Source organism: Rickettsiales endosymbiont of Peranema trichophorum (assembly GCF_004210275.1).
GTDB lineage: Bacteria > Pseudomonadota > Alphaproteobacteria > Rickettsiales > Midichloriaceae > RICK02.
The window spans coordinates 1-57,671 of sequence record NZ_SCFA01000059.1 but is presented as its reverse complement, the minus strand read 5'-3'; the positions used below and the strand labels follow the sequence as shown (position 1 = coordinate 57,671).

55 protein-coding genes, 2 tRNA genes and 1 pseudogene are annotated in these 57,671 nt (G+C 40.6%); 36 read left to right on the top strand and 22 right to left on the bottom strand.

Annotated elements, in window-relative coordinates:
- Positions 1–70: 70 nt before the first annotated feature.
- Complete coding sequence (locus tag EDM53_RS03265) at positions 71–916, bottom strand: hypothetical protein (protein ID WP_130122256.1); 846 nt, start codon at positions 914–916, stop codon at positions 71–73.
- A 225-nt stretch (positions 917–1,141) separates the two neighbouring features.
- On the opposite strand from EDM53_RS03265, the gene EDM53_RS03260 reads away from it, so the two are divergent.
- From EDM53_RS03260 to tmk, 9 genes are all read left to right on the top strand, one after another.
- On the top strand, positions 1,142–1,666 hold the full coding sequence (locus EDM53_RS03260; RefSeq protein ID WP_130122255.1) for an SH3 domain-containing protein: 525 nt from the start codon (positions 1,142–1,144) through the stop codon (positions 1,664–1,666).
- A complete protein-coding gene (gene rpiB / locus EDM53_RS03255; RefSeq protein WP_130122254.1) occupies positions 1,650–2,144 on the top strand; it encodes a ribose 5-phosphate isomerase B in 495 nt (164 codons plus the stop codon). Before EDM53_RS03260 ends, rpiB begins: the two co-directional genes overlap by 17 nt.
- Positions 2,145–2,418: 274 nt before the next feature.
- A complete protein-coding gene (locus EDM53_RS03250) occupies positions 2,419–2,787 on the top strand; it encodes a helix-turn-helix domain-containing protein (RefSeq protein ID WP_130122253.1) in 369 nt (122 codons plus the stop codon).
- 183 nt (positions 2,788–2,970) lie between these two features.
- Positions 2,971–4,206 (top strand): EAL domain-containing protein, encoded by a 1,236-nt coding sequence (locus tag EDM53_RS03245; protein WP_130122252.1) that lies wholly within the window; start codon positions 2,971–2,973, stop codon positions 4,204–4,206.
- The gene (locus EDM53_RS03240; RefSeq protein WP_130122251.1) at positions 4,206–5,789 is read left to right on the top strand and encodes a lysine--tRNA ligase; all 1,584 of its coding nucleotides are present in this window, start codon (positions 4,206–4,208) and stop codon (positions 5,787–5,789) included. The genes EDM53_RS03245 and EDM53_RS03240 overlap by 1 nt, the downstream gene beginning before the upstream one ends.
- Before the next feature lie 68 nt (positions 5,790–5,857).
- Positions 5,858–5,932: transfer RNA gene (locus tag EDM53_RS03235), tRNA-Thr, on the top strand.
- 102 nt (positions 5,933–6,034) lie between these two features.
- Positions 6,035–7,078 (top strand): MraY family glycosyltransferase, encoded by a 1,044-nt coding sequence (locus tag EDM53_RS03230; RefSeq protein WP_130122250.1) that lies wholly within the window; start codon positions 6,035–6,037, stop codon positions 7,076–7,078.
- A gap of 122 nt (positions 7,079–7,200) precedes the next feature.
- A complete protein-coding gene (locus EDM53_RS03225; RefSeq protein WP_130122249.1) occupies positions 7,201–7,410 on the top strand; it encodes a cold-shock protein in 210 nt (69 codons plus the stop codon).
- A 95-nt stretch (positions 7,411–7,505) separates the two neighbouring features.
- Positions 7,506–8,189: a dTMP kinase gene (tmk, locus tag EDM53_RS03220; protein WP_130122248.1), complete on the top strand. Its 684-nt coding sequence runs from the start codon at positions 7,506–7,508 to the stop codon at positions 8,187–8,189.
- 99 nt (positions 8,190–8,288) lie between these two features.
- Here the strand turns inward: tmk and EDM53_RS06170 are convergent, their stop codons facing one another.
- Positions 8,289–8,459, bottom strand: coding sequence for a hypothetical protein (locus EDM53_RS06170; protein ID WP_165379602.1), 171 nt, complete (start codon positions 8,457–8,459; stop codon positions 8,289–8,291).
- Positions 8,460–8,635: 176 nt separating this feature from the next.
- Here EDM53_RS06170 and EDM53_RS03215 point away from each other — a divergent pair, with 176 nt between their 5' ends.
- Positions 8,636–12,094, top strand: coding sequence for an acyl-[ACP]--phospholipid O-acyltransferase (locus tag EDM53_RS03215; protein WP_277986525.1), 3,459 nt, complete (start codon positions 8,636–8,638; stop codon positions 12,092–12,094).
- 156 nt (positions 12,095–12,250) lie between these two features.
- Here EDM53_RS03215 and dapE read toward each other — a convergent pair whose 3' ends face one another.
- Positions 12,251–13,402 (bottom strand): succinyl-diaminopimelate desuccinylase, encoded by a 1,152-nt coding sequence (dapE, locus tag EDM53_RS03210; protein ID WP_130122246.1) that lies wholly within the window; start codon positions 13,400–13,402, stop codon positions 12,251–12,253.
- 13 nt (positions 13,403–13,415) lie between these two features.
- A complete protein-coding gene (gene dapD, locus EDM53_RS03205; protein ID WP_130122245.1) occupies positions 13,416–14,249 on the bottom strand; it encodes a 2,3,4,5-tetrahydropyridine-2,6-dicarboxylate N-succinyltransferase in 834 nt (277 codons plus the stop codon).
- A gap of 115 nt (positions 14,250–14,364) precedes the next feature.
- Here dapD and EDM53_RS03200 point away from each other — a divergent pair, with 115 nt between their 5' ends.
- Positions 14,365–15,084 (top strand): MJ0042-type zinc finger domain-containing protein, encoded by a 720-nt coding sequence (locus tag EDM53_RS03200; RefSeq protein ID WP_130122244.1) that lies wholly within the window; start codon positions 14,365–14,367, stop codon positions 15,082–15,084.
- A gap of 344 nt (positions 15,085–15,428) precedes the next feature.
- On the opposite strand, the gene EDM53_RS03195 is transcribed toward EDM53_RS03200, so the two are convergent.
- The gene (locus EDM53_RS03195; RefSeq protein ID WP_130122243.1) at positions 15,429–16,022 is read right to left on the bottom strand and encodes a hypothetical protein; all 594 of its coding nucleotides are present in this window, start codon (positions 16,020–16,022) and stop codon (positions 15,429–15,431) included.
- Between the two features lie 96 nt (positions 16,023–16,118).
- Positions 16,119–18,239, bottom strand: coding sequence for a ComEC/Rec2 family competence protein (locus EDM53_RS03190; protein WP_277986524.1), 2,121 nt, complete (start codon positions 18,237–18,239; stop codon positions 16,119–16,121).
- Between the two features lie 317 nt (positions 18,240–18,556).
- On the opposite strand from EDM53_RS03190, the gene EDM53_RS03185 reads away from it, so the two are divergent.
- A complete protein-coding gene (locus tag EDM53_RS03185) occupies positions 18,557–19,219 on the top strand; it encodes an MBL fold metallo-hydrolase (RefSeq protein ID WP_207215459.1) in 663 nt (220 codons plus the stop codon).
- A gap of 137 nt (positions 19,220–19,356) precedes the next feature.
- Complete coding sequence (locus EDM53_RS03180) at positions 19,357–19,671, top strand: large ribosomal subunit protein bL28 (RefSeq protein WP_130122240.1); 315 nt, start codon at positions 19,357–19,359, stop codon at positions 19,669–19,671.
- Positions 19,672–19,896: 225 nt separating this feature from the next.
- Here EDM53_RS03180 and tilS read toward each other — a convergent pair whose 3' ends face one another.
- Complete coding sequence (gene tilS, locus EDM53_RS03175) at positions 19,897–21,174, bottom strand: tRNA lysidine(34) synthetase TilS (protein ID WP_130122239.1); 1,278 nt, start codon at positions 21,172–21,174, stop codon at positions 19,897–19,899.
- Between the two features lie 484 nt (positions 21,175–21,658).
- Here tilS and gatB point away from each other — a divergent pair, with 484 nt between their 5' ends.
- The 6 genes from gatB (at position 21,659) to EDM53_RS03145 (ending at position 26,479) form a co-directional block, all read left to right on the top strand.
- Entirely contained in the window at positions 21,659–23,104 is a 1,446-nt protein-coding gene (gene gatB / locus EDM53_RS03170; protein WP_130122238.1) for an Asp-tRNA(Asn)/Glu-tRNA(Gln) amidotransferase subunit GatB, read from the top strand.
- Positions 23,105–23,227: 123 nt separating this feature from the next.
- Positions 23,228–23,605 carry a 30S ribosomal protein S13 gene (gene rpsM, locus EDM53_RS03165; RefSeq protein WP_130122237.1) on the top strand — a complete coding sequence of 126 codons (378 nt, stop codon included), beginning with the start codon at positions 23,228–23,230 and terminating at the stop codon, positions 23,603–23,605.
- A gap of 11 nt (positions 23,606–23,616) precedes the next feature.
- Positions 23,617–23,997: a 30S ribosomal protein S11 gene (gene rpsK / locus EDM53_RS03160; RefSeq protein ID WP_130122236.1), complete on the top strand. Its 381-nt coding sequence runs from the start codon at positions 23,617–23,619 to the stop codon at positions 23,995–23,997.
- 68 nt (positions 23,998–24,065) lie between these two features.
- Positions 24,066–25,091 (top strand): DNA-directed RNA polymerase subunit alpha, encoded by a 1,026-nt coding sequence (locus EDM53_RS03155; RefSeq protein ID WP_242507860.1) that lies wholly within the window; start codon positions 24,066–24,068, stop codon positions 25,089–25,091.
- A gap of 24 nt (positions 25,092–25,115) precedes the next feature.
- Entirely contained in the window at positions 25,116–25,547 is a 432-nt protein-coding gene (gene rplQ / locus EDM53_RS03150) for a 50S ribosomal protein L17 (RefSeq protein ID WP_130122235.1), read from the top strand.
- Positions 25,544–26,479 (top strand): mitochondrial fission ELM1 family protein, encoded by a 936-nt coding sequence (locus EDM53_RS03145; RefSeq protein WP_165379598.1) that lies wholly within the window; start codon positions 25,544–25,546, stop codon positions 26,477–26,479. Before rplQ ends, EDM53_RS03145 begins: the two co-directional genes overlap by 4 nt.
- Positions 26,480–26,575: 96 nt before the next feature.
- On the opposite strand, the gene dapF is transcribed toward EDM53_RS03145, so the two are convergent.
- The gene (gene dapF, locus EDM53_RS03140) at positions 26,576–27,388 is read right to left on the bottom strand and encodes a diaminopimelate epimerase (RefSeq protein WP_130122233.1); all 813 of its coding nucleotides are present in this window, start codon (positions 27,386–27,388) and stop codon (positions 26,576–26,578) included.
- A 219-nt stretch (positions 27,389–27,607) separates the two neighbouring features.
- Here dapF and miaB point away from each other — a divergent pair, with 219 nt between their 5' ends.
- The 5 genes from miaB (at position 27,608) to EDM53_RS03115 (ending at position 30,708) form a co-directional block, all read left to right on the top strand.
- A complete protein-coding gene (miaB, locus tag EDM53_RS03135) occupies positions 27,608–28,951 on the top strand; it encodes a tRNA (N6-isopentenyl adenosine(37)-C2)-methylthiotransferase MiaB (protein WP_130122232.1) in 1,344 nt (447 codons plus the stop codon).
- Between the two features lie 132 nt (positions 28,952–29,083).
- Positions 29,084–29,338, top strand: coding sequence for a hypothetical protein (locus EDM53_RS03130; protein WP_130122231.1), 255 nt, complete (start codon positions 29,084–29,086; stop codon positions 29,336–29,338).
- Between the two features lie 35 nt (positions 29,339–29,373).
- Positions 29,374–29,865: a tRNA (adenosine(37)-N6)-threonylcarbamoyltransferase complex ATPase subunit type 1 TsaE gene (gene tsaE, locus EDM53_RS03125; protein ID WP_130122230.1), complete on the top strand. Its 492-nt coding sequence runs from the start codon at positions 29,374–29,376 to the stop codon at positions 29,863–29,865.
- A 35-nt stretch (positions 29,866–29,900) separates the two neighbouring features.
- Positions 29,901–29,990 (top strand) — tRNA-Ser (locus EDM53_RS03120).
- Positions 29,991–30,171: 181 nt separating this feature from the next.
- Positions 30,172–30,708: a hypothetical protein gene (locus EDM53_RS03115; RefSeq protein ID WP_130122229.1), complete on the top strand. Its 537-nt coding sequence runs from the start codon at positions 30,172–30,174 to the stop codon at positions 30,706–30,708.
- Between the two features lie 14 nt (positions 30,709–30,722).
- Here the strand turns inward: EDM53_RS03115 and EDM53_RS03110 are convergent, their stop codons facing one another.
- Positions 30,723–31,469: an ABC transporter ATP-binding protein gene (locus EDM53_RS03110; protein ID WP_130122228.1), complete on the bottom strand. Its 747-nt coding sequence runs from the start codon at positions 31,467–31,469 to the stop codon at positions 30,723–30,725.
- Positions 31,470–31,508: 39 nt separating this feature from the next.
- Entirely contained in the window at positions 31,509–32,285 is a 777-nt protein-coding gene (locus EDM53_RS03105; RefSeq protein WP_130122227.1) for an MlaE family ABC transporter permease, read from the bottom strand.
- Between the two features lie 92 nt (positions 32,286–32,377).
- On the opposite strand from EDM53_RS03105, the gene plsY reads away from it, so the two are divergent.
- The 3 genes from plsY to EDM53_RS03090 all read left to right on the top strand — a co-directional run bounded on the left by plsY (position 32,378) and on the right by EDM53_RS03090 (position 34,541).
- A complete protein-coding gene (plsY, locus tag EDM53_RS03100; RefSeq protein WP_130122226.1) occupies positions 32,378–32,965 on the top strand; it encodes a glycerol-3-phosphate 1-O-acyltransferase PlsY in 588 nt (195 codons plus the stop codon).
- 395 nt (positions 32,966–33,360) lie between these two features.
- A complete protein-coding gene (phhA, locus tag EDM53_RS03095) occupies positions 33,361–34,167 on the top strand; it encodes a phenylalanine 4-monooxygenase (protein WP_130122225.1) in 807 nt (268 codons plus the stop codon).
- A 14-nt stretch (positions 34,168–34,181) separates the two neighbouring features.
- Positions 34,182–34,541, top strand: a complete 360-nt coding sequence (locus tag EDM53_RS03090; protein ID WP_130122224.1) for a 4a-hydroxytetrahydrobiopterin dehydratase — start codon at positions 34,182–34,184, stop codon at positions 34,539–34,541.
- A gap of 181 nt (positions 34,542–34,722) precedes the next feature.
- Here the strand turns inward: EDM53_RS03090 and EDM53_RS03085 are convergent, their stop codons facing one another.
- Together EDM53_RS03085 and EDM53_RS03080 are read right to left on the bottom strand one after the other, a co-directional pair.
- On the bottom strand, positions 34,723–36,141 hold the full coding sequence (locus tag EDM53_RS03085; RefSeq protein ID WP_130122223.1) for a cryptochrome/photolyase family protein: 1,419 nt from the start codon (positions 36,139–36,141) through the stop codon (positions 34,723–34,725).
- Between the two features lie 148 nt (positions 36,142–36,289).
- Positions 36,290–37,075, bottom strand: coding sequence for an SDR family NAD(P)-dependent oxidoreductase (locus EDM53_RS03080; protein ID WP_130122222.1), 786 nt, complete (start codon positions 37,073–37,075; stop codon positions 36,290–36,292).
- A 108-nt stretch (positions 37,076–37,183) separates the two neighbouring features.
- Here EDM53_RS03080 and EDM53_RS03075 point away from each other — a divergent pair, with 108 nt between their 5' ends.
- The 4 genes from EDM53_RS03075 to tyrS are packed head-to-tail and all read left to right on the top strand — an operon-like array spanning position 37,184 to position 42,697.
- Positions 37,184–38,983, top strand: a complete 1,800-nt coding sequence (locus tag EDM53_RS03075; protein WP_130122221.1) for a monovalent cation:proton antiporter-2 (CPA2) family protein — start codon at positions 37,184–37,186, stop codon at positions 38,981–38,983.
- Positions 38,984–39,007: 24 nt separating this feature from the next.
- Entirely contained in the window at positions 39,008–40,192 is a 1,185-nt protein-coding gene (nhaA, locus tag EDM53_RS03070) for a Na+/H+ antiporter NhaA (protein ID WP_130122220.1), read from the top strand.
- Between the two features lie 2 nt (positions 40,193–40,194).
- Positions 40,195–41,436, top strand: coding sequence for a lipoprotein-releasing ABC transporter permease subunit (locus EDM53_RS03065; RefSeq protein WP_130122219.1), 1,242 nt, complete (start codon positions 40,195–40,197; stop codon positions 41,434–41,436).
- Positions 41,429–42,697 carry a tyrosine--tRNA ligase gene (tyrS, locus tag EDM53_RS03060; protein WP_130122218.1) on the top strand — a complete coding sequence of 423 codons (1,269 nt, stop codon included), beginning with the start codon at positions 41,429–41,431 and terminating at the stop codon, positions 42,695–42,697. Before EDM53_RS03065 ends, tyrS begins: the two co-directional genes overlap by 8 nt.
- Positions 42,698–42,718: 21 nt before the next feature.
- Here the strand turns inward: tyrS and sppA are convergent, their stop codons facing one another.
- The 8 genes from sppA to EDM53_RS03020 all read right to left on the bottom strand — a co-directional run bounded on the left by sppA (position 42,719) and on the right by EDM53_RS03020 (position 51,193).
- Positions 42,719–43,624 carry a signal peptide peptidase SppA gene (sppA, locus tag EDM53_RS03055; protein ID WP_130122217.1) on the bottom strand — a complete coding sequence of 302 codons (906 nt, stop codon included), beginning with the start codon at positions 43,622–43,624 and terminating at the stop codon, positions 42,719–42,721.
- Positions 43,625–43,672: 48 nt separating this feature from the next.
- On the bottom strand, positions 43,673–45,415 hold the full coding sequence (locus EDM53_RS03050) for a 30S ribosomal protein S1 (RefSeq protein ID WP_130122216.1): 1,743 nt from the start codon (positions 45,413–45,415) through the stop codon (positions 43,673–43,675).
- Positions 45,416–45,445: 30 nt separating this feature from the next.
- Entirely contained in the window at positions 45,446–46,120 is a 675-nt protein-coding gene (cmk, locus tag EDM53_RS03045; RefSeq protein ID WP_207215458.1) for a (d)CMP kinase, read from the bottom strand.
- Between the two features lie 77 nt (positions 46,121–46,197).
- Positions 46,198–47,037 (bottom strand): LpxI family protein, encoded by an 840-nt coding sequence (locus EDM53_RS03040; protein ID WP_165379596.1) that lies wholly within the window; start codon positions 47,035–47,037, stop codon positions 46,198–46,200.
- A 13-nt stretch (positions 47,038–47,050) separates the two neighbouring features.
- Positions 47,051–47,857 carry an acyl-ACP--UDP-N-acetylglucosamine O-acyltransferase gene (gene lpxA / locus EDM53_RS03035; RefSeq protein WP_130122257.1) on the bottom strand — a complete coding sequence of 269 codons (807 nt, stop codon included), beginning with the start codon at positions 47,855–47,857 and terminating at the stop codon, positions 47,051–47,053.
- Between the two features lie 65 nt (positions 47,858–47,922).
- A complete protein-coding gene (gene fabZ / locus EDM53_RS03030) occupies positions 47,923–48,369 on the bottom strand; it encodes a 3-hydroxyacyl-ACP dehydratase FabZ (protein ID WP_130122214.1) in 447 nt (148 codons plus the stop codon).
- A gap of 14 nt (positions 48,370–48,383) precedes the next feature.
- A complete protein-coding gene (gene lpxD / locus EDM53_RS03025) occupies positions 48,384–49,418 on the bottom strand; it encodes a UDP-3-O-(3-hydroxymyristoyl)glucosamine N-acyltransferase (protein WP_165379595.1) in 1,035 nt (344 codons plus the stop codon).
- Between the two features lie 374 nt (positions 49,419–49,792).
- Positions 49,793–51,193, bottom strand: coding sequence for a PleD family two-component system response regulator (locus EDM53_RS03020; RefSeq protein ID WP_130122212.1), 1,401 nt, complete (start codon positions 51,191–51,193; stop codon positions 49,793–49,795).
- A gap of 264 nt (positions 51,194–51,457) precedes the next feature.
- Here EDM53_RS03020 and mnmE point away from each other — a divergent pair, with 264 nt between their 5' ends.
- Genes mnmE through EDM53_RS02995 form a run of 5 tightly spaced genes read left to right on the top strand, consistent with a single transcriptional unit; the run spans position 51,458 to position 56,955 of the window.
- Entirely contained in the window at positions 51,458–52,828 is a 1,371-nt protein-coding gene (gene mnmE / locus EDM53_RS03015) for a tRNA uridine-5-carboxymethylaminomethyl(34) synthesis GTPase MnmE (RefSeq protein ID WP_130122211.1), read from the top strand.
- Complete coding sequence (mnmG, locus tag EDM53_RS03010; protein WP_130122210.1) at positions 52,828–54,699, top strand: tRNA uridine-5-carboxymethylaminomethyl(34) synthesis enzyme MnmG; 1,872 nt, start codon at positions 52,828–52,830, stop codon at positions 54,697–54,699. Before mnmE ends, mnmG begins: the two co-directional genes overlap by 1 nt.
- The gene (gene rsmG, locus EDM53_RS03005) at positions 54,692–55,300 is read left to right on the top strand and encodes a 16S rRNA (guanine(527)-N(7))-methyltransferase RsmG (protein WP_130122209.1); all 609 of its coding nucleotides are present in this window, start codon (positions 54,692–54,694) and stop codon (positions 55,298–55,300) included. The genes mnmG and rsmG overlap by 8 nt, the downstream gene beginning before the upstream one ends.
- Positions 55,287–56,078 (top strand): ParA family protein, encoded by a 792-nt coding sequence (locus EDM53_RS03000; protein ID WP_130122208.1) that lies wholly within the window; start codon positions 55,287–55,289, stop codon positions 56,076–56,078. The genes rsmG and EDM53_RS03000 overlap by 14 nt, the downstream gene beginning before the upstream one ends.
- Positions 56,071–56,955 carry a ParB/RepB/Spo0J family partition protein gene (locus EDM53_RS02995; protein WP_130122207.1) on the top strand — a complete coding sequence of 295 codons (885 nt, stop codon included), beginning with the start codon at positions 56,071–56,073 and terminating at the stop codon, positions 56,953–56,955. The genes EDM53_RS03000 and EDM53_RS02995 overlap by 8 nt, the downstream gene beginning before the upstream one ends.
- A 232-nt stretch (positions 56,956–57,187) precedes the next feature.
- Here EDM53_RS02995 and EDM53_RS06165 read toward each other — a convergent pair whose 3' ends face one another.
- Both EDM53_RS06165 and EDM53_RS06160 read right to left on the bottom strand, forming a co-directional pair.
- Positions 57,188–57,352 (bottom strand): hypothetical protein, encoded by a 165-nt coding sequence (locus EDM53_RS06165; protein ID WP_207215456.1) that lies wholly within the window; start codon positions 57,350–57,352, stop codon positions 57,188–57,190.
- Between the two features lie 94 nt (positions 57,353–57,446).
- Positions 57,447–57,671: pseudogene (locus tag EDM53_RS06160) on the bottom strand (hypothetical protein); the annotation flags it as partial.

Below are 57,671 nucleotides of genomic sequence, written 5' to 3'. Positions count from 1 at the left end.
TTTGCCCGAATTCTTTTCATTCCAATTAATTTGCGGGCATACTCTAAGTTCCTATGTTGAGCATGTACTACTATGAGGTGTGTATGTTAGCCTCCAGTGTATTCAAATATTTTTTTACACTCTGTTGAATCTTGCTATTAGCGACTACACTAATAATCCCCGCATATCTGTTCACAATATAGAATGGCTTGCTTTCCTCCTCTCGAGATTTTGAATCAGTATGTACCTCAATCAGCTTACTTAAATTGTCGTCAATCGACCTCCATAACCCGTCTATGTCTTCAGTGGTATGACCATTCTTTGCCCCATGCATTATACCTTCAGGATAGTTAAGCTTATAATTCACAGTATAGGGCGTATCTCTTTCTACAGTCAGCAGACCGTTGTTGACTGTGTATCTCAGAGATGCCTGCTTCGCTATCATTCCTATTACTTCGTTTATGCTTCTATCCTTCACTTTCAGTATGATACCACCTTCAATCTTTGGATCGATTGCGATCTCAAGTTCAGCAAGCCTTGCAAGCTCTATAAGGACGTCCTTAATCTCTATATCTTCGGTGATAGAAAGGCTTATTGTCTTCGTGTTCGCCAAAACTGGTACTTCTGGCGTTAACAACACACCTTCATATGGAACAGCAGGAGCCTCTGCTTCCAGTCCACCCACATTTTGGGGTTGGCCACCAAGCTTTTGATGATCTTCCATTGCCTCGTCGGCTAGCTTTTTAGCTACCTCCTTCTCCTTACTGTTCTCATGGTACATTTTGACACCGCTCCCTTGAGGTACAAACCCTGAACCGTTGATGTGTTGATTACATGACGCAAGCACACCACAAAGTATTACAAGTGTAACACGTAAAGCGGAAAAGATACGTAAGCGCTCTACATATCTCCAAAATAATACCCAGTATACTCTCAAACCGTCCTCTCCCTTTAAGATTAAGCTTATTTTCCATGCTATTTTCTTTGGGAGTATTATTCAAGTAGATAGTGCGATACATCTATTTCTACAGCTTTGTATAGCGTTACAAACAATCTCTGAATGTCCACTATTCATGGTTTTTACAACTAAATACTGACATTATGGCTAAATTGTGATATGACCAATTGCAACTTCCTCACATGCTTTTAAAAATATACCAAAATGTCTTTGAAACCCCTTCAAAAATTAACATTGGTACATATAGCGATCGTGGGAATCTTAGCTTGCACAATAGCCCAAAGTAAAAGTAGATTGCCTATTCCAAGGTTCGTTAGCCTGAAGCCAGATGAGGTGAACCTTAGAAGTGGTCCAGGCTTTCAATATCCAATAAAATGGTCCTATAAAAGAAAAGGCTATCCAATGGAGGTAAGCGCAGAGTTTGAAAACTGGCGACAACTTCGTGATATAGACGGTACGGAAGGATGGGTCAATGGCAACCTAATAACCCCAAAACGTCGAATAGTTGCTATACCAAAAGGTAAGATCAATACCGGTGATCACCAGGAAATCATGCTCCTAAAATACCCAAACGAAACCGCACGTCCAGTAGTCCGAATCGAATATGGTGTCATTGGGGACGTCAAGAAATGTAATCAACACTGGTGCAAAGTAGTGATCAGATCCTATTCTGGTTGGATAAAAAAAGAAAATATATGGGGCGTCTATAAAGATGAAATTATACGATAACAAGATTTTCGTAGGTTCTGATCACGCTGGCTTCAAGCTTAAAGCCCATATCATATCCCATCTGAAGCATTTAAAGTGCACCGTCCAAGACGTTGGTACATCTAGTGAAGAAAGCGTAGACTATACAGACTATGTAACACTCCTAGTAAAAGCAATGCTAGCAGAAGATGAGAAACCACTTGGAATTTTAATTTGCGGTAGCGGTATAGGCATGAGTATAGCCGCAAACAGATATCCTCAAATTAGAGCAGCTCTATGCCATAGCGAAGATTATGCAAAAATCGCTAGGATGCATAATGATGCCAATGTTCTAGCACTAGGAGCACGTTATATAAGCCCTTCTACCGCTTTGGACATCATAACAACCTTCTTTACTTCTTCATTTGAGGGTGGTAGGCACACCGGACGTCTTGAAAAATTAGCAATGCTACCGAACTGTCAAAATAGCCTTAACTCCCATCACTCAAATAACTCATAATAAATTCGAGTTTTGGAGACAACTACGTTAAAAAGCCCAAGTATTAATATAGACCACCGCTTTCCTTATAATTACGAAGCAAATGTGGAGGAGAGACAAAATTCATATAAATATTTCTTGTCCATCACTCTCCAGTACTGTACATAATAATACTTGACAGCGTTGTTAAATTACCTTTTCTTTTAATACAGTGTGCCAACTTTCAAAAAAAAACGCCATATACCAATCCAAAAAGATATTTAACAGCTGAGCCACTTTTCAACTGATTAACAGTATGACACAAGAAGGAGTCTATAGAGGCCTCGGGCAAACATTGGAAAGCAAAAGGAAAGACTTTAATATCTCGCTTTCAGAAATGTCTAAAATGCTAAATATCAAAGAGGCATACCTCTCCGCCATCGAGGCTGGGAAAATGGAGCTGGTACCTTCCAAAACTTACTTTGTAGGTTTCGTCAAAAGTTATGCCAATACCCTAGGAGTAGACATCGCGATACCTAAAGATGATGAATATACCACAGATGATCCAACTTTCAAAAAACAGACGCTGCTTTATACAGAAGCAATGCTACCATCTTGGCCAATATTTTACATCTCTGCATTCACAACCTTTGCAGTCTACTTCACATTGTACATGACTATTTGACATCTTATGCAAACCTTAAAAACATTCACTTGCTCTTGTCTAAGAACTACAATACATTTCGCCCTGCTCCTTAATAAAGCTATACCCAAGTACAATCCAGAATGGTAAGTAATCCTAACAACATTACCATAAACCAAAAAGGAGCAGCTTATTGGTGGGGGAGCCTTTAATATAGTACATGAAATGCAAAACACCTTTTTCAGTTTCATCATCACAAAAATACAAGAGTACCTTCTACAACAGGACGATAAGACAACTTGTTATGCATTGTGCATACTCAAAATCCCCGATCTCGCAGTTGTGTTAAACACAGATGGAGTCTCAGGAGCTAGCAGTATTATAGAGTCTACTTCAAATATCATCATGCAGCATACGAGTAACCAAAGCCTCATACTACCCATAGGATTTGATACAATACTACTCTGCATACCTTCAAATCAAAAGGCCTATCATAAAGATGCACTGGGAGCTATACTGTCTGCAATTCGCTCGTGTAGCCACGGTATCTTACAGCAAGATACCTTTTTAAGACCTAGGTGTGGCCTCACCCTAATACAACCTTCCCAAAATCAAGAAATGCTCAAGGAATCCATCGCAAACTGCTATGTAGCACTGTACGAGTGCGAGGCCTCCGAAGAGACATCATACATGTGGAGCCAACAAAAAAATGGATACGTCGCCCAAAAAGCCAGCCAGTTACACCTCGCTAACTACATACACAAAGCAATCAGACAAAAGCGCTTACAGCTCGCTTTTCAACCCATCATAGATTCTAAAACCAAAACACACGGGTTTTATGAAGGACTCCTAAGGATACGTACAGAAGAAGGTAGAACCGTTTCCGTCGGACCATTCATTCCAATCGCAGAATCTATGGGATTAATATCCGAAATCGACCTGCTGGTATTGGAGTTAGCAGCCAATGAACTTAAAATGACACCAACACTCAAGCTCAGTATCAATATCTCCAACATGTCGACAGACGACGCCACATGGCTCACAAAAGCAAAGACCTTGCTTCCTAGTCAAGATATTGCAAGCAGATTAATTGTCGAAATCACAGAAACAGGTAGCAAACACGAGGTTAAAAGGCTAGCAAAATTCACAGATACTATGCATCAAATAGGCTGCTCCGTAGCAATAGATGATTTTGGAGCTGGATATACCTCGTTTACAGAACTCAAGTCCATCAACGCAGATCTAATCAAAGTGGACGGAAGTTTCATCAGAGACCTCATAGAAAATAGTCACAATAGAATCTTCGTGGAAACCCTCATACGCCTCGCACACGATATAGGAATGAAGGCGGTCGTGGAGTTCGTCGAAACAGAAGCTATAGCAAACATATTACTTGCAATGGGCACGGACTATATGCAAGGCAACCACTTCAGCCCAGCCGTTAACTACAAATTTTGGTGATGATACAAATGTTGGATGACAAAATACGTAAAAATATCGAAAAATTCTCCTGGCCCTTCAAAGAAGCAGAAGCAATTTTAAAAAAAATTAACTACCAACTCCCACAAAAAGGCTACGTGCTCTTTGAAACAGGTTATGGACCTTCAGGCCTCCCTCACATAGGGACCTTCGGCGAAGTCGTCCGAACAAAAATGGTACAACATGCTTTTGAAAAAATATCAAACATGCCAACACGCCTCTTTTGTATTTCCGACGACATGGATGGCATGCGCAAAATTCCAGATACCATTCCCAATAAGGAATCATACCACCAATACTTGGATCTACCTCTCACATCAGTGCCAGACCCTTTCGGTACACACCAAAGTTTTGGTCATAATATGAACGCCAGATTTCAAAATTTTTTAAATCATTTTGATTTTGAGTGCCAATTACTTAGCGCTACAGAATGCTATAAACAAGGCGTATACAATGATTCCCTCATGAAGGTCCTAAAAGCATATGATGCCATCATGAATATTATGCTTCCAACTCTGGGAGAAGAAAGACAAAAAACTTATAGCCCATTCCTTCCAATATGCCCTACTACAGGCAAGGTCCTAAATGTACCGATCGTAGCAACAGATACGCTCAACGGTACGGTCAGCTACAATGATGCGCTAGGGAATATGATCACAGTCCCAGTCACAAACGGCCATTGCAAGCTTCAGTGGAAGCCGGACTTTGGAATGCGATGGGCAACATTTGAAGTAGATTTCGAAATGTATGGTAAAGATCACCTGGTCAACGGTCGTATTTATAGCGAAATCTGTCAGACTATAGGCACCCCACCACCACACCAGATGTTTTATGAGCTCTTTCTGGATCAAAATGGCCAAAAAATATCCAAATCTAAAGGAAACGGCTTAAGTCTAGAACAGTGGTTACAGTACGCACCACGAGAAAGCCTCTCTTTCTTCATGTACCAATCTCCTCAAAAGGCAAAAAAGCTGTTCATCGACATCATACCCAAAAATGTTGACGAATATCTTACCTGGCTCGATAAGTACTCACAGGAATTGGACGAAGAAAAAAAATTAACCAATCCAGCGTATCACGTGCATATGGGGACACCCCCACTACCATCTTGTACATTGTCATACAGTCTGCTGCTCAACCTCGTTGCAGCCTGCGGCACATCAAGCGAAGATACAATATGGGGGTACATCAAGATGTGTAACTTTAATGTTGTCAAAGATACAAATTCACAGTTAGGCATGTTGATCAAATACGCGATACAGTATTATCACGACTTCGTTAAACCACATCAAATATTTAAAAAGCCTAACCACCAAGAGCTAGAAGCACTTAAGTATCTCAGAGATGCCCTCAAAACCACAACCACCAACAATCCACAAGAGCTTCAAAACCTCTTGTACGATGTTGCCGTAAAATTTCAATTTGAAATCAAAGATTGGTTCAAGGGATTGTATGAAATCCTCCTTGGGTCCTCAAGTGGGCCACGCTTCGGCTCCTTCATCAGCTTATACGGCGTTCAACAAACGATCGAACTGATCGACAGTAAAATCGATATTAAGCTATGAAATAATCTCTTGAAGCTTTCAACAACTCGGATATACTATCTCCGATACGTCAATTACTTCGTTTTTCAGCCGCCGTGGCACAGTGGTAGCGCACTTCATTGGTAATGAAGAGGTCGCAGGTTCGATTCCTGCCGGCGGCACCACATCATAATGGTAAGAAAACCTTTGCCCACCACTCTTTCCACACCAATGCTAATTATGATATGTAAAGTCACAGAATTTAGGTCAATTGTGTAAGGAAAATTATGGGTGTCGTCGAAGGAATAACATTGTTGGTGACCGCACTTCTCTCTTTCGTGCTTGTAAAGAGTTTCATTCACTTTTGTATACGCCACAATCTCCTAGCGTTTCCAAACTCTAGAAGCAACCACAAAGATCCTACACCTGTTGGTGGGGGAGTAGTAATATTAACGATTTTCTTCATGGGCAGCATACCAGTGATTTTAAGATTCACCGGTGATATGAAGGCCCCTCTCATATTATTCATGGCACTCGCATTGTTATGCATCATCTCATTTAAAAATGATATTTCTCCAATGTCCATATCATCCAGATTGTTAACACACGTTATAGCAGCCAGTTTGGGTGCATGTGTCGTAACAAGTCACGGCTCCATATTTGCTTACACCGTTCATCCGGACATTGAGTTCGGCGCCATAGTCTTCATAATCGTCGGCTTCATGAACATCTACAACTTTATGGATGGTATTGATGGTATGACTGGCATGGAGACTATCTTCTTGTGTACTTCATTGGGCATCTTGTTCTCCCTACTTCAAATTCAAACCAACTATACATACATATCTCTTTTGTTAGCATCTTCAACGATCGGGTTCCTGTGGTATAACTGGCACTCTGCCGCTATATTCATGGGCGATGCCGGAAGTATAACAATAGGATACATACTATCCCTGTTGCTACTTGTCCTTGCTGCAAAAGGCTATTGGTTGCAAGCCTTCATGTTACCCATGTACTACTTTATGGATGCAGGTCTAGTACTGTTAATACGAATAGTAAAACTCCAAAGGTTTTGGGAAGCACACTCAGAACATTTCTTTCAAAAAGCCGTACGCACCGGTATAAGCCATGCAGAAGTCGTTTTAAAAGTCGCAATTTTTAATATCGCCCTGTTTGGTATAGTGTTGTCAACGATAACACAGACACCACAAAAAAACCTCATAGCTCTACTAATAGCAATAGGCCTAGGTATGTTAACAGTATGCTCATTAAAAATTCCAATGACCTTTTTAAATCTAACCGTGAAAAGAAGTGTGCGGTATAAGCAATAAAAGTTGCTAGACATCTCAGATTAAGCTTGCATTTGCATAAATTAAATGTAAGTTAAGCGTAATGCCGGAAGTTCTGGAAGACAGCATCTGTCGGTTTACAAAATTTAATTACATGAAAAAAAATGAAACATAAAGGTACTATAAAGTGGTTTAATGCTACTAAAGGATATGGCTTTATTAAGCCCGACGACTCTGGAAGCGATGTGTTCGTACACATTAGCAGTTTGAAGTCTATCAATGTCGCTTCTATGGTTGAAGGGCAGAAAGTTGGTTATGAGTTAGTGCAGTCGCCTAACAAGAAAGTTTCCGCTGAAAACGTCGTATTGATATAACCAATACAGTCGTTGCTAGCAGTTTGGTTATCGGGCTTTTCTAGTCCCTTCCCGGTTTTTGGTTCAATATAACTTTCCTTTGTATAAGTTGATCGATGTTAAGTCGTGGGTTGTTTGTTACGTTCGAGGGCGGTGAAGCTTCCGGCAAATCCACCCAAGTTAGAATCCTAGAGGATATACTCACTAACCTTGGCTTCGATGTTGTCGTAACAAGGGAACCAGGCGGTACTGTCTTCGCAGAGAAGCTACGCTCGATATTGTTAGATGGAAATGGCGTAACAGATCCTCTGACAGAATTTCTACTTTTCAATGCTGCAAGGAGAGATCACGTTGTAAACGTGATTGAGAAAGCTGTAGCACAGCAAAAAGTAGTAATATCAGATCGGTTCCTCGACTCCTCTCTTGTTTATCAAGGGTATCTTAAAGGCATTTCAGTGGATTTGATACACGAAATTAGCCGCCTAAGTATTGGAGAATGTACCCCAGACCTTACCATACTCCTGGATGTTGATCCAGAACTTGCCCGTTCCAGACTCAAGCAGTCGTTCTCACACCATACCCACTATGACAAGGCAGATATTCAATCCTTCACTCTCATAAGAGAAGGTTTTTTGAAATTGGCGGCCTTGTTTCCCGACAGAATAGTTACAATCCCTGGAAATACAGACTCCTGTACACTGTCTGCGCAAATAGCCAATTTGGTGTTAGAACGAATCAAAGCAAGAGACGCACAGTCTCTGTCCACCGACACCCTTGCAAACAACAAAGATGCAGTATAGGAACTGAATCAGACTTTCCAACGCCACTCTCTCTTCTTTGCCACTTCTGTCCTCCTCCTTTGCCATTCCGGCATCCCCCTGTGTCCCTCCCTTCCTGCGTCATCCCCGCAACTCTTCCTTTGCCGCTCCGGCATCTTCCTTTGCCATTTTAGTCCTCCTCCCTCGCCACTTCCATCCTCCTCCTTTGCCATTCCGGCATCCCCCTGTGTCGCTCCCTTCCTGCGTCATCCCCGCTCCTCCTGCGTCATGCCCGTGAAAACGGGCATCCATTTGACCTTTCCAACAACTTCACAGGCAACCTTTGCATAAATTCTTTTCATTGCAGTTAATTTCCATATAAGCTCTATATATTCACATACGATAAATTTGGACTTTTCGTTGCCTCCAAATGGTGAATCTGATACAATCCACGGCAATCTTAATTTCCATCTATCCCGGGTGAGCAATTGAAACTTAGTCAGTTACTAACAACAAGAAGGTTCTTGCCTTTATTTGTATGCCAATTTGTTGCCACTTTTGGCGATAATTTTATACGTACCGCTTTTATTACACTCATAGGGTTCTACTCACCAGAGTTAAGTAGCCTAAAAAGATCAATATTGATACACTTAACAATGGCACTGTTTATAGTGCCGTTTTGTTTATTTTCCGCTACTGGCGGTAAACTTGCAGATAAATTTTGCAAGGGCATATTTGTTCAGTGGTTGAAAGTTAGCAATATAGTAGTTTGCGGAATCGTCGTAGTCGGGTTCATGACAAACAACCACATTCTGTTACTGCTCTCCATCTTTCTAATAGGCATCGAGGCCGCTTTGTTTGGGGCCGCTAAATACAGTATCCTCCCTGAAAGTCTGACCAAAGATGAACTCATCTTTGGTAATGGCCTCATAGAAGCAGGAACATTTATAGCAATACCTCTTGGTATCATCTTTGGCGGAGTTTTGGTTTCTGATACCTCAGTAACTCTTGTATCAGTACTGACGATCGCAATGGGCCTAATAGGATATATATCATCATTGTTTATCGTCGATAGCAAGATTTGTGCTCCAAAAACCGAAATTCGCTGGAACATCGTCAAAGAAACCTTAGACTGCGTCGAAACCTTGCGAACCAATCACAGAGCCTTTCTTTCAGTCTTGGGGATCTCATGGTTCTGGCTGATCGGAGGCCTGTTCATTTCACAGGTCCAAGGTCTCACCAAAGAGGTGTTCAGTGGCGACCAATCCGTATTCATTCTGCTTTTAAGTCTATTTTCCATAGGAATGGGGGTTGGTTCCGTGCTATGCGACAGATTGCTACATAGCCAAGTGTCGGAAAAATATGTACCTGCCTCCATGATGATCCTAAGCTGCTTCTTTTTAGATCTCTGGTGGGTTAGCACCTTGACTCTCAAAAGAGAGTACCTTGGGGGTATTCACTACTTCCTTTCAACGTCCGAAGGTGTAAGAGCTTGTATCGACATATTCTTTATCAGTGTGTGTAGCGGTATATACGTTGTACCACTCTACGCAATTTTACAAACATCGATGGACATAGCACGACGATCACAAGCGATAGCAGCAAACAATATCGTTAGCTCCGGTTTCATGGTTGTGGCAAGCTTGATCAGTATGTGCCTTGTGACAATAGGTCTATCGGCCTCACAGCTGTTGTTTGTACTTGCGGTCGCAAACTTCTTTACCGCAACATACATCTGCAGAATTCTACCAGATAAAATGGTCAAAAGCTTGTTGGAAATCGTGCTGAAGTTGATATATAGGGTCGAAGTCATAGGACTTGAAAATTACCACAAAGCCGGCAAAAGAATATTGGTAATAGCAAACCACGCATCGTTTTTAGATCCACTCCTGATAGGTATTCTATTGCCAGGAAGATTTACCTTCGCAATTGACACTTACATAGCAAGAAAGTGGTGGTTGCGACCATTCCTGACATTCCTAAGAGCTTATCCAGTAGACCCTACCAATCCTATGGCTGCAAAAACATTGATAGACCAGTTAAAAGCTGAAAGACCTGTCGTGATATTCCCAGAAGGTAGAATTACAGTCACTGGCTCTTTAATGAAGGTATACGAGGGTCCTGGACTCATAGCCGATAAGGCCAATGCCACACTCTTACCAATTCGAATCGATGGTACCCAGTACAGCCTATTCTCCAAAATGCACGGTAAACTAAAGCTTAAGCTGTTTCCTAAAATTGTGATTCACATTCAGGAGCCACAAAAACTGAGAGTACCGGCACATCTCACAAACAGGGAAAGACGTCATGCAGTCGGCAACATGTTGTATGACATTATGTCAGAGATGATGTTTGCTGGTAGTAAAAATACCGTCACCCTCTTTGAGTCACTCACCGAAGCATATAAGCAGTTTGGTAGAAGGACCGTTATCATACATGACGCAAATAAAAATTCCATGAGTTACTATAAACTCATGGTTGGGGCATTCCTCTTGGGAGATAGGATTGCAAAATCCACAGAACATCGAGAACGCATTGGTATCATGTTACCAAATGTTGTTGCAACAGTGAGCCTCTTCTTTGGTGTACTGGTGCGCGATAGAATACCTGCAATGCTCAACTTCTCGACCGGTACGTCTAATATATTGGCATCCTGTACTGTCGGAAAGATAACCAAAATATATACCTCCAGGGTCTTCGTTGAAAAGGGAGGGCTTGAAAACGTTGTCAACAGCATAGAAAAAAGTGGCATAGAACTAATTTACCTAGAAGATATCCGTAGTTCTATATCATTGATTGAGAAGTGCAGTGCAATGTGGAAAGCGATTTTCCCTACACGCTACTACCATAAGTACTACGACGACAAAAAAATGGAAAGACCGTCCCCAGATGAACAGGCCTTACTAGCATTCACATCAGGTTCCGAGGGAAGACCAAAGGGCGTGGTATTAAGCCATTCCAATATTCTCTCCAACCTCAAGCAGCTTGCATCCAGAATAGACTTCACATCATCTGATAAGCTGTTCAACGCATTACCCATCTTTCATGCATTTGGACTGACAGGCGGTATGATATTGCCTATTTTCTCAGGAGTGAAAACATACCTCTATCACTCCCCACTCCACTACAGAATCATACCAGAACTGATCTATGGAATTAATGCAACTTGCTTCTTTGCAACTGATACATTTCTTGCAAATTACGCAAAGTATGCACTTCCATACGATTTCTTTAGTATACGATACGTGTTCGCTGGAGCAGAGAAATTAAAACCAGAAACCACAAAAATGTGGATGGAAAAATTTGGTATCAGGATACTAGAAGGGTACGGTACAACCGAAACCTCTCCAGCGATCGCCCTGAACACAGGTATGCATTCTAAAATAGGTACTGTTGGCAGAATATTGCCTGGTATGAAATACATCGTTGAACCTATAGAAGGAATCAAAGAAGGCGGCAAGTTAATAGTGTCGGGACCAAATGTAATGCTTGGATACATTAGATATGACAACCCTAACGTCATAGAAAAGCCAAAGTATAAAATCGGAAGCAAAATGGTCAGCGGTTGGTACGATACTGGAGATATCGTCGATGTTGATGCTGAGGGTTATATCACCATAGTCGGTCGAATCAAACGCTTTGCAAAGGTCGGCGGTGAGATGATTCCTTTAAGCGTCATTGAAGAGATGGTATCAAAGTTGTGGCCTGAATCCAGAAACGCAGCAGTTGTTGTAAATGATCCAAAAAAGGGAGAAAGCATTATATTATTTACTACACATACTGCGGCTACAAAGGAGGATATCACACAGTATCTGATACAATCTGGGTATTCCGAACTGTTTGTGCCCAAATCTCTCCATCACATACAGGAGCTGCCTATGCTTAGCACTGGTAAAACCGATTACCCTGCACTTCTGGAAATCCTCTCTCCTCTCGAAAACTCTTAAATAGACCTCTTGCATAACTCATAAATGAGTGAGGAATTTTTAGGAAAAACGCAGGTGAGCACCGCAGCATATCCTATATATGTGAGGAGCGCAGACAAATTTTGACGACAAAGACGACGAAATAACCACTCAGAATGAGTTAGGCAAGAGGTCTAATCAAAGATTGCCAACCTCGAAGTAGGTTTGAAGCATTGCGTAATACACATTCATGAGGTTCACAAGCTCCTGAATCGTAGTGTGTTCATCAACCTGATGCGCTGTCACATTGCTTAGCCCATACTCAACAACAGGACAGTAGTTTTTAATAAACCTAGCATCCGACGTACCTCCCCTGGTATTAAAGGTGCAATCGCTCTTCAGTGCGTTTTTAATAGCAATCGCACAAATATCAAGTATTCCTTTGTCTTTGACCACAAAAGCTTCACCGGATACTCTTGATGCGATATGATATTGATCACAAGCGTGCTTCTCGCATACACTTTTGATCACTTCAAAGAGCTTGGGACCATCATAGCACGTATTGAACCTGACGTTGATGTGAGCAGAAGCTAACCCTGGAATAACATTAGGAGCCTTATTGTTCACATCGATACTTGTGAGCTCTAAATTGGAAGGCTCAAAGTCCTCATTGCCCCGATCCAATGTGATTTCATTCAAATCGTGTAGCACATTTGTCAATCTAGTCAATGCGTTATCAGCATACTTATTATATGCAACATGTCCTTGCTTTCCACGTACCGTAATATCCACGTTAAAGCTACCCCTGCTGCCTATTTTCACTGTCCTTCCTAAAGTATCTGGGTTTGTTGGTTCTCCTATGATACAAATGTCTAATTTCTCGCCTTTATGTTCTAAATACTTCAACACCTTTGGAGTTCCATTAGTAGCATCCGCTTCTTCGTCACCTGTTATTAGAAAGCTAATGCTACCATTGAACTTTTGCGATCTTATGAAATTAGCGACAGCAAAAATCATTGCCGCTATAGCGCCTTTCATGTCAACTGTGCCCCTCCCATAGACTAGTCCATCTTTGATACTTCCATCAAATGGTGGAAATTGCCACTTATCAACTGGACCAGTTGGCACCACATCTGTATGTCCCGCAAAACAGAAATTAGGACCCACAGTACCATAGCGCGCATACAGATTCCTCACCGGATACGAGCCATCACCCTCAAAAGTCAGAATTTTACAATCAAATCCTAATTCGCTTAACTTCGAGGCAACAATGTCTATAGCTCCATCATCATTAGGAGCAACACTTTGGCACCTCAGTAGCCTTTGTAACAGCTCTAGTATATCATTCATCTCTCCATCCACCTCAGTGCCTTAATATTTCGTTAATTGATGTACTAGCTCTCGTTTTATTGTCTACTTTTTTTACAATAATTGCGGCAGATGTGTGGGTTTTACCATCAGAACTAGGTAGAGAGCCCGGTACCACCACCGAACATGACGGTATTTTACCATATATTATTTGATCGCTCTCACGATCATAAATACGCGTTGAACTGGTTATAAATACACCTGCAGATATTACGGCGCCCTCCTCTACTATAACACCTTCCGTTACAGCACTTTTCATACCTATAAAGACGTTATCTTCTATAATAACTGGATTCCCCTGTAATGGTTCAAGTACCCCACCTATGCCTGCACCTTCTGAAATATGGCAGTTCTTGCCGATTTGCGCACAACTTCCAACCGTCACCCATGTATCTATCATAGTTCCTTCGTCGATATAAGCACCTACATTGATAAAAGAAGGGGTGAGGACTACGTTTTTGGCAATGTATGCTGAATATCTCACAACTGTTCCTGGCACCATTCTAAAACCCCCAGATTCAAAAGCTTCCCGATTATAACACATAGTCTTCAGAGGTATCTTGTCGTAAAATCTAAGGTCGCTTGTGGGATTAATAACCTTGTTGTCACTGTACCTAAATGACAACAAAATCGCTTTTTTGATCCACTGATGTACATGCCACTTGCCATCTTTCTTCTCCGCTACCCTTATCTCACCACCATCGAGCGCATCAAGCACTTTTTGAATAAGGGCCATTCTCTCCTCTAGCACAGACGGCTTCAAGTTAGTTCTGTCACCTACGTCTGAATTATTCCATAACGCGTCAATTTCTCTGGCTAAATTGTTCATTTTCACCTATATAGATAACGTATGTTATTTAGGTTAGCATTTGCTTTTTGCTGTGCAGTAACCAAGTTCGGCAATACACTAGCCCAATAGCTAAACTAAAGCAAGCGGTGATAATATGATCATAACATGTACAAACTGTAATACCGATTTTAAGATCACGATGGACGACATCGGCCAATATGGAAGATTTGTACGTTGCTCGCAGTGTGGTTACGAGTGGGTAGCAACAGTTGAGGAAGCGTTCACATTGTCCGATCTTGTTAGCAGAAAAAGTCATCAGGAGGATCAAGGAGACACTAAATCCATTGTCTATACAAACAAGGAATGTAGTAACAATACTCGTCACTTTATAAGAGCAATACTACTTGCCTCCACTATATTCTTCGTCGGTACCGTCCTTTTCTTTTATAGGTACGAAACAGCAGTACTGTTCCCATCTATCAATAAGCTAGGAGATGCAATGGGTCATCAAATTAACCATACCTTGTTGTTGGAAAAACAAAACAGTCAAGTTACCATCAAGAATCTTGGCAATAACATTGAGTTTCATACAACAATAACCATACTCAAGAAGGATAGGTTACAAACTATGCTCAGTGGGTTTGATGTAGTTGCATTTGACAATAATGGTGACGTTTTGGCAGACATGTTCGTTAATCAACAAACGGTTTTGACAGGTCATAATATAGTCAAATTGAAGGTGCCTGACATTCCATCAAACACTTCATCACTATCCATTACGGCTGTCATGAACACTGCCACAGGAATCAATTTTATTGATAGAAGACCGATAACAATCTCAAAACTTATCAAGTTATACCAAATTTCAGATTAAATCAGGCAAATGGATTTGAAGATGGGGCTGCGTAAGCGTATTGCTGCAATACGTGCGCAAAGCCGAGTTTCACAAAATCCGTTTTGAATCATTTAAAAATGAGATTTGGTATTAGAGACAACCATCCCAGGCTCCCCTTCTTTGCATTCCTGCATCTTCCTTTTTGTCACTACCTCTCCTCCCTTTTGCCATTCCCGCAACAGCGAGAATATTTATGAGTTATGCAAGAGGTCTATTCCAATTAATTTGCGGACATGCTCTAATGCTAAATTTCGGAAATAATCACGCAAAAAAGCTGACATAATAATGGAATCACAGGATTTCAGGAGCTAAGCAACACCTCTTCATTTATCTGCCCCTTTTGCTCTTGCTTTTTTGGATGATTTGGAACGTGACTTGGTGTTTTGTGTCCCAACTGTGCTAGAAGTCGGCACTCTAATGGTCTGCGCTGCACATACATCAAAATACTCTAATACCAACCTTCTTGTAGCTTCAATGTCGAGATGATGGTGTACTATTTTTCGTTTTATCTCATCCATGTATCGCAGTACTTGATCCACCAGATAACAAGCAAGTAATGGTATCAAGTTAATTTGCTCCTTTTGAATTATAGGCAAACCTCTTAATTGAAAGAGAGCATCCTCGTCTACACAAATACGTCTCATAGAGGTAAGTGCCTCGTAAAACTCCGCGTTCTGAAAGTCCTGCTCCACCTCCTCTAGTATATTCAGAATAGTGTGAAACTCAGATGTGGAGATCTTTGGTGTTGTACTAAGTACAAACAATATAGACTTCTCAAGAAACTCATGCGAAAAAAATCCAGCACGTTGGACCTCTCGAAGTATCACCTCCAGAAAACGACGAAGAGACAAAATAAGCTCCCCTACGTTCTGCTCCGAAGAAGCATTAGACAATTTATGTGTACAGTTCCCTTGCATTTTTAACCCCTATTACTTTAACTATTATTACACCGCACCGTTTTATAGTATTGATTTGAAAACGGATGCGCCAACGTCTCCACCACAAACTTACCCTCAGTAACCCATATCTCCATCTTTTCGACTGTATAATCTATTCCAAATTCTTTTACCCCCTATATTCATTGAATTGGTAACATTAATTTTACCACCGTTAATTTTTATAAAATGTGCTCCTCCAGATTTCAAGATAGTATTATTAATTTTTTTTACATTGTTGCAATAAACACTACTCGATGTCAGGTTGATCAACAACCCTATATTATGACAATTCACCAGTTTCACATTTTTATTTCCTATAATTAAAACATTTTGTCCATCTCTACCGTACATACATGCGTCTGCATTACATCCAGAGATGTTCATATCGTTTAGCAGCCTTACATTGTTACCATAGGCTTCACTCCAAACATCCAGCACGTACTTGCTCTTTTTGTTTGATGAGATAATTAGTCCATCATTATCTCTAATTGCAAATAATTTACTAGACGGCTCAATCAAAATATCTGGTCGATCATACGGAGATTTCAAAAATGGTCCACACAGCATTAGCATCAGGAATAAGTAGCGAATATTGCTAGCAGCTATAAAATATCCAAACATCCCGTATGCTGTTAGCACTAAACCCAGTCCTGAAGGAGGAGCTATAGCCAACGACGCATAAGGAATGTTTGACACATATTTCGCTACCATATAAATCAAATCCACACCAGTTCCCATAGCAACTACTGGAAACTTCTCATAACCAAACGGCATCAGCAATAGTGACACAATACCCCATGGCATTATCCAAAAGTCATTTATTGGAATAGCAACAAGATTTGTCAACGCACCATACACTGATACATTATGAAAGTGGTATATGACAAATGGGGCTGTAGCTAGACTTGCAATAATGGATGCCAGACATATTGTCCCAAAATAAGCCAGTAGCTTTGACATTCTTGAGGCTTTAACAATTTGTATAGATGTCAAAAATAACGTACTCAGTTTACTTAATGACACTATCAATGCAAAGGAAGCCGCAAATGACATTTGTAAACTTGGATTTAACAGCTCTTGTGGGGCCATTAATAAAATCAAAATAGCAGATATAGACATTGCACGAACCGCCGAAGATTCACGCCCCAAAATGATTGCTATTAGTGCAATACTTGACATAATGAATGCCCGTTGTGCTGATATAGGACTCAAACTTAACTTCAAATAAAAAGCACTACCAAGAAGCGCAACAATTGCTGCAATTTTTTTTGAATCTATTCTAAGAGCAATATATTCGATTTTTAAAACACAATACCGTGCAGTAAAAAATAATATTCCTACCAGCACGATCATGTGCATACCGGATATTGCTAATAGATGTGCTATACCCGCGTCCCTTACCACTTCGATCGTATCTTTTGGAACTAAACCCACATCCCCTACCAAAATACCAGTAGCTATTCCAGTCGCCGGCTGTTTTAAGTGCAATTTCATTTTTTCTATGATCGTGTTCCTCATGTTTGGAAAGTCAAAAACACGATCTATGAATTGCTTCTCATACCTTGCTAGAATTGTTGGCGCTCCAGTTGCATAACCTACCGCCCCAATTCCTTTAAAATAGGCGTATCTCCTGAAATCGAACCCATTTGGTACTAATATGTGTGGTAACGGAAATAGACGAGATGGTATGGACACGGTATCACCTATACTAAGCCTTTCATGATCGATATGCTGATCATGAAACAACTCTTCTTTAACGTTTATTCTGATACCTTTAAGCCGCCTGACATCCTCTACCGACTCTTCCCTTGAATGATCTAAAGCACTGGACCAATTCGATGTTTTTCCTCTTCCATCATTTATGGGTAATACTTCTTGAATGTTTCTAATGACCAACCGCCTTTTTCCCTCCATATGTTGAATGTCAAACACATCGCCAGTTATCAGCATTTCCGGTATTTCTTTTTCCAAAGCTTGATGGTTGATAGCATATGTGTGAAGCTGCGTTACACAGAAACCAAGAAAATAGAAACATACGCACATCCATAACTTCAAGAATCTACCCCGCTTCCTAAGAAATATAAGAGCTCCACAAATCACAAGTGAGGCCAGTCCAGTTACATAGACATCAGGCTCTCTTGAAAAAGAGAAGTACGTGAGAATTCCAAGGCTGAAAAAATACGGGAGCCATGACAACAGGTTTGCTTCCTCTTTTAGAAGACAAGAATGGAACTTGCAGTAAATATGATTGTAAAGTATCAAATTACCTCTTTTGAAAATTTGTATATACCGCTATACCATCTATGACACATATATGAGATCTTTAAACTTCACACAATATTCAATTACATGATTCAAAAAAGTTTGGCCTAGAAGAGATCAGATACATGAATGAGATTAGATATACAATATTGGGATGTGGTAATTCAACAGGTGTGCCCCAAATAGCCTGCGAATGCATGGTTTGTAAATCACCCAACCCTAAAAACCACAGAACTAGAGCGTCTTTGCTTGTGGAATCAAAAAATACAAAGATTTTGGTGGACACAACACCAGACCTCAGATTCCAAGCTCTTAAACACAATATAAAATATGTCGACGCAATTTTATATACTCATCCACATGCTGATCACATCATGGGAATAGATGATGTTAAACTTCTAAGCAAAAACGATCGACCAATTCCATGCTATGGAGAACCAACTTGTTTAGCCACATTGGAGCAACAGTTTCCATACAATATCAAACAGTTAAATCCACTATATCCCCCTAAGATCAAGCCCGTTCCCATATCGCCGTACCAATTCTTCACAATACAAGACGTCGATGTATACCCGTTTTTACAGGAACACGGAGGAATAAATTCTTTAGGGTTCAGAGTTGGTTCTGTTGCATATTCAACCGATTTGGTAAAGTTACCACAAAGATCGGTAGAATCTTTGAAAAATCTCGATATTTGGATTCTTGATTGCCTTAGATACTCTGTATCTCCTTCCCACATTCCACTAGAGTTGGTACTACACTGGACTCAAGTTTTGTCACCAAAATTAACTGTACTAACTCATATGTCACACTCTATTGAGTATGAAGAGATAAAAAAGATGCTACCCTCAAACATCGTTCCAGCATACGATGGTATGATTCTAAGCAATCTCACTGTTACAGAGTCTAGCTAAAGGCAATGGAGCTCATAATATCAGTATTTAAAAAGTAAGGTGCGTAGATTGTGTCGGCTGACAGGTATTTTTGCTTGAACTTTAGTTAAGTTGCTGATAGAAGTAGGTGAAATCAATAACTAGTTTCTAAGCGGTTTATGTCTAGAAGATGTAGCTTAAATTTAACAAAGGGTGTGATGTCTGGTCATACTGTTTCCCACTCCAATATAAAGACGAAACGTAAGTTTCTTCCAAACGTACAAGTATTTTCCTTGCATAGCGATGCACTTAACGTTGAGGTGCGATTTAATGCTACTCCTAGCACCATTAGATCGATAGAGCATAATAACGGTATAGACCAGTATCTTCTTAAGACACCTGCAAATAAGCTTTGCTCTGCAGCAAAAAATCTAAAGAAAAAACTCGTTCGTGTCCTCAAAAATCAAAGCGGTAGCCGCTCCGCCCTGTCTTGAATCTGCATATAGCGTTCCACATCCATTTGGTTGAAGCGATATTTGTGGTGCTGTAACGTCTGACCAAGTTTCTTTTTGTATCGGTTTCTCTTTGAATTATACCGATTCTTATTTTTAAATGATTCAAAACGGGTTTTGTGAAACTCGGCTCTGCGCAGGTATTTCAATACGCTTACGCAGCCTCATCCTCAAATCCATTTGCCTGATTTAATCTGAAACTTGGTACTACTCGTTGGTCCACAAACACCTGAACGATTTGATTTTCACATCGGCTTTTGTGATCCCAAGGTGCGGATAGCAGACTAGATTTCCGTTCGTGTCAAATATTCCAGGGGTAGTCGACAGAACTAAGCTATTTGGAGGTTCAACACCTTGGTGATCAAAATCAGTCCTCAGAAGATTCTGCCCATTTTTACCTAGAGCTGTTACTTTCAATGTAAGAGGGGTCTCTAGTTCAATAACAAACCTGTTATCCCAGGTGATCTCTGCGTTTGGTAAAATGTGTTTTGAACTTTCCACACTTCTTAATTCTCGATAAAACAGTATTTTGTCTTTTTTCTTTACTATTTCAACCCCTCCAAGTGTTTTATGAAGTATTTGTTGAGCTTTAATGTTTTTATATAGGTGCAATAAACTAGCAAGCCTACAAACTTCCTTTCCTCCGTTAAATTTGTTGATAATTTTGGAGAGAAGTTTAAGAGCTATTTCTTCATGCAAGGCACAAAAATCTAAATGCTCACAAAAGATAAAACCATAGATATTTATGTTACACATTCTATAGAAACAGGAGTCTACCTCTTGATCGATAAATGTTCTGACCCGATTCATATTGTCGGCAAACAGTGCGAGCCTGTTGATCCAAAGCTCTTTATTTGAAAGTTGACTAAATAAAGTTCGTATTTTTACTCTTTCAAATAGTTGATTTTGGTTTGACTTGTCTTCAACCCAGCTCCATCCAGCTTTGGATATTGTGTAACATATCTGATGTCTATGAAACGGTAATAGAGGCCTTATAATCTTAATACCGTTTAGTATAGTTTGTGTTGGAATACCTATTGCTCCGTTCACACCACTTCCTCGAGATATTCTCATGAGAACTGTTTCTGCCTGATCGTCCTTATTATGACCTGTAAACAGATATTCCAATCCATTCTCTTGACAGTATTTTGTTAGTAGGTCATATCTAGCTTCCCTGGCAGCCTTCTGTATATTGCTTAAAGGCTTATTCCAGAAGATCGGAAGTATTTTCGCCCTTAGCCCATACGATTCCAAGATCGATACTACATATTCTGCCTCCACTGAGGATTCCTGCCGTAGTTTGTGATCTACAACTAAGCACGTTAGATCTATTCCTTTTCTTGCAGACCAAAATTGCGACAAATGACACAAGCACATGCTGTCTATTCCCCCAGAAACTGAAAGACCAACACGTTTTACATTCTGAGAGTCGAGAAGCAAGTCAAGGTTCAGACAAAACTGCTCTATGTCTACACCGCTTACCATATGTTCCTAACTTGTACTAACAGAAGAGACGGTATAGATACAGTCAAGGTATTTGAGTGGTTGAAAAATAGAAACATAAATTGTTGATATATCCATAATACGTTGTTGATATGATGGCAGATATGTTGTCATTAACAAATTGTCTAAGCAGTTTGACAAAGATATCAACAATTGTCGACATGTCGAACTTAAACTGTTTCAAAAATATTTCAACACAATCACTTAATACTCTGTGAGAAACAAAACCTAACCATTTGGGGTTACTCATGTGTGTGTTTACAACATGTTAGTAAAGTTTTAAGTAAACATAGAACAAGATCTGTTATAAACATATGAACAGTCCAATATTATATATTAGTATAATATATATATAAATCTATATAACAATATGAGGGCGTGTTGATAAAAGATGCTTTTGATCTTGATGAAATTTTTGTAAAGTGTTAGAACTTTTGAACGAAATAAAACTTATATAGTAGATAGAATGGCGATAAACGACTGGGAATTGGTCATAGGTCTGGAGATACATGCCCAAATCGCTTCTGAATCTAAATTATTTTCAAGCAGCTCCGCAAGGTTTAGTCACGAAGCCAATGTGAATGTGTCCTTTATAGATGTAGCAATGCCAGGTATGCTACCTGTTCTAAATAGAGACTGTGTAAAGCATGCGGTTAGAACAGGAATAGCACTAAATGCAGAGATTAATAGGTATTCAGTGTTTGCTAGAAAAAATTATTTTTATCCTGACCTACCACAGGGATACCAAATATCTCAATATGAATATCCTATAATTGGAAAAGGGAAGTTGGAGATCGAGATTGCCGATGGTATAAAAAAGGAGGTCGGCGTTACAAGGATTCATATGGAACAAGATGCCGGCAAAAGTTTTCATGATCAAAGTCCTACAGAGACTTACGTAGATTTAAACAGAGCAGGGGTTGGATTGATGGAGATAGTGACTGACCCCGATATGAGAAGCAGTAAAGAAGCCGGGGAGTTTATGAAAAAGTTAAGGTCGATTCTCAGGTACGTAGGCGCTTGTGACGGAGATATGGAAAATGGTTCCCTTAGATGTGATGCTAATGTCTCTGTAAGGAAAAAAGGAAGCGAGGCTTTTGGCAATAGAGTGGAAGTGAAGAATTTAAACTCGATAAAAAATGTGATGCGCGCCATAGAGTTTGAAAAACAAAGACAGGTTGAGTTGTTAGAATCCGGAGAAATTGTAAAGCAAGAGACTAGGCTTTTTGACGCTGATACTGGCGCTACAAGGGCTATGCGTGACAAAGAAAATGTTCAAGATTACAGGTATTTTTCTGATCCAGATCTGTTGCCACTCATTCTGGATGAGAACTATGTTGAACATATAAGAGCATCATTACCAGAATTGCCAGATCAAAAAAGAAAAAGGTATGTGGAGGATATAGGGCTTTCAACATATGATGCCGACGTCCTGTCTATTGATAAAGAGGTCGCACAGTATTTTGAAGATACGATATCCTTTGGTGCTGATCCAAAAGCTGCTGCAAACTGGATTACTGGTGAATTGTTTGGCAGGCTAAATAAGCACGATCTTAATATTCTCCAGTGCTCCATAAAACCAGAGGAAATAGCCGAATTGCTTTCACTCATAAAGTCCGAAGTCATTTCCGGTAAAATTGCAAAGCATGTTTTTGATGTTATGTTTGCCACCGGAAAAAAGCCTGGCGCTATAGTTGAAGATGAAGGATTGACACAAGTCACAGACTCAAGTGATATAGAAGCGTTTATCGACCAGGTGCTAAAAGAGAACAAAGACAAAGTTGCAGAATACAAAGCAGGAAAAGAAAAGTTGCTGGCGTTTTTTATTGGTCAAGTCATGAAGGTTTCAAAGGGTAGACTTAATCCCAACTCTTTACAAACTTTATTGATCGAGAAATTAAAGAAGTTTTGATGTTATTTAAAGAGTGATTGACTTTATGAGGAAGTTGGTTATATTCTCGTGTAATATTCACCTATGTGTATTTAGGTGTCTCTGGTTTTTTACATATTATTAAAGTTGTAGCAAAGGTGTAATGTGGCACGTATCGCTGGAATAAATATACCGTTAAACAAACAGGTCTGGATTGGCCTGACCTATATTCATGGAGTTGGCCAAAAAAGAGCAGTAGAGATCTGCAAAGAGGCTGGAGTTTTGGCTTCAAAAGATGTAAGAGAGCTGCGCGAAGACGAGATCAGCAAGTTAAGAGAGGTAATAGACTCAAAGTATATTGTTGAGGGTGAGCTCAGACGCGAGGTCTCTTTAAATATTAAGAACCTGATGGATATAAAATGTTATAAGGGTATTAGACACATGAGGAGGCTCCCAGTGCATGGGCAGCGTACGCACAGTAACGCACGTACCAGAAAAGGTAAGGCGGTTGCGATTGCAAATAAGAAGAAAGCAACGAAATAATTGGTAACAAGATGGTACAGGCCAAGAAATCTGCAAAAAAAAGAAACGTGGTAGTAGGTGTAGCTCATGTCCTGGCTACATTTAATAACACTATCGTTACTATTACTGATATCCAAGGCGATGTAGTGGTGTGGTCATCTGCTGGTACTAATGGGTTCAAAGGGTCAAGGAAATCTACTCCCTATGCTGCTCAAGTAACAGCTGGTAAAGCTGCCTCTAGGGCTATGGAGTACGGTTTGAAAACCGTGTCGGTTAGGGTTAAAGGTCCAGGCACCGGTAGAGAATCCGCAATCAGGGCTTTGGTTAGCTCTGGTCTGACAGTTACTACGATCAAGGATGTGACTCCGGTTCCTCATAATGGGTGTCAGCCACCTAAGAGAAGGAGAATCTGATTTTATGTTTTGTTGTGCTGTCCTCTGTGTCGTAAGTAGTTTGTATTAATTTTTTGGTAAGGGAGTAAATGGCAGAAGCTGTGAGAAATATCGTTTCTAGTAACTGGACATCTTTGGTCAAGCCTTCGCAATATTTTCTTGAAAATAATGAAGGCAATGTTTGTACCTTCAGAGTGGAACCTCTTGAGAGAGGCTTTGGTATCACTCTCGGTAATGCTTTGAGACGTATTTTGTTATCGTCGCTTCAGGGTGCTGCTGTAGTCGCCGTAAAAATTGACGGTGTGGAGCACGAGTTTTCGACTATCCCAGGCGTAAGGGAAGATGTTACCGACGTCATTTTGAACATCAAATCTATTGTTATAAAGTACGCTGGACACGAGAGAAAAAAGATTAGATTGTCTGTGACTGGTGAAGGGCCTGTCCTCGCAGGACAGATTCAGACCGCAGATGATATCGAGATTGTTAACAAAGATCTAGTCATCTGTCACTTGGCCAAAGATGCAAAAATAGATATAGAGTTTTTTGTAAGTAGTGGTAAAGGCTATATAGCCTCTTCAGAACATCAACTGGCCGACTCCCACATCGGCCTTATTACCGTTGACTCCCTTTTCTCTCCTGTTAAGAGAGTAACATTCAAAGTGGAGCACAGCAGAATTGGCTCAGAAACAGAGTACGATAAGTTGTACCTAACTGTTGAGACTAACGGCGTGTTGACCCCAGAAATAGCCTTGTCTCTTGCCGCAAAGATACTCCAGGATCAGCTCCAGATGTTCATAAACTTTGAAGATACAGAGGAGTGTATAGAGGATGAAAAGGACGAGTTGCCGTTTGATCCTGTATTGTTAAGAAAAGTAGAGGATTTGGAATTGTCTGTGCGTTCTCACAATTGTCTCAGAAACGATAATATTAGGTATATAGGTGACTTAGTCATTAAAACTGAGTCTGAAATGTTGAGAACACCTAACTTTGGCCGTAAGTCTTTAAATGAAATTAAAGAAGTACTCCTTAGTATGGGCCTGAGGTTCGGTATGGTGGTATCAGGATGGCCTCCTGAGAACATTGAAGATCTTATCAAACAGTACGAAGAGAAGTAGAAATAACAATAAGGTATAGCAGCTATGCATCACAAGATTAAAGGTAGGAAGTTTGGTAGGCACACAGGACATAGACGTGCGCTTTTTAAGAATCTAAGTAAGTCCTTGATACTGCACGAGCAGATCACAACTACTTTACCCAAAGCTAAAGACTTGAGGAGTGTTGTGGAGAAGTTGATCACACTCGGTAAGAGAGGAGATTTACATGCTAGGAGACAAGCTATGCAATACCTCGGCGATTCACCAGAGGTAAAGAAGCTGTTTGACGTCGTAGGTCCGAGGTACGTAAATAGAAACGGCGGGTATACCAGAGTTCTAAAGGCGGGCTTTAGGTTCGGTGATTGCGCTCCTATGGCTGTTATTGAGCTTGTAGACCGTGACCTTTTGGCTAAGGGTGCAATAGTTGGTGCTAAAAGTGGTGCGAGTGAAGTCAAGCAAGGAGCCTTATCCGCTTGAGTGTATGGGTTCTGACAGATGACAGAGTTGGAAGCTCTAATCAAGCTAAAGCTCTTGCCTCTCTCCTCGGCTTAACATTTGAAGAAAAGTTCCTAAAATACAGAAAACTCATATCATTTGTTTATCTTCACAGAAACAAGCTTAGCGTTTTGGAAGCTGAAAGCCTTGATGCTGTTCGTGATCACTGTGATGTTGAGCTAGTAATTAGCAGTGGACGAAGGGCTTCTGTGGTTGCTTTGGGTCTAAAGGAACTAAACAAAGATCTGAAGGTTATACAGATTTTAAAGCCTGCATTTTACTACAGTAACTTTGATATAGTTTTGTTACCTAGCCATGACAAGAGGTGGTGGAGGAGATATCCTAATAATGTTGTATTTTACGATGGTGCTATCTCATACCTTTCTCCTGATAAGCTAAACAGTGAGTGGAACAGATGGTTTCATTCTCACAGTCATGAGGCTGAAATAAGTGCGGCTAATCCTACCAAATTCATTGCAGTCCTAATTGGTGGCAATAGCAAAGGCTGTAGGTTTAGCGATCGCAATATTGATGAGATTCTTAGCTGTCTGTTAGAAATACAAAATAACCTTGATGCTTATTTTTTGATTACGTGTAGCAGGAGAACTACTAACAACCACGTTACCAGGCTGATGGATGGTTTATCGTGCAACGGTCTCAAGCATCACCTCTACGTACCAGATGATTCTAATGCATCAGATAACCCATATATGGCCTTTTTAGGTGGAGCAAGTGCAGTGATCGTTACTGGTGATTCAATATCGATGTGTAGCGAAGCCTGTGCAACCGGAAAGCCAGTATACGTATATGCTAGAGATGGTATGGTAAGTAGTAAGCATTGGAGATACATCAAAGAATTAGTGAAATCAGGACAAGCTACTCTTTTAAATGATGGAACTGCGGTTCACGTATGATACAAGATTTATGAAAGCAATGGCGATCATAGAAATGCAGTCAATGTAATGCAGTGAATGAGGGGAAGATGGGCGAATGGCAAGGGGTAAAATTTACTAAAGGTTAAAGTAACCAGTAAAAACCTCCGTTGCAGGGCCTGTCATATGTATATCACCATTATCCTCTATTCTTATGCACAACTCCCCCCCCGGTAGCCTAACAGTACAGCTATTACTAAGTAACCCCTTACGATGTCCTACGGCTACCGTTGCGCACGCCCCTGACCCGCATGCCAATGTCATGCCCGCACCTCTCTCCCATACCTTAAGGTTGATAAGCTGTGGATGAACTATTTGCGCAAAATTAACGTTTGCCATTTCCGGGAACATATGGTGGTGCTCAAAGTAATGGCCGACCTGTGAAATACTAAGTGCAGTAAAGTCATGTAAGAAAAAAACAAGATGAGGGTTCCCTATTTGAACAGCATGTCCTATTTTCAAGTCATCATTCTCAAAGCACTCATGATCTTGAAATGATATGCTCATAGGATCGATGTCATTTAATAGAGGAATTGTCTTCCAGTCAAAATTTGCTCTGCCCATGTTAATTTCATAGTTATTGCCATTAACATAAAAGCTTAAAATTCTGTCTCCTACCTCTATAGTCCCATGTTCTAGTTTAAGAAGTTTGGTAACACAACGAGTCGCATTGCCACAAGCCCCTGAACTAGAACCATCTTGATTAAATATCGTCATCTTGCAGTCTGCAATTTTGGAGTTCTCTATGATGATCAACTGATCGCAACCAACACCATATCTTCTATCAGCAATCTTCCAAATATTTGATGCATCGTAATGCAAGTCAATGTTACGTCCGTCTATAATAACAAAGTCATTCCCAAGACCATGCATTTTGACAAATTTTACCATCAATAATCACCGCTGATACTGTTAAATAACCACACTACTGCAATTGTCTTTATCTATGTGGCATTAGTTTTGTACATCTTGTGTCTGGAAAATGTCAACTTTTACTTATTTATACAAGTTTTATATGTTTTACAAAAATTGTCGACAAATCAATGAAGTATTATTATACCTATTGTGTGCATTGTTTGTTTAGCATAAAAAACCTTATCGACCTTTAACATGAAGAAGCTTTACATAAAAACTTACGGATGTCAGATGAACGTCTATGATTCTGCCAAGATGGAGGCCTTGTTAAAACCACATGGCTTTGTAGCATCAAAAACATTAGTGGATGCAGACCTGGTCTTGCTAAACACATGCCATATCAGAGAAAAAGCAGCAGAAAAGGTATATTCGCAGCTTGGTAAGTTAAAAAAGATAAAAGAAGCAAAAGCAGCCAAGGGTCAAGATATGATGATTGTAGTCGCAGGCTGCGTAGCCCAGGCTGAAGGTGAAGAAATAGCGAGAAGAGCTGGTTATGTAGATATCGTAGTAGGACCACAGTCCTACCATAACCTACCTGAACTCATTGAAACTGCTAAGAGAGAAAAAAGATGGGTTGTAAATCTAGATTTCCCCGTAGAGTCAAAATTTGACTTTCTACCAGAGGAAACGCAACAGGCTGGTCCATCTGTTTTTCTTACCGTGCAGGAGGGGTGTAATAAATTTTGTCATTTTTGTTGCGTGCCATTTACCAGAGGTGCCGAATATTCCAGAACAGTAGGTGAAATATATAGAGAAGCAGTAAAGGCCGTCGCGCATGGAGCAAAAGAGATTACACTGCTAGGACAAAATGTCAGCGCATATCGTGGAGAAGGGAGTGATGGTCAACTCTGGAGTTTGGGTAAGTTGATTCATCATATAGCCAGAATCAAGGGGCTGAATCAAATAAGGTATACGACGTCACATCCCGTTGATATGCTAGATGATGAGCTTTTGAGAGCACACAGTGAAGAAGAAAAACTAATGCCATTCCTGCATTTGCCAGTCCAGTCTGGTTCTGACAGAATATTGAAGCTAATGAACAGGAAACACACCAAAGAGTACTATATAGAAGTGATAGAGCGCTACAGAAGTATTTGTCCTGATATTGCCTTTTCATCCGATTTTATCGTCGGATATCCTGGTGAGTCAGACAAGGATTTTGAAGAAACCCTTGATCTAGTTAAAAAAGTGAAGTTTGCACAATCGTACTCATTTAAATACAGCCCAAGACTGGGAACTCCTGCCGCAGTGTTGCAAAATCAGGTGCCAGAAGAGATCAAAGAAGAAAGGTTAGCGGCCCTACAGGCACTTTTAAAGGGTCAACAGGTGGAATTCAATGAGAAAGCAATCGGTACAAAGCAGACGGTACTGGTGTACGAAACGGGTAAGCACCCCAATCAGTACAGAGCAAAATCAAGACATATGCAAAATGTGGTGGTAGAAGGGTATGATGGGTCTGCCCAAGACGTGTTAAACACTTTCTTGGAAGTTGAGATACTGAAGTCTAATTCCCATACTTTATTTGCAAAACCTCTCTAATTTGAAGTGGAATATAGTTCTAACAAAAAATTAAACCTAGTGTTTGCAAATATTAGCAAAATTTCATTGCTGTCGGTTTTGATGGCGACTATGATCAAAATATAATAATAGCAAGTATAGATTCGTATTTATATGTCAAATTCTGTAGAAAACGGTGGTAGAACAGCTCCAAGTCTTGATCATGGCTTTCTTCACGGGGATGGTGTACATGACTGTGTCAAGGAAATTATGCCACTGCATCGATGCGCTTTTCCAAGTATTGGAATGGCAGGTACAATCGCGGCATTGGAAATACCAGGCGTGTTGGTTGGACAGCTTGCTCCACCACCTACTCCTCTTGGCATCGTACCAACCATCCCAATTGGTATTACACATGGAGGTCACTAAGTCCTTGTCCATTGTGAGCATACGAGATGATATAGATGCCTGAAATTAAGGAATTAGGCGGTCACACCGTCGATCTCAGTATCGCAAATATCAAGGAACTAACGAACTTTGCGCAACTTCTCGCAAAGCAACTAGAACCTCCATTTATAGTTTGCCTAAGAGGAGATCTTGGTGTTGGAAAGACAACCATCGCAAAGCATATTATCAATCATTTGTCATATCCTCTTGTTCAAGAGGTTACTAGCCCTACTTTTAATATTGTTCACATTTATGACACCAATAAAGGACCAGTATGGCATCTTGACCTGTACCGTATTCAATCAGTGGTAGAACTGAAAGAAATTGGTATAGAAGATGCCATGAGCAATATCATGATCGTAGAATGGCCAGAGATCATTGTAGATTTATTGGGGGGTAAAGATGTACTGGATATTAAAATGGCTTTTGGAGATGTCGAAGGCTCAAGAAATGTAAATGGTACATTCTATGGAGCTAATGGTAAATGTAAACTCGACAAATTTAAATAGTCCTGTTAAATTAACCACTGTGGCATCTAAAATATGGAAGGGTGGCCGAGCGGTCTAAGGCGTGCGCCTGGAAAGTGCATATACTTGCGAGAGTATCAAGGGTTCGAATCCCTTTCCTTCCTCCACGATCCCATAATTCCTTTCTTTCCTTCATCATCCTCAAATCCATTTGCATTTGACAACAACTTAACAGATAACTTTTGCATAGATTCTTTTCATTCCAACTAATTTGCGGACAGGCTCTTAATTTACTGTTAACCTTTTTGATTTATGATAAATCAAATCGAGTGATTAATGTGTCTTTTAATGCCTTTGTTGATCTTGTTGATGTGTGTACTGTTTATACCAGTCGTCTATGCTGACGAGATTCCATACAAGCAGTACAAATACGTCCCGACCTACCAGGAGCTCCAGTATATAGAAACGTTTCAAGATTGGCAGGTATATAGAGATTTGAAGGATCCATATAGCTGCTACGCCATATCCGTGCCTTATAGAACAAAAGGAGTATTCAGACAACGCAATACACCATTCTTTGGTGTCGTATATCGTGGAACTGACCAATACTCATTATTTGTATACCAAGGTTTTGAAGTCGACAGCCATAAAAATTCAATGATACAAATAAGCGACAGAAATCATATGCTCACAACACAAGCGAAAGGGTTTGCATCCACCTCCTCTTCCGTACAAGATGTGGAGCTTATCAACGATATAATTGAAAATCAGGATTATTTGAATATTAGAAGCGTTGACACTTCAAGTAACGTATCCGTAGATTTTTACTCTTTAAAGGGTTTTACAAGCGCAGTCAACTTTTTAAACACTAGCTGCTTTCAGTAATTCTAAGCCGTATTTCAAGTGCCATGGCTGTTTCCAATAAATCTCGACACTATAGGATCTTGTGAGTTTTCAAGTTCTGTGATATTGCCAGACCATATAATCCCTCCATCGTGTATCATCGCTATCGTGTCGGCTATTCCTTTCACGCATTTCAGATCGTGTGTAATAGTCACAGTCGCTGCTCCCAATTCTCTGGATAGCTTCCCAATTAGTGCAGTGATAGTCTGACTCATGATCGGATCAAGACCAGTAGTCGGTTCATCAAAAAATATCAAGCTAGGGTTCAGTGCTATTGCCCTTGCAAGGGCGACACGTTTTTGCATTCCTCCAGAAAGTTCGGCAGGATATAAGTGCATCTTGCTTGCATCCAATTCCACCAAGGATAGCTTATGCATCGCCATTTCTTTCGCTTCACTAGGCTTCATACCTGCCTGTAATGACATAAATGCAACGTTCTCCCAGACCTGTAGGCTGTCAAAAAGTGCACCTCCCTGAAATAGTACCGCAAATGTCCCTAGCATGTTCGTTCTTTTTATGATTGGTGTGAACGTAACATCCTCGCCACCTATCATTACCACACTACCGGGGTCAGGTAGCAGTATTCCGATTATTGACTTAATCAAAACAGACTTTCCACAACCGCTTGGTCCGATAATTACAAAGGATTCGCCTTCTTTCACTTCGAGATTAATGTTTGACAGTACTTGAATCCCGTTAAACGACTTTGAGAGATTTTGTACTGCAACTTTGACTTTTACCATTTATCGCCTACTTCATAATTTGACTGTATTTCAAGATTCTTACCTTTGTACAAATAAGATGCCCGTGATGATGTAGTTACTTAATAGTATTAAAATCGATGCGGTAACAACTGCTTGTGTTGTAGCTGTACCCACACCCTTAGCTCCTTTTTGAGAGTAGTAACCACAGTAACAACCTATTATAGTAACTATGAAACCAAACGCTCCAGCTTTGATTAGTCCAGACAGCACATCGTCCATTTCAAGAAACTGTAGTGTATTGCGTAAGTATACCTCAGAGGAGAACCCAAGTTTGTATACCCCTACCAGATACCCACCAAGAACTCCTATGATATCCGCAACCAACACTAGGCATGGCAACGCTATAGTCCCCGCCAACACTCTCGGCACTACGAGATACTTAAAAGGATTTGTATTGAGTGTGTAAAGTGCGTCTATTTGCTCAGTTACTCGCATTGTAGCTATTTCTGCTGCGATCGCAGCACCAACACGGCCGGCTAACATTAAGCCACCCAAAACCGGTCCAAGTTCACGCGTGATAGAAAGAACAACAACAGAGGCAATGGCACTTTCAGCATTGAATCTAGAAAACCCAGTGTAGCTTTGCAACGCGAGTACAGCACCAGTAAAGGCAGCGGTCAGACCTATCACTGGCAATGAGTAGTAACCAATGCTGACCATCTGTTGCATGAAGTGTCGTAGCTGTAACTTACCAGAGCACATAGCTAAAAGCGTGTTAAGAATGAAGATGATGCATCTCCCTAAAGTACTAGTGAAGTCCAAAGAAAGCCTGCCTGTAGATCTGATAAAGTTCATAGCTGTATTTAATTTGTACACTTTCAATACTATGGTATAGTAATGGAAAGGGCAATCTATATCAACAGTTACTATACTGCTACTTGTTTAAAATGATCTACACATATTTGATAGCTATACTAATAAGTTATATCTGTGGCAGTGTTCCATTTGGTCTGCTTTTGTCGAGAATACAAGGCTTAGAAGACATTAGAAGCGTTGGATCCCGCAATATTGGAGCGACTAATGCTTGGCGAGTAGGTGGTAAAAGACTGGGTATATTGACATTTGCTTTGGACGTTTTAAAGGGAGTGGTAGCCATTGTGCTCGTGCGGGTACTACATGGACATCCTATGGTACTTGCAGTTGCTGGAGTGGCAGCTGTGTACGGCCACGTGTTTCCGATATGGTTAGATTGGAAAGGTGGAAAGGGTGTGGCAACTTCTTTTGGAGTGTTGATATCGGTAGTGCCATATCTTGGTTTCCTTTTTAGCATTGTGTGGCTGCTTACATTTTTGGTGACTAGAATCGCATCTATTGCTTCGCTTTTGGCGATAACTGTGATCGTAATAGCCTCGTTATTTTTACTGAGCACACCTTATGTGCTTATGGTGTTTGCTCTGTTCGTCGTTATTACTCTAAAACATACAGAAAATATCAGGCGTATTCTATCAGGTGAGGAGAAAACCTTTATATTCTGATCCTTAGGTGTTTAGGATTATTTTGTATAGTTGCTTGACTCGTAGCAAGAAAAACACTATGATACAATGACATGTACAACTGGTTTTATGAACAATTAAAGTGATAAGCTATTACTCTCTATAAAAATCTGCAAAATTCACGAATACGTAGTATAAGTTTAATACGCTCGAGCAATGTTTACATCAAGCCAGAAGATCGTCAGTATCACAAAAGTTTTGAGCTTTCCTTCCTCTGCTTTCACTAAGGTTCTCTATTACACTCTTTCTCCTTTAGCTTCTCTCCACGAAGCCTTGTCCTCTTATTGCTGTTCTCCAATTTCTTATTGGCGATATTGAGACTACGTCTTAATATTTGTCCCTTAAACTATCTAGAAAATACATATTGGAGAAAAATCATGGCATCGACTACATTTATTAATCACCACATGGTGACCCATGAACGGTGGGAAAATTTTACACAGACCGATCACAATACGTGGAAAATATTATTTGAAAGGCAATCCTCATTATTGCAACAAAGAGCAGCTAAAGAAGTGATCCAAGGCTTAGAGAAATTGGAGATTTGCAATGATCAGATTCCTAAATTCCGTGACATCAATCGCATGTTAAAGCAAGAAACTGGTTTTGTTGTCGTACCGGTTAAGGGATTGATTCCTGAAGATTTATTTTTTCAATTCTTATCAGAACGGAAATTTCCATCTACTTGCTTTATTCGCAATAGCAATCAACTTGATTACTTGGAAGAGCCAGATATATTCCATGACGTTTTTGGCCATATACCATTACTAGTTCATCCTGTATTTGCAGACTTTATGCAACTTTTTGGGCGTAAGGGGTTAGAAGCGATTGAGTTGGGGATGCTGAAGTTTGCTGCTACTCTATATTGGTTCACTGTTGAGTTTGGCCTCATACAATCTACAGATGGCTTAAGAATATACGGAGGTGGGATTGGTTCCTCCAAAGGGGAATCAATTTACTGCCTGGATTCTGAACTGCCGACTCGTGTTAAGTTTAATACATTGAGGGTTATGAAGACACAATATCATATTGATTCTTTCCAAAGAACATACTTTGTGATAGAAAGTTTCCAACAGCTCTTTGACGCATTACACAATCTTAATTGGCAAGAGGTTGGTAGGACTTGTATGTCATTTCCAGAAATTGCACAAGGTATTGCACTCAATGATCAAGAAAAGATATAATAGGAGGATCAATTATGACTAGAATATGCGAATTAAGTGAAAAGAAGTGTATACCATGTCATGGAGGCATCTCTCCATTTGGAGAAAATGAAATTGCTAGACTTTTAAAGGAATTACAAAGTCAATGGTTAGTAAATGAATTAGGACATCTTTATAAAATTTATCAATTCTCTAATTTTGTCGATTCAATGGACTTTGCTAATAAAATTGCGGAAGTTGCAGAGCAGGAACAGCACCATCCTGATTTAACCATATCTTACGGGCAATGTGTCGTGGAAATATGGACGCATAAGATTAATGGCTTGAGTGAAAGTGATTTTATACTAGCAGCAAAAATAGATGGAATAATAGGCGCTAACCCTTTAAGCGCATGAATAAATGGGCGGTATGGGGGAGGAGGGGCCGTTGTAGGTAGGGGTCGGTATGCTGTTCATTAGGGCTGATGAACGTCTGGGACACCCTAGCAATGTGTTTGTAAAATTAGTATCATTGGATCGATTGTGAAGGTCTGTCTCCATCATCGTAGTTCCATCACACTATTAGATCTCCCATTCATTACCTAACATGTGATAGGAGTTGATAACGCTCAAGGGCTTTTTTCCTAGAGGTTGCGCAGTCTACTATGGGTCTTGGATACGTGACGTCTAAAACAACTCCTGCTGACTTCAAGACATTTTCAGGAGCAGTCCATGGCTTAAATAGATATTTGTCTGGAATATTTTTTAACTCAGGTACAAATTTCCTAGTATAATTGCCGTTACTGTCAAATTTCTCACCTTGCGTTATTGGGTTGAAGATTCTAAAGTACGGTGCTGCGTCAACCCCTGAACCCGCAACCCATTGCCAACTTGCACTGTTATTTGCTAGATCAGCATCTATAAGACAATTCCAAAACCACCTCATTCCATGTTGCCAATGAATGTTCATGTTCTTTACAAGAAACGATGCAGCAATCATTCTAACTCTATTGTGTATATAGCCTGTTTGCCACAACTCCCTCATGCCAGCGTCAATGATGGGATATCCAGTGTTCCCTCTCTTCCAACACTCTAAGAGGTCATGATTATTCTCCCATGAAAATGTGTCAAACTTCTTGTTAAAGTTTGTCTTATGAAGTTCTCTAAAATGATATAACAAGTAGCATGAAAATTCCCGCCAAGTGATTTCACTAACAAAATGCTCAACATCATCACTGTTAGTGTCCGTTTTTGAAATATTTTCAATGGCTTTCAAGATTTGTGCCGGAGATATCTCACCAAAGTGCAGATGTGGTGAAAGTCTCGACACGTAATCGTTTCCAGGGTAATTACGCCCTTCTTTATATCCATGTAGCTTGTTGCTCATAAAAGACTTCAGCTTACTTTGTGCTGACACTTCCCCAATATCCCAGATCTTTTGTATGTTTTTATACCAAGGGTGTTGCGGAAGTAATTGAAGATCAGCTAATGTTGTAGCATTGTCAGTATCTTTAACGCATTTGAAACCTTGTGGTGTCTCCACCGGAGTACGATGCCCTATAGATCGGGATTTATTTTTGTACGCAGTAAATATCTTATAATAATCTCCATCTTCTTTGAGAATCTGTGTCGGTAGCCACAAGTAATTGCTGTTAAACACCTCAAAGGTAGCATTGTGTTCTAAACAGACTCTTCTCACGGATTTCTCTTGATCAAGATGCCATGGTTCATAGCAGGCATTGCAGAATACATGTCGTACCTTGTACCGATCGATGAGTGATGCAATGATCTTTGCAGACTCACCAATGTAAAGATTTAAACTGTTCTCCAAAGACTTGTTTAATTTGCTGAGGGAGTCCTGCAGCCACACCTTAGTTGCATCACCCATTCTAAGATCGTCGGTGGCACAATCATCAAAGATGTATATAGGAATGATATCCCCGATCATTACACCTCCTAGAATGGCAGGGTTGTCCGATACTCTTAAGTCTTGTCTGAACCAAACTACTGAAGCCATTTTGTTTACATATGTTCTTTAAATCGTCATTTTATATAAACAAAATGATGTCCTGACAAATGATAAAATTAGACCGTTCTGTAAGTGCTCTAATTCTTATATCATATTCCAATTCAAGTATTCAGTGTAGTAGATGGCGTTGTCTGAACTACAATGGTTCTGGAGTGTTCAGATGGCGTCCCTGATCAAGCAATAAAAGCTGGCCAGTCATAGACTTCATCCTTAATGTAAAGTCTATAGCATCACATACACCATCGACACTTGGACCATGAGAGATCAAACACTTCGCATTCTGCTTCTCAAAATTGGCGTGAGATTGATTCGTATTTCTCAGGACATTGCTCAAGCCAATTGCGTTCACTCTTACCGTAGGAGCCATTTGGTAGGCCGCAAGCTTCGTAAATTCCCATAACGCATTTTTGGATAATCCGTAAGACATGAAGTTGCTTGGCATTCTTAAAACACAGTAATCCAGTATGTTGATAATGTTATATTCACGAGGTAAAACACCATCAACACTCCCTAAAAGATTACTGTCCTCCATTTTAAGATACTCGTAGTATTTTGAGCTTAAAAATAATGGAGCGGCAAGATTCACGCTCATATGCTCCATGAGATTGCTATACTCAAAATCCTCTATCTTGTCATTTCTGAAATACGCAGCATTGTTGACAAGCAGTGCACAGTGATGGCGTACTTGAAACAATTCTTGAGCAAGTCTCTCTACGTCTCCAATCTTGCAAAAGTCTGCCTGTAGTAAAGTACATGAACCCCCTTCTGCTTCTATATTATATGCTAATTTTAATGCTTCTTTCCTCGATTTGTTATAGTGGGCAATGATATTCCAACCATTACGCGCTAAAAATAAAGCTATGGCACCCCCTAAACGCTTGGAAGCACCGGTAATAAATGCTGTTCCTTTACTTTGACTCACAAATTCTCTAGACTTATAGTTTAAAACCTGGTACTCCTGTTTACCATATCAGTAGAACTAGCTTTTGCATACAAAACGTAAGTACAAACAAGGAGATATAAAAAGCATATGGAACATTCAGGGTATTTGGCTGATGTGCTAATATTGCTTAGCGCCTCCGTGTTTATCGTAGTAGTATCAAAAAAGCTAAGGTTAAGTCCGGTATTGGGATACCTGATAGTAGGGACCGCAATTGGAGAACATGGCTTAAACTTAATCGAAGCGTCGGAATCGTCACACTACCTGGCTGAATTCGGTGTCGTCTTTCTTCTGTTCGTTATAGGCTTAGAACTAAGTTTTGAACGTCTGATACAAATGCGTGCACACGTTTTTGGGTTCGGAGGCTTACAGCTACTCCTGACCACCTGCGCTATTGCAATGCTCATGAATCGCTTTTACAAGATGGATATCAGCGTCATGATACTTGTGTCCGCTGCATTTGCACTTTCTTCTACAGCAATAGTGTTGCAAGTGCTAGCAGAAAACAAACGTCAGTCAAGCCAGGTTGGAAGACTCTCCCTAGCCGTGTTGGTGATGCAGGACTTCGCCGTAGTCCCACTCCTAGCTATACTGCCTATTATCACACAGCCTAAAGACGACATCATAAACGCAATTCTAGCCGCAGGTATTAAAGCAGTCATCGCTATAATAATCATTACGCTTGCGGGTAGGCTGCTGCTTCGCCCCTTCTTCACCGTTATTGGTTCAGTCAAAAGTGAAGAAGTATTTGTATCGACCACTTTACTGCTCGTATTGGCAGCGGCTTCTCTAACGAACGAATTAGGTCTATCAACCGCTACAGGTGCATTCATTGCCGGTATACTGATAGCTGAGACAGAATATAGAAACAAGGTTGAGAACAACATACTGCCCTTCAAAAGCTTGCTCCTTGGTCTCTTCTTCATGACAGTTGGTATGACAATTAACGTTGATTTTATACTACAAAATCTCAGCAAGGTTTTTGTGCTATCGTCGATTTTGTTGTTGATCAAGGGGTTCATCATCTTCATACTATCCAAGATATTTAGATTCAGAACAGGAGCTGCAATTCATTCAGGCCTCTTGTTGTCCCAAGGAGGCGAATTTGCATTCGTACTGTTTGGTTTAGCGGCCCAACAAAGTATCATAGGCAAGGATTTAGCTCAGCTCTTATACATGGTGGTCGCCGTGACAATGGCAGTAACACCACTTCTTTCGATCGTAGGCGCCTATATAGAAGATAGGCTAGATCTCGAAGAAGAGTTGGAAGCTAATCAGGCCTTTAAAGGGGTGAGCGATCTAAGTGGGCACGTCATAGTAGCGGGCTTTGGAAGAGTAGGGCGCGTTGTTGCTTATATGTTGTCTCAAGAGCACGTCAACTATATAGCAGTTGACAGCAATTACGCACTTGTCAAAAAAACAAGAGATCAAGGCTTTCCAATTTACCACGGCGATCTCGCAATGATCGATATCTTACAAGCTGTGGGTACAAATAGGGCAGCAGCTATTATTTTGACAATGGGAGACAAGTTATCTATTAGAAAGGCGATCAAAACGATAAGAGCTAACTTTAAAAACTTAGATGTCATCGTAAGAGTCGAAGATTATAAGCACGGCAAACAGCTTCAAAAGCTCGGGGCTACTGCAGTCGTACCATCAACGATCGAGACAGGTCTCCAGTTAGGTGGCGCATTGTTAAAGTTGTTGAAAATCCCTGAGCACGAAACATTAGCCATGAAAGAAATGATCAGGCAAAACGATTATTTGGTTACCGAAGAGATGGAGCTCTTTAGAGGTATGACAAGCCGCAACAAGTCTGCAGAATCCTCTAAAGATGATACGGCTCATACTTCTAACACCGCAACAGAACGAGGTAGCATCATAACATAATCCGTTTACGAGTCTACGAGCGATATGATTGCAAGATTTACAAACTTCAGGCTATTGTTAAGCGATGCAGCAGACAGGGGGATTCTCTTGCTCTTTGCAACCTTTCTTGCTTTGTTGATGACAAACTCAGACCTCCACTCCAATTATCATCACATACTACATACAGAACTGGGTATAGTAGTAAATAAGTATATTATGACGATGTCATTTCATAGTTTTGTGAACGATGCACTGATGGTGTTGTTCTTCTTCACTATTGGTATGGAAATAAAACGAGAAATGGTTGAAGGTCATCTCTCATCGTATCAACAAAGAATACTCCCAGTAGTAGCAGCGTGCTTCGGTGTAATAGTGCCAAGTTTGATATACACCTATTGCAACTATCATAGCGATACCAACCTAAAAGGCTGGGCAATACCATCTGCAACCGATATTGCATTTGCCATTGGTATGCTTAGTCTTTTTGGTAAAAACATTCCTACCTCATTGAAGGTATTTCTGACAGCTCTCGCCATTATAGACGACTTAATAGCTGTTATAATTATCGCATTTTTTTACACCACTACCATCAACATAGAGTTTCTCTTTCATGCAACCATCATCATAGCGCTCCTTTTTACCTTAAATAGACTTAAAATAGTATACAAGACTATATACACAGTATTTGGACTGCTATTATGGTATTGTTTCTTGAAGTCTGGTGTACATGCCACAATTAGCGGTGTAATCTTGGGCTTCCTTGTACCATTGTACTATCCAGATGATGAATCCGCATCCCCACTGAAAGAGCTGGTAGCATCTATACAGCCGTTTGTGGTATACTTCATATTACCATTGTTTGCTTTCACAAATAGTGGATTGGTACTGAAAGGCTTAGGCATAAACGAGCTTGCTAACTCTATTACCGTGGGTATCATCTTGGGTCTGTTTATTGGAAAACAATCAGGAGTCATGTTAGCCGTGTATCTTCTTATTAAGTTGAAAATATCAAATATGCCAAGTGGTGCTACTTTCGGAACCTTCTACGTTGTTTCAATCTTTTGTGGTATAGGGTTCACAATGAGTCTCTTTGTGGGTACACTTGGGTTTAACCTAGAACCTCAAAATATTGCACAAGTACAGTTGGGGGTACTTCTAGGATCTCTCGCAGCTTCCATATACGGAGCGATAATTGGAAAAGTAGTAGCAACACTAACATCAACAAAATAAGTATGTTCAGAAAATATGAAATCATGATAGCGTTACGTTACCTGAAAAGTAAACGTCAGGAAGGTTTCATATCCGTTGTAAGTGCCTTTAGCTTTGTTGGTATAGCTCTGGGTGTTGCAACTCTCATAATAGTGATGTCTGTTATGAACGGTTATGAGGTTGAGTTGATACAAAGAATACTGGGAATTAATGGCCACATTACCGTCGTATCTTCAAGTGACAAGATCAGAGACTATCCAGATACCATAACAGCGATCAAAGGCATCAAGGGAGTGGCATTTGTTGCGCCAATGATATCCGAACAAGGTATGATGACGACCAACTACGGTTCATCCGGTATAGCTGTTAGAGCCATGGCCGCAGCTGATATACTGGATAAACCACTTCTTCAATCATCAATTAAAATTGGTAGCCTTGATGATTATGGAGATAATGGAGTCTTGGTGGGAATAACACTTGCTCACAAACTGAGGTTAAAGGTTGGAGATAGTGTTAAAATCATTGTACCACGGTTCGACTCAACTATGATTGGCTCTATCCCAAGAATAAAAACATTTAAAGTAGTTGGTATATTTGACGTAGGAATGTACGAGTACAATGCTACAACTGTTTTTATTCCGATACAACCAGCTCAACTACTCTTCAACTATGGTGAAGCAGTCAGCGACATAGAGGTGGTGCTTAAAAAAGATGTGGATATCTATCAAATTAAAACACAACTTGTACATCAGCTGCCTACCGACCTCCAGGTCATCGATTGGACTTTAAGTAATCAAAGTATCATTTCTGTCCTGAAAGTGGAGCGTAGTGTGATGTTTTTAATACTCACGTTAATTATTCTAGTAGCCGCGTTCAATATAATTTCAAGTTTGATCATGTTAGTCAAAGAAAAAGCCAAAAACATTGCGATTTTAAGAACAATAGGTCTAGAAAGACGATCAGTTATTAAAATATTCATACTATCCGGCTCTATCGTTGGCATTATTGGTACGACGTTTGGAGCTGCTTTAGGTATTGTGTTTAGTTTGTACATTGAAAAGGTTAGAGCGTTTCTGGAGTCCTTATTGGGTGTCACGCTCTTTGACCCATTGATATACTTTTTAACACAGTTACCATCAGTAATGGACGTTACCTCCATCATACAGGTTGTAGGTATGTCCATCACACTTTCCATATTGGCTACAATATACCCAGCGTGGAAGGCATCAAAATTGACCCCTGCAGAGGTATTGAGATATGAGTAACGTTACAGAGTCAGACTTTCTTCACCACATTCAAACTCGGGGTTATCTGTACCAATGTACTGATATTGAAAACCTTACGAAGCTAATGCAACAAGAGCCCATTTCCGGCTATATAGGATTTGATTGTACTGCTCCATCGCTTCACGTAGGTAGTCTAATTCAAATCATGTTGCTTAGAACACTACAACAATACGGCTATAAGCCTATTGTGCTCCTTGGTAGCGCCACGACAAGAATAGGCGACCCATCTGGAAAGGATGAGGCAAGAGCTATACTTTCTGAACAAGAAATAGCAAAAAATAAAGCATCAATTCTGGAAGTATTTAAAGCCTTTATCCAATTTGATTGTGGCGACACTGCAAAGGCAGTCATGGTAGATAACAGCGATTGGTTGGAAGAGCTACGGTACATAGACTACCTGAAGGAGTATGGCAAATTCTTCTCCATAAATAAGATGCTAAGCATGGATAGTGTGAAGTTAAGGCTTGAGCGTCAACAGCAGTTAAGCTTTCTGGAATTTAACTACATGGTGTTGCAAGCATATGACTTTGTGGAGCTGTATAGAAGATACGGTTGCAGATTACAGCTGGGGGGGTCTGATCAGTGGGGCAATATTGTGACGGGTGTTGACCTAGGGAGAAGAGTTGGAACACCACAATTGTACGGGATTACATCCCATCTGATTACGACCTCAAGTGGTGCAAAGATGGGGAAAACTGCAAATGGTGCGGTGTGGTTGAACCAAAACGCATTGTCAGTTTATGATTATTGGCAGTTTTGGCGAAACACAGATGATGCTGATGTAGTACGGTTCTTAAAAATGTTTACAGAATTGCCAATATCTGAAATAGATAAGCTTGCCCAATTAAAAGACAAGGAAATTAACGAAGCCAAGATCATCCTGGCAAATGAGGCAACAAGGCTGTGCCATGGACAAGAAGCAATGGAAGCTGCATTGAAAGCCGCACAAGGAGTATTTGTAGATCGTTTAGCAGTAGATGGAATTCCAACATACTTTATAACCCAAGAAGAAATAGGGGAAGGTATGCCGATATTTAAATTGCTACATAAAATAGGACTGACAGAGTCTGGAAGTATGAGCAAGAAATTGATCCAAGGTAAAGGTGTTAGAGTCAATGATCAGCTCATCACAGACGAGTGCTTATTGATATGTAACAATGATTTTAATGTAAGTGGTCTGAAAATTTCCGTTGGTAAAAAGAAGCACTGTTTGGTTCGCCATTCAGCTCGCAATTCATAAAAGTCCCATCAGCCAACTCCCCTAGAACTTGGATAAAACTCCAGTTCCGTTTGATACAACCAACAGTAGATCGCTAATGGAATCTAGGTATTTTTGTAACAAATCTCCCAGCGGTTTCGGTGCAACAACATCATGGATTTTCAAATCCTTACCAATCTGCTTCTCATCGATCAACCATTGTTTTGCTGTCTCTTCGTCACCTATTGCATCTATTAGTCCCAACTTAAGAGCTTGACTTCCAGTGTATACCTTGCCTTCGCCAATTTCGCTCAACTCCGCATCAGATAGCTTTCTCCTTTCTTGAACCATACCAAGAAACATACGCTGCAATTCTTTCAACAATGCGTCAAGATAGGCATGCACTTGGGGAGTCATCTGTTCAAATTCATTGGGCGATGCTTTGTAAGGTGCAGTCTTGAGGGTGTTCAATGTGATGCCAATATTTTTGGCTAACTCCGTTATCTCAAAAGTCTGTGCAATCACACCTATAGACCCAGTCAACGTTCCCTCATACGCAACTATGTAATCCCCACCAAGAGCCACCATATATGCAGCTGAAGTAGCCATGGTGTGCATCATAATTGCTACAGGCTTACGTTCTGCGACCTTTCTTAATGCTCGATAAAGAGATTCTCCACCTACTACACTACCGCCACCACTGTCTACGTGTACAATGACGGCTTTAATGTTGTCGTTAGTTTCTATGTCGCTTAGTAATTGCCGATTCTGAGGGTTGTCAAAAATAAAACCCTCTATGTTAATTCTAGCTATATAGTCCCGATTGTATACGCCAGAGTTTGCAGGCTTGTAGTCCCTAAACATCAAGGCCAAGGCAATACCAAGAAATACAAGAGACAGGAACCTCCACCTAGACAACTGCGACTTCAGTTTATATCTGTCCAAAATTTGATCAGGTGTTATAGACATATAACACCCACTTTTGATTTTAATTTCATAAAAACCCCCTTTTTTTTACTACTCTTTTGACTGATTAGAATTATTCGCCTGATTAAATGCAGCTCCGAGTATTTCCCCTAAGCTTGCACCGCTGTCAGTAGAGCCATATTCGGCAATCGCTCTCTTTTCCTGGTCAACCTCCAATGCCTTGATGGATAAGGTGCACTTGTGAGTTTTTTTGTCCGAGCTGGTGACCATTACGTCTACTCTGTCTCCAACCGCAAATCTTTCAGGCTTTTGCTCAGCCCTGTGCTTTGAAAGTTCAGACTTTTTGATAAAAGATTTGGCACCACCAGATAACTCAACGTCAATACCGTCCGTCTTAATAGCAGATACAGTGCATGTCAGTATGCTTCCCATCTCCAACTTGCTCATCGCACCTTCGGCATGATTATCAGTGAGCTGTTTAAGACCTATGGTTACCCTCTCTCTATCTATGTCTGTGGTCAAAACTACACCAGTTACGACATCACCCTTTTTATATCCACCAAATTTCTCCCCTGCGTTCTCGTCCCAGCTAATTTCAACAGCAGGAATCAGTGCATCTATTGAACGCTCTGGATCATTCTCGTTCAATACGACAAAGACTCCAAAGTCTGCTATGTTCTTTACAACACCAGTCACAACGGAACCAATAGGGTGCTCCTCCGAAAACTTCTGCCACGGATTATCCTTGCAACGCTTCATACTAAGGCCTATTCTGTGTTTCTCAATGTCTATTTCGAGAACCATTACCTCAACCTCATCCCCTGGTTTCAAAAGCTTCTTAGGATGAACGTTTTTAGCATTCCAGCTAATCTCGGTATGATACACAAGCCCTTCTATATTAGGCGCAACCTCAACAAAAGCACCGTAATCGGCTATGCTTGATATCGTACCCTTAAACCTCGTACCAACCTTGTAAACATCGCTCAAGCTTTCCCATGGGTTTTTCTCCAACTGCTTCAATCCCAACGATATCCGCTTGGTTTCCACGTTGTACTTGATGACCATCACCTTGAGACGCTGTCCAAGGTGGAGTATTTCAGAAGGATGAGCAATCTTATTCCAAGAGATATCAGTGATATGCAACAAGCCATCATGAGCTCCAAGGTCAAGAAACGCACCATAATCCGTGATGTTCTTTACTGTACCTTCCAGTATTGCTCCTTCCACAATACCAGAAAGCAACTCGTCTCTGGCCTCCATACGGGACTCCTCTAGGATTACTCTTCTAGAGACTACGACGTTGCCTTGTTCCCTGTCCATTTTCAGTATCTTAAATGGCTGATAGATATTCATAATCACAGCAATGTCCTTAACAGGTCTGATATCCACCTGGCTGCCCGGTAAGAATGCGATCAAACCACCTATGTCTACAGCAAAACCGCCCTTCACTCTGCCAATGACCCTACCCTCAACGCTAATGTTTTGCTTATGTAAATCCTCAAATCTCGACCACGCTTCTTCGCGCAGTGCTTTCTCCCTACTGAGAATGGTTCTACCGCTTTTGCCTTCAAACCTTTCTATGTATATATCTACGTACTCCCCAACTTCAAGCTTTGGTAGCTCGTTGTTGATCATAAACTCCTTTAGTGGAATTCTACCTTCACTCTTTAGTCCTACGTCTACTAAAACAGCATCCCTATCAATGCTTATGATTTGACCACTAACAACAGTACCCTCCTTGCTGACGTTTTGGATAGACTGGCTAAATAACTCAGCGAAACTTTCTGTGTTGTCGGAGTTCTGTTGTGTGTTGTTTGTGTTAATATTGTCCATATTGTTCATAAAACAGCGGTGAGTATCTTGTTATGTTAAGTTTTTATTGGTTAAAATCTTGTAGACAGACTTAAGAGCATAATCCAAAACCTGTTCCGCAGTCATCGACGAAGTGTCTACAACAATCGCGTCGTCGGCAGGCAACGCAGGTGCAACACTTCGGTTTTTGTCGCGATTATCACGCTCTATCAAATTCTCTAAGACTTCACTGAATATAATATCCTTTCCCATTCTTTGCAACTGTTTAAATCTTCTCTCCGCTCGAACTTCTATATTTGCCGTGATGAAGAATTTGACATCTGCATTTGGAATAACAACTGTACCTATATCCCTACCATCAAGAACCGCACCTTTCTTGTTTAATGGGAACTCTATTTGTATACGATTTAAAAAATCCCTAACAAGAGGATATGTCGCCACCAAAGATGCTACAGATGCAACACTAGCGCTTTGTAGCTCCTCCTCTTGGAGGTGACAACTAAAGTTCACTAATGGTAGAACACTGACAACCATGTCGGTATCGTTGTGATTCAAACCATGTTGCAATAAATAGTGAGCGAGACGTCTGTAAAGCTTTCCAGTGTCTAAGTAGTCAAAACCTAGGCGGTTCGCTAGGGCCTGAGATAATAGACCCTTACCGGAAGCTGCATCCCCATCAATTGCTATCACTATACCCATATCGACACACTTAATATCAGTATTCATGTATTTTGTAATAAACGGCAAACGTTTGTGTTATCAAGCAGTTAGTTATCATGATGCCAATATACCTGTTTTCATAACTAACGGCTACTACATACGCTAATGCCGTGAACAAAAATACCCAATTTATTTGCTTCTTCCACAACTTCTGATTGATTTAGAATAAGGGACCTCTCGGCCTCAACTGCAATTCCGCTGAATTTATAGTGGTGTAATTGTCTTATGGTCTTCAATCCTATCGAGGGTAAATCAACTCTTAAGTCCTGCTCTGGTTTTGAGATCTTGATTAATATCGCCCCGTGCTCATTCTTTTGTTGAATCTCACCACACCTTTTAATCAATTCATCCGTTCCTTCGGCAGCTTCTACCCCAAGTACAAGGCCGCTCTGTATCGCTAACGCTTGGCCTATGTCGTACTGTGCGATGCCCTTCAAGACTTTGAGGCCACGCTCGATGTCGTTCCACATCTCTTCCGTTGGACCGACATTTGTAATACTACCGCATTTGACCATTATATTGGAAGCTATCTCCCAGACGGGTACTATCTTAAATCCTTCCGCTTCAAAAAATCCCAGTACTGCTGACAATATACCATTATCGTTCATACCGCTTTTGATAATTCTTCCAAAAAGTTTGGCTCCTTTAAGATCTAGCAATAACTTTGATATGCTTGTTCTCTTTACCTTACCAACAAAGATTAGATGAGACACTTCCTCAGATTTTAGCTTTTTTATAATTCTACTAATAGCGTGTAGAGGAAACGTTTCATACTCTATGTCCGTAAACAATTCATGAGTAGTTTGCTCAGCTAACCCAATAAGCACAAAATCTATGCCCTTTGCAACGCAGGCATCAACTATGTGTCTTGGCAGATGATCGGAGCCAGCAATGATTCCAAGTTTTTTTATCTTTGTTGTCATAATATCCGTTATACTACCTATTTTTGAGAACTTTTGGCATACAAATTGGCCTAGCATGGTCACTTTTGAGAAACTCTACCATTTCCATCACCCTGTCATTCTCTTTATACATCGCCGCAACATTTTCCACTTTCTTCTCAAATGTAGTGTCCTCCTCGTGCTCCAAAAAGATCATGTCAAATGAACTTTGTAGCTCACGAATGACCTGACGCTCTAGACCCCTTCTCTTCATTCCAACGATGTTAAGGCCGGTCAAATTGGCCCTCTCCCCAGATACATTTCCATAAGGGATAACATCTTCAATGACGATGCTTCCACCTCCAATAATTGAATATTGCCCAATTTTTACAAATTGATGTACAGCACTCAATCCACCCAAGATAGCGAAATCACCTATGGTGACATGACCAGCTAATGTAGCGTTATTTGCAAGCACAACGTTATTGCCTACCATGCAGTCATGAGCAACATGTACCCCTATCATCAATAAGCAATTATTCCCAACGACAGTTTTCATAATGCCACCAGCCGTACCAATATGAATGGTAACGTACTCTCTGATGACAGTGTTTTTGCCTACGTAAACAGATGCCTCTTCCCCCTTATACTTCAAGTCCTGGGGTACTTGGCCTAGGGATGCAAAGGGAAATATCTCTGTTCCCTCATCAATGGTAGTATGACCTTCTATACATACATGAGATTGGAGGGTAACTCTATCTTTAATGACAACGTGTGGGCCGATGATGCAGTATGGGCCGATTACAGCAGTCGGAGCAATATCTGCATTTTTGTGGATTATCGCAGTTGAATGAATAGCCATACCAATTTTCCTATCGTTCGACGTTTGCACAATTTTTATACATAGACTACCTTTGCACTTTGCTTCTAATCAATCATCATTGCGGTAAATACGGCATCCGCTACTCTTGTTCCGTCAATCCGAGCTTCGCCCCTCATCTTCCAAACCTTAGTACGATTTTTGATCTTTTGGACGTGAATATAGAGTGCGTCGCCTGGAATCACGGGCTTTCTGAAATGGGCCTCATCTATCGACATAAAGTAGACCATCTTGTTTTTTGCATCAACGCCGCCACTCAGTATAATAAAAGCTGCTGAAGCCTGAGCCATCGCCTCTATTATCAGTACTCCCGGCATGATCGGCTTTTTTGGGAAATGTCCAACAAAAAAATGCTCGTTGATCGAGACATTCTTTAAGGCTACCAAGCCAGCGTCCTCCGATGTACTGATAATCCTATCTATAAGTAAAAATGGATACCTGTGAGGTATCAACTCCATAATAGTGTCTACACTGATATTCACTGAACCAAGCATGTTCCATTACCACTTTATTGTTTTTTTCTGCCTTTTATTAATTTCCGTAATACCGCGCTTTGTTTATGCCAATCACGTACCGGAACAGCAGGTATTCCACCAATTACACTTCCAGCTGGTACATCTTCCATTACACCAGATTTAGCCGCAATCTTTACGGAGTCTCCTATCGATACATGTCCCGCAATTCCAACTTGCCCACCTATCATGACGTTGTTACCTATTATCGCTCCGCCTGCGATTCCTACCTGACCAGCGATTAAACAGTTTTGGCCTATTTCAACCTGGTGCCCAAGTTGTACAAGGTTATCTATCTTGGTGTTATCTCCAATGATAGTGTCACCAATCGCACCTCTGTCTATACATGTATTCGTACCGATTTCAACACCATTTCCCAGAACTACTCTTCCAAGCTGCCTGATTACCATGTTGCCAGTGGTCCCCATTGCAAAACCAAAGCCATCCTGACCTATTTTTGCACCATGATAGATTATACAGTTGTCACCTAGAAGGCAGTAAGACAAGACCACGTTCGAATGGACTACCGTGTTTGCACCGATCTTTACCCCAGAGTCTATATAACTACCAGCACCTATAAAGACATTATCACCAATGATGACGTTGTCTTTTATCACAACAAAATCCTCTATAACGCAACCATTACCAATTTGAGCTTTTTCAGAGATATTTGCTGAAGAGGATACCTTTGGCGCTCCACGTTCGTGTGGATATAATAAAAGCGCTACTTTTGTGTATAACAAAGCAGGTTGATCAGTGACCAATAATGTCACTCCAGGAGGTGCGATTGGTATGTCCTTTTCATCTATGATGCAAGCTGTCGCTTTTGTATTTTTAAATAAGTCGATGTATTTCCTATGACGTAAAAATGAGTCGTTTAAAAAAGCGATGTCTCCCGGTCCCGCATCTAACAGTGTAGCAACATCTTTGATGATCGCATTTCCATCTCCCACTACCTCGCATTTTAGCTGTTTAGCAAGTTGGTCGACGGTAAAATCACCACTTCTCTTAAAGAACCTAGAATCTACCATAAGAAATACCTTTGTGTTGTCAAAACAATGCATACGATGCAGGATTATCAGTAACTATCGTTTGTTTGTCAACGTATGTTTTATGGTATGTGAAATAGGAAGTTTTGAAGGTAATTAATACTGCCATTTTAAAATGATTCAAAACGGACTTTTCGGAGCTCGGTTCTGGACAGGTATTTCAATACGCTCCCGCTTCCTCCTTTGCCATTCTGGCATCCATTTGCCTTTGCGAACACTCTACCACTCCAGACACCCACTCCTTTGCCATTCCGGTATCTTCCTTTGCCATTTCCGCTCCTTTTTCGACAGAATTCCGTCATATCAGGAGCTAAGCAACTATAGTCTGTGGACTGTTACAAGCTACTGAGTATATTCTAGGCTGTAGTGGTTGGTACATCTCCCTGGGGTGTATTCGCAGCGACGAGACGATTACGACCCTGTGCCTTTGCTTGATATAAGCACTTATCCGCCCTGTCTAACAGTGAAATCGGTGTATCAGAGGGAGTCATCTCAGCTACCCCTATACTCACAGTGCATGTGATGTTCTGTAGGTTGGCCAATACAAATGGTATAGTTGCAATCGTTTTTTGTATACGTTCACCAGCGTGTATTGCATCCAATATGCCCACTTCTGGAAATACTATCACAAACTCATCCCCTCCATACCTCGCACATAGATCCGTAGGCCTTATGTTAAATGGCAAGCGCTTCGCCACCTCTTTAATGACTACATCTCCAGAGGTATGGCCATATGTGTCGTTAACTTGCTTGAAGTGGTCAACATCCATTATGATGATTGATAGTATTTTGCCTACTTCCTGAAATCTTTTCATTAAGTTTTGTAAGTGTGCGTCAAGGTACCCACGATTGTACAGATGCGTCATTTGATCCATTATAGACAAAGACAAGCTGTTTAAATAGTTGGCGCGCAACACATCCTGGTATTTTTTTCTTCTAATTTGAGTCTTCGTTCTTGCCAACAGCTCATGGACGTCTACAGGGCTAGAGACATAGTCCGTAACACCTATTTCAAGCCCCTTACTGATCGTCTCTTCGTCGGACTCCTCCGTAAGTATTAAAATAGGGGTGTGTCTGAATTTCTCAATATTTTTAATATGTGAGCATATTAATAGTCCATCTTCATCAGATATTTGTGTGCTCACCATAAAAAGGCTGTAATTGTGATCTTGTATCAGGTTAGATAGCTCAGACCAGGATGAACAAGTGTCTACTTTCATCGAATAGCCTTCCAATAGCTTTATTATCTTCTCTCGCTCACCAAGATCATCATTGACGAGTACAGCAGTTTCCCCACTTAAATTACTGTATTGTTCAAAGCAGGCAGGTGTGAATGTACCAAACTGTTCGCTCGTGCTATCCCGCAGCCTTAACTCGTCCGTCATAAATTTGATTCTTAGCAATGACTTGAGCCTGACAGACACTATGTGTTCTCTCAGTGGCTTTGTTAAAAAATCATCTGCCCCTGCATTTAAAGCACTAATTTTTGCATCTTCGCTATTTTGGGCAGTCAAAACGATAATTGGAATGTGCATGGTTGCAGGATTGGTCTTGATGATCTTAGTAGCCTGAATGCCATCAATACCAGGCATCATGATGTCTATCAAAATGATGTCGGGTTGTATTGCAAGTGATTGCTTGATAGCTTCCTCACCGTTGTTAGCAATATGTACATCATAATACTGCAACCCTAGCTGTGTTGCGAGCATCTTGATGTTGACAATCATGTCATCAACAAGCAGGATCTTTGCAGTCATACTTACCTCAAAACGGTTTTATATCAATTATACACTAAATGTTGTTAAACACCATAAATCGGTATAGCTAAATTCTATACATAATCGTAACAATTTTATCTACAACATTTTATCTGTTTTTCAGTAACATTGAAGGTTACCTTGGTTCCTAGCCTCAAAAGTTAGTGAATTTGTATCATATTCTTAGCAAATTAAGAATTGGAAGATCATGAAAATATGATATAGACAAGTGAGAATCTTGCAACCAATTTAAATTCATTAAAAATGCATCGTACAATCTTTGCACTATCGACAGTACCAGGCAAATCTGCGATAGCTGTAATCAGAATTTCAGGAGCAGACGCTTTAAAAGCATTGCAAGCATTGGGAGTTGATGCAGACATAGCCCCAAATCGCACTTATTTCCATAAGCTTCTCGATCCAGTAAAACGTACGATTTTAGATGAAGCGATTGTGGTATATTTTCGGGCTCCCCACTCCTTTACCGGTGAGGACGTAGTAGAGTTATATACCCATGGTAGTATAGCTGTGGTCAACGATATATTGTCCTCGATGTCCTATCTAAGCTATCTGGACCCTGCAACTCCCGGTGAATTTTCAAAAAGAGCTTTTTTTAACAATAAACTGGATCTAACAAAAGCAGAAGCGTTATCGTTGCTCATAGATGCCGAAACAACAATACAAAAAGACATAGCGCTACGCCAGTTACAAGGTGATTTGTATAACCTGTACCATGAATGGCAAAATAGGCTGACTACCATTTTGTCAAGGCTTGAAGCGTTGATAGACTTTCCAGAAGATGATATTTCACCAACTGTGATTATCGCAACATCCGAAGATATCAAAGTTCTCAGAAATGAGATAAACAGGCACTTGCAAAGCACATGTAGAGGAGACATAATCTTGCGTGGTATTAATGCTGTCATAGCAGGCGCACCAAATGTAGGAAAGTCAACTCTTCTGAATAACATTACGCTATCTGATTCTGCAATTGTTTCTGATATACCAGGTACAACAAGAGATATCATTAATGTGAAGGTTGATCTTGGAGGCTTTGCAGTAGTTTTCTCAGATACTCCTGGTATAAGAGCTACTGATGACACCATAGAGCGTGAAGGTATAAGAAGGGCCATGTTGAAATTGGAACAGGCAGACATTGTACTCTATATGGTGGATTCTTTAGATGATTTATGGAACATACTTGATATATTACAGGATCGTGTTGACATAAATAAAACAATCGTAATCTTAAATAAGAGCGATGTAATGAACGAAAAAGAGTTGCAACGTATTGAAGAATGGGGCGCAAGCCTTATTCAGTCGTCCAATAAATTTGCGTACATCGTGATATCTGCAAAGACTGGCGCGGGCATAGAAGATTTATTGCAGATGCTGTCGCAGAGGCTACGTGACGTATATCCAGTCTCGAACGATCCGATTATCACTAAAATACGTTACAGAAAAGCTCTAGAAACGTGCCAAGAGTGTCTAAATAAGTTTGATGAAAAGAAAAGCTTGGAGTTGATGGCGGAGGATATTAGAATGGCCAGTGCTGCTATAGGTTCCATTATAGGTAACTATGATATAGAAACGGTATTGGACCAAATATTTAGCAATTTCTGTATAGGTAAATAATGTTCCACGTGAAACATACTGATGTGAATCACAAATTTTACGATGTGATAGTAGTAGGAGGAGGGCATGCGGGGTGCGAAGCGGCAACTGCAGCAGCTAGGCTGGGGGCTAATACGTGCCTAGTGACAAACTCTTTGTCTAATATAGGTGAGATGTCTTGTAATCCTTCGATTGGTGGCGTTGCAAAGGGGATTATAGTCAGAGAGATAGATGCGTTAGACGGAGTGATGGCCAAGGTAATCGACGCTTCAGGAATACACTTTAAGATCCTTAATGCAAGTAAAGGGCCTGCAGTGTGGGGACCAAGGGCCCAGGCGGATCGTAAGTTGTACAAAGGCAATATGCAGCAAATGCTTTTGAATTATCCTCAATTAAGCATATTGGAATCCACTGTAACGGATGTACTCATTCTAAATGACAAAGTTCAAGGCGTGGTGTGTAATGATGAGGAAATATTATGCCGGTCCCTCGTACTGACTACAGGTACGTTTCTGGGTGGCTTAATACATATCGGGAACAAACAGATCGTTGCAGGTAGAATAGGTGAGCCTTCTTCCAGTTTGCTGGCGCAAAAACTGAGAGGCCTGGGTCTCTCAATAGGGAGGCTAAAGACTGGCACTCCACCCAGACTTCTCAGGAGCTCCATCAATTGGGATGCACTAGAGTCTCAACCGGGAGATGCGATACCTACACCGTTTTCTTATGTAAACGAGAAAATAACAACGCCTCAGATTGATTGTCACATAACGCATACAACTGAGCTAACGCACAAGACAATTAGGGATAATTTGCATCTTTCACCCCTATACTCAGGGAGTATTCAGGGGATAGGACCCCGATATTGCCCGTCGATAGAAGATAAAATAAAAAGATTTGCGGAGAAATTGCACCATCAAGTATTTTTGGAGCCAGAGGGGATAGATAGCGATGTAATATACCCAAATGGTATTTCAACATCGCTTCCAGAAGAAATACAGGAGCAAATAGTACATTCTATAGTAGGCTTGGAAAAAGCTGTCATTCTGCAATATGGATACGCGATAGAGTATGATTATATCGAGCCTAGGGAGCTGCAACAGACGCTTGAAACAAAAAGAATCCAAGGTTTGTTTCTTGCAGGCCAGATTAATGGTACGACGGGATATGAAGAGGCTGCCGGACAGGGACTCATAGCTGGTGTGAACGCCGTGTTAAGCATTGATAACAAAAGTTACGTACACAATAGACCTGACTCCTACATAGGTGTAATGATTTCCGATCTGACCATCAATGGAACGGCCGAACCATACAGAATGATGACATCTAGAGCGGAGTATAGAATACTGTTGCGTCCTGATAATGCCGACGTCAGGCTTACAAATAAGGGAAATGACATCGGTTTAATTAGCGCTGCTAGATACCAGGCATATCTCAAGCGGGAAGGGGAGATGTCAAGTATTAGAAACACTCTCATGAGTACACAAGTGAGCTATAGTCAATTAACGAGCATTGGGAAAGCTCAACGTGATGGAAGCGCTAAAACCCTGTTTGGACTTTTAAGGGATCCAGATGTCACATTGGATACACTGTACCAACTTCATCCCCAAGCATTACAGTACGACATTCAAAGCTTGCAAAGGGTGAAAATAGAAGCGATGTATGATGCGTACAGAACAAAGCAGGAAGCGGAAATCAAAATGTATACCGTTGAAAGCAATATGCAGCTTCCTCCACACGTTGATTATGATGCGATCAATGCATTATCCCACGAGGTTAAGGAGAAATTGAAAAAAGCCAACCCGCGTTCTCTTGCAGATGTCAAGAAAATTCAAGGTATCACCCCTACTGCGATTGTAGCATTACAACTATATCTTAAGAAAAAATATGTTTAATCTTGAGTGGTTAGAGCAAGAGTATCTTGAGGTTTCCAGAAGGTTTGAAGTATACTTGGAACTCTTGCAAAAGTGGAATAATGGTATCAATCTTATCTCACGAAGAACTGATCCAGAAGAGGTTATGGGCCGTCACTTATTGGACTCCTTGCAGTTAAACTGGTACATTCCAAGGAAGGCAGCAACAATAGCCGATATAGGCGCTGGTAATGGGTTTCCTGGGCTGGTCCTCGCAATGTGTGGGTATCCTGTCACACTCATAGAACGGTCTGAAAAAAAAGCTATCTTCCTAGAAGCAGTAGCACTAGAGTTAAAGCTAAAAGTACGCATTTTAAATGAGGATGTGAGAAACGTGCGGAACTATTACCCAGATTACATAGTCACGAGAGCTTTTTCTGATATTTCAAACACTATTGAATTAGCTAGCGGTATGATAACATCTGATACAATTCTTTTCTTTTATAAGAGTCGTAAACAATTAAAAGAACTGACAAAGGAAATCATGACATCCTATCATGTTGACGTTTATGAGAACGTTTGTAGGAATGATGGTGTCATTATCAAGTTATCACAACCTAGAGGGAATAATGAGAGAGGCTAAAGTTATTTGTGTCACTAACCAAAAAGGAGGTGTGGGCAAAACTACTACTGCTATCAACTTTGCAACTGCAATATCAGCAGTCGGCAAAAAGACACTTCTAGTGGATTTGGATCCTCAAGGTAATGCAAGTAGTGGTTTAGGTATTTCATATGATGATAGAGTAACTAGCATATATGAAGTGTTGGTAAACTCTTATCGTATAAGAGATAGTGTTCGTCAGACACAATTCGGTATGCTCGACATTATTCCATCAAGCATCAATCTTGCTGCAGCGGAGATCGAGCTGTCATCTTTTCAAGAGAGAGAAAGCGTATTGAAGGAAAAGATAGCAGAGCTCATGAAGCTTTACGAATTTATAATAATAGATTGTCCACCATCTCTTGGATTGCTGACTATTAACGCACTTGTCACATCACATTCTGCACTTATTCCACTCCAATGTGAGTTTTTTGCACTAGAAGGCATTACACATCTGCTACATACAATTCATTTAGTGCAAAAGGAATTAAATCCAACCCTTCATATAGAAGGTATTTTGCTCACAATGTTGGATAGAAGAAATAACCTGACCTCCATAGTGGAGAATGATGTGAGGGGAATGTTTAAAGAGCTAGTGTATCAGACAACCATTCCAAGAAACATAAAACTGTCAGAGGCACCTTCGCACGGTTTGCCAGCTTTGTTGTATGACACAAAGTGTCTTGGTTCTATTGCCTATATCATGCTTGCGAAAGAAGTGCTAGAGAAGTATAACCAATACGGTAGTAAGGATGAATAAATCACAAAAGTTAGGAAGAGGTTTGGAGGCTCTTATCGGCGGTAATAAGATGTCCAGCAATGCTCAAGAACAGCAAGGCCAACAGATCATAGAAGTAGATGTAGGTGCAATAGTTCCAAATCCAAATCAACCAAGGAAAAGATTTGAAGATGACAGGCTAAAGGAACTAGCGGAATCTATCAAAAATTATGGTGTGTTGCAGCCTGTGGTAGTGCGACAACTGGCAAATGGTAGATATGAACTCGTTGCGGGAGAAAGGCGCTGGCATGCAGTCAAAATGTCTGGTTTGGTAACTATTCCATGTATAGTTAAACAATTCACAGATCTTGAATCATTAGAAGTGGCGATACTTGAAAATATACAAAGAAGAAACCTCTCGCCGATTGATGAAAGTATGGCGTATAAAAAATTGATAGATATGTACCATTACACGCATGAGAAGCTAGCTGAGAAGCTTAACAAAAGCCGTAGCTATATTTCTAATATGCTGAGGCTATTGGAGCTACCACAGGATATACAAGCTTTGTTAAGCGAGCACAAAATATCTATAGGTCATGCAAAGAGTTTAATTAATGTTCCAAGGGCAGAAGAAGTAGCGGAGATGATTACTCGAGACAACTTGACAGTCCGAGATACGGAGCGGTTAGTAAGAAAACTAAACTCTGAAAGGAGCACAGTAAGATCTGCTCAAAGTTTGGACGATACCGTAAATGATGACATTGCAACGATTGCAAAAACATTAAGTGGTGCACTAAAAATCAATGTGGAAATAGTTCAAGATCGTGACAAGATGACGGTCAAAATGCACTGCCGCACAATGGAAGACTTAGACGAAATAGTTAAAAGAATCGTCTCAATGGATTTTACTGGACTTTGAGTTCTGTTTGCTCAATCTTCTGGGTAAAACCTTTGTGCTCCGGGGATTTTGATATCTCATACCAATTCTCATTTTTAAATGATTCAAAACGGATTTTGTGAAACTCGGCTCTGCGCAGGTATTTCAACACGCTTACGCAGCTTTATCCTCAAATCCATTTGCCTGATTCAATCTGAAATTTGGTATTAGAGACAAACATCCGAGTCTCCCATCCTTTGTCATCAACTATGTTTTAAATGGATTTGCAATCCCGGCACTTCACCTTGCCCTGGGCATTCTCCCCTTTTGTCACTTCCGTACTCCTCCTCTGCCACTCCATGCACCTCTGCTCTACCATTCCGGCACTTCCTTTGCCACTCCCGCTCCCCTCATTTGTCATGCCCCTGAAAAGGGGCATCCATCTCCCTCTGCCAACAACTTCACAGACAACTTTTGCCCGAATTCTTTGCATTCCAATTAATTTGCGGACATGCTCTAAGAGGTGTTGTGCTTCATTTCTCAGTACCCTCGATCACATCTTCTGATAGTCCTGTGATGGCGCAGACCTCTGATGGAGTCATACCCCTCTTCAGTAGCGCCATCGCTATCGATAGCTTCTCTTCTGCTTTACCTTCTGCTTTACCCTCTACTCTGCCTTTCTCTGTGCCTATTGCAATGCCCTTTTCTAGGCCTTTGCTTTCACCTTCCTTTCTCACATCATCGATTGTGCATTCCTG

Coding starts and splice junctions, on each gene's coding strand:
- rsmG (WP_130122209.1), top strand. CDS start 54,692: ATGTTTAATCTTGAGTGGTTAGAGCAAGAGTATCTTGAGGTTTCCAGA.
- rplQ (WP_130122235.1), top strand. CDS start 25,116: ATGCATCACAAGATTAAAGGTAGGAAGTTTGGTAGGCACACAGGACAT.
- rpsK (WP_130122236.1), top strand. CDS start 23,617: ATGGTACAGGCCAAGAAATCTGCAAAAAAAAGAAACGTGGTAGTAGGT.
- EDM53_RS06165 (WP_207215456.1), bottom strand. CDS start 57,352: ATGCCCCTTTTCAGGGGCATGACAAATGAGGGGAGCGGGAGTGGCAAA.
- EDM53_RS03040 (WP_165379596.1), bottom strand. CDS start 47,037: ATGACAACAAAGATAAAAAAACTTGGAATCATTGCTGGCTCCGATCAT.
- EDM53_RS03110 (WP_130122228.1), bottom strand. CDS start 31,469: ATGGTAAAAGTCAAAGTTGCAGTACAAAATCTCTCAAAGTCGTTTAAC.
- EDM53_RS06170 (WP_165379602.1), bottom strand. CDS start 8,459: ATGGATGCCCGTTTTCACGGGCATGACGCAGGAGGAGCGGGGATGACG.
- EDM53_RS03130 (WP_130122231.1), top strand. CDS start 29,084: ATGTCAAATTCTGTAGAAAACGGTGGTAGAACAGCTCCAAGTCTTGAT.
- tmk (WP_130122248.1), top strand. CDS start 7,506: ATGTTAAGTCGTGGGTTGTTTGTTACGTTCGAGGGCGGTGAAGCTTCC.
- miaB (WP_130122232.1), top strand. CDS start 27,608: ATGAAGAAGCTTTACATAAAAACTTACGGATGTCAGATGAACGTCTAT.
- EDM53_RS03115 (WP_130122229.1), top strand. CDS start 30,172: ATGCCTTTGTTGATCTTGTTGATGTGTGTACTGTTTATACCAGTCGTC.
- EDM53_RS03090 (WP_130122224.1), top strand. CDS start 34,182: ATGACTAGAATATGCGAATTAAGTGAAAAGAAGTGTATACCATGTCAT.
- EDM53_RS03050 (WP_130122216.1), bottom strand. CDS start 45,415: ATGGACAATATTAACACAAACAACACACAACAGAACTCCGACAACACA.
- lpxD (WP_165379595.1), bottom strand. CDS start 49,418: ATGGTAGATTCTAGGTTCTTTAAGAGAAGTGGTGATTTTACCGTCGAC.
- EDM53_RS03000 (WP_130122208.1), top strand. CDS start 55,287: ATGAGAGAGGCTAAAGTTATTTGTGTCACTAACCAAAAAGGAGGTGTG.
- phhA (WP_130122225.1), top strand. CDS start 33,361: ATGGCATCGACTACATTTATTAATCACCACATGGTGACCCATGAACGG.
- tilS (WP_130122239.1), bottom strand. CDS start 21,174: ATGGTAAGCGGTGTAGACATAGAGCAGTTTTGTCTGAACCTTGACTTG.
- nhaA (WP_130122220.1), top strand. CDS start 39,008: ATGATTGCAAGATTTACAAACTTCAGGCTATTGTTAAGCGATGCAGCA.
- dapE (WP_130122246.1), bottom strand. CDS start 13,402: ATGAATGATATACTAGAGCTGTTACAAAGGCTACTGAGGTGCCAAAGT.
- dapD (WP_130122245.1), bottom strand. CDS start 14,249: ATGAACAATTTAGCCAGAGAAATTGACGCGTTATGGAATAATTCAGAC.
- rpiB (WP_130122254.1), top strand. CDS start 1,650: ATGAAATTATACGATAACAAGATTTTCGTAGGTTCTGATCACGCTGGC.
- EDM53_RS03155 (WP_242507860.1), top strand. CDS start 24,066: ATGGCAGAAGCTGTGAGAAATATCGTTTCTAGTAACTGGACATCTTTG.
- EDM53_RS03075 (WP_130122221.1), top strand. CDS start 37,184: ATGGAACATTCAGGGTATTTGGCTGATGTGCTAATATTGCTTAGCGCC.
- dapF (WP_130122233.1), bottom strand. CDS start 27,388: ATGGTAAAATTTGTCAAAATGCATGGTCTTGGGAATGACTTTGTTATT.
- EDM53_RS03105 (WP_130122227.1), bottom strand. CDS start 32,285: ATGAACTTTATCAGATCTACAGGCAGGCTTTCTTTGGACTTCACTAGT.
- EDM53_RS02995 (WP_130122207.1), top strand. CDS start 56,071: ATGAATAAATCACAAAAGTTAGGAAGAGGTTTGGAGGCTCTTATCGGC.
- EDM53_RS03195 (WP_130122243.1), bottom strand. CDS start 16,022: ATGCAAGGGAACTGTACACATAAATTGTCTAATGCTTCTTCGGAGCAG.
- EDM53_RS03240 (WP_130122251.1), top strand. CDS start 4,206: ATGATACAAATGTTGGATGACAAAATACGTAAAAATATCGAAAAATTC.
- mnmE (WP_130122211.1), top strand. CDS start 51,458: ATGCATCGTACAATCTTTGCACTATCGACAGTACCAGGCAAATCTGCG.
- EDM53_RS03260 (WP_130122255.1), top strand. CDS start 1,142: ATGTCTTTGAAACCCCTTCAAAAATTAACATTGGTACATATAGCGATC.
- cmk (WP_207215458.1), bottom strand. CDS start 46,120: ATGAATACTGATATTAAGTGTGTCGATATGGGTATAGTGATAGCAATT.
- tyrS (WP_130122218.1), top strand. CDS start 41,429: ATGAGTAACGTTACAGAGTCAGACTTTCTTCACCACATTCAAACTCGG.
- EDM53_RS03225 (WP_130122249.1), top strand. CDS start 7,201: ATGAAACATAAAGGTACTATAAAGTGGTTTAATGCTACTAAAGGATAT.
- plsY (WP_130122226.1), top strand. CDS start 32,378: ATGATCTACACATATTTGATAGCTATACTAATAAGTTATATCTGTGGC.
- EDM53_RS03020 (WP_130122212.1), bottom strand. CDS start 51,193: ATGACTGCAAAGATCCTGCTTGTTGATGACATGATTGTCAACATCAAG.
- EDM53_RS03065 (WP_130122219.1), top strand. CDS start 40,195: ATGTTCAGAAAATATGAAATCATGATAGCGTTACGTTACCTGAAAAGT.
- sppA (WP_130122217.1), bottom strand. CDS start 43,624: ATGTCTATAACACCTGATCAAATTTTGGACAGATATAAACTGAAGTCG.
- EDM53_RS03245 (WP_130122252.1), top strand. CDS start 2,971: ATGCAAAACACCTTTTTCAGTTTCATCATCACAAAAATACAAGAGTAC.
- mnmG (WP_130122210.1), top strand. CDS start 52,828: ATGTTCCACGTGAAACATACTGATGTGAATCACAAATTTTACGATGTG.
- EDM53_RS03200 (WP_130122244.1), top strand. CDS start 14,365: ATGATCATAACATGTACAAACTGTAATACCGATTTTAAGATCACGATG.
- fabZ (WP_130122214.1), bottom strand. CDS start 48,369: ATGCTTGGTTCAGTGAATATCAGTGTAGACACTATTATGGAGTTGATA.
- lpxA (WP_130122257.1), bottom strand. CDS start 47,857: ATGGCTATTCATTCAACTGCGATAATCCACAAAAATGCAGATATTGCT.
- EDM53_RS03085 (WP_130122223.1), bottom strand. CDS start 36,141: ATGGCTTCAGTAGTTTGGTTCAGACAAGACTTAAGAGTATCGGACAAC.
- EDM53_RS03250 (WP_130122253.1), top strand. CDS start 2,419: ATGACACAAGAAGGAGTCTATAGAGGCCTCGGGCAAACATTGGAAAGC.
- EDM53_RS03180 (WP_130122240.1), top strand. CDS start 19,357: ATGTCTAGAAGATGTAGCTTAAATTTAACAAAGGGTGTGATGTCTGGT.
- EDM53_RS03230 (WP_130122250.1), top strand. CDS start 6,035: ATGGGTGTCGTCGAAGGAATAACATTGTTGGTGACCGCACTTCTCTCT.
- gatB (WP_130122238.1), top strand. CDS start 21,659: ATGGCGATAAACGACTGGGAATTGGTCATAGGTCTGGAGATACATGCC.
- tsaE (WP_130122230.1), top strand. CDS start 29,374: ATGCCTGAAATTAAGGAATTAGGCGGTCACACCGTCGATCTCAGTATC.